General features: G+C 36.9%; 61 protein-coding genes (1 of these 61 only partly in view). 24 read left to right on the top strand and 37 right to left on the bottom strand.

Going from position 1 to position 56453, the window contains the following annotated elements:
- From lysA to nfsA, 4 genes are all read left to right on the top strand, one after another.
- A protein-coding gene (gene lysA, locus A37Q_RS0113580; protein WP_018300836.1) for a diaminopimelate decarboxylase crosses the window boundary here: on the top strand, positions 1-338 show its 3' portion. Its footprint begins 847 nt before the window's first position; the window shows 338 of its 1185 coding nt (coding positions 848-1185); the start codon falls outside the window, past its left edge; it ends in the stop codon at positions 336-338.
- Between the two features lie 35 nt (positions 339-373).
- A complete protein-coding gene (locus A37Q_RS0113575; protein WP_018300835.1) occupies positions 374-1813 on the top strand; it encodes an APC family permease in 1440 nt (479 codons plus the stop codon).
- Between the two features lie 94 nt (positions 1814-1907).
- Positions 1908-2762, top strand: a complete 855-nt coding sequence (locus tag A37Q_RS0113570) for a hypothetical protein (RefSeq protein WP_018300834.1) — start codon at positions 1908-1910, stop codon at positions 2760-2762.
- Between the two features lie 83 nt (positions 2763-2845).
- Entirely contained in the window at positions 2846-3574 is a 729-nt protein-coding gene (gene nfsA, locus A37Q_RS0113565; RefSeq protein WP_018300833.1) for an oxygen-insensitive NADPH nitroreductase, read from the top strand.
- Here the strand turns inward: nfsA and A37Q_RS15650 are convergent.
- Entirely contained in the window at positions 3558-4373 is an 816-nt protein-coding gene (locus A37Q_RS15650; protein WP_018300832.1) for a YiiX/YebB-like N1pC/P60 family cysteine hydrolase, read from the bottom strand. The two genes, nfsA and A37Q_RS15650, sit on opposite strands and share 17 nt — an antisense overlap.
- A 138-nt stretch (positions 4374-4511) precedes the next feature.
- Here A37Q_RS15650 and trhA point away from each other — a divergent pair, with 138 nt between their 5' ends.
- Positions 4512-5195: a PAQR family membrane homeostasis protein TrhA gene (gene trhA / locus A37Q_RS0113555; protein WP_018300831.1), complete on the top strand. Its 684-nt coding sequence runs from the start codon at positions 4512-4514 to the stop codon at positions 5193-5195.
- Positions 5196-5231: 36 nt separating this feature from the next.
- Here the strand turns inward: trhA and rluD are convergent, their stop codons facing one another.
- Complete coding sequence (rluD, locus tag A37Q_RS0113550) at positions 5232-6314, bottom strand: 23S rRNA pseudouridine(1911/1915/1917) synthase RluD (protein WP_018300830.1); 1083 nt, start codon at positions 6312-6314, stop codon at positions 5232-5234.
- A gap of 85 nt (positions 6315-6399) precedes the next feature.
- On the opposite strand from rluD, the gene A37Q_RS0113545 reads away from it, so the two are divergent.
- The gene (locus A37Q_RS0113545) at positions 6400-7200 is read left to right on the top strand and encodes an outer membrane protein assembly factor BamD (RefSeq protein ID WP_018300829.1); all 801 of its coding nucleotides are present in this window, start codon (positions 6400-6402) and stop codon (positions 7198-7200) included.
- Between the two features lie 116 nt (positions 7201-7316).
- Positions 7317-8336 (top strand): recombination-associated protein RdgC, encoded by a 1020-nt coding sequence (locus A37Q_RS15645; RefSeq protein ID WP_018300828.1) that lies wholly within the window; start codon positions 7317-7319, stop codon positions 8334-8336.
- 11 nt (positions 8337-8347) lie between these two features.
- On the opposite strand, the gene A37Q_RS15640 is transcribed toward A37Q_RS15645, so the two are convergent.
- Positions 8348-9811: a multicopper oxidase family protein gene (locus A37Q_RS15640; protein ID WP_018300827.1), complete on the bottom strand. Its 1464-nt coding sequence runs from the start codon at positions 9809-9811 to the stop codon at positions 8348-8350.
- 261 nt (positions 9812-10072) lie between these two features.
- On the opposite strand from A37Q_RS15640, the gene A37Q_RS0113530 reads away from it, so the two are divergent.
- The gene (locus A37Q_RS0113530; protein ID WP_018300826.1) at positions 10073-10423 is read left to right on the top strand and encodes a putative quinol monooxygenase; all 351 of its coding nucleotides are present in this window, start codon (positions 10073-10075) and stop codon (positions 10421-10423) included.
- Positions 10424-10531: 108 nt separating this feature from the next.
- Positions 10532-11614: an alkene reductase gene (locus A37Q_RS0113525; RefSeq protein ID WP_018300825.1), complete on the top strand. Its 1083-nt coding sequence runs from the start codon at positions 10532-10534 to the stop codon at positions 11612-11614.
- A 22-nt stretch (positions 11615-11636) separates the two neighbouring features.
- Here A37Q_RS0113525 and A37Q_RS0113520 read toward each other — a convergent pair whose 3' ends face one another.
- The 7 genes from A37Q_RS0113520 to A37Q_RS0113490 all read right to left on the bottom strand — a co-directional run bounded on the left by A37Q_RS0113520 (position 11637) and on the right by A37Q_RS0113490 (position 17479).
- Positions 11637-12452, bottom strand: coding sequence for an ABC transporter permease (locus A37Q_RS0113520; RefSeq protein ID WP_018300824.1), 816 nt, complete (start codon positions 12450-12452; stop codon positions 11637-11639).
- Between the two features lie 8 nt (positions 12453-12460).
- Complete coding sequence (locus tag A37Q_RS0113515) at positions 12461-13291, bottom strand: ABC transporter permease (protein ID WP_411763041.1); 831 nt, start codon at positions 13289-13291, stop codon at positions 12461-12463.
- Positions 13292-13353: 62 nt separating this feature from the next.
- Positions 13354-14475, bottom strand: a complete 1122-nt coding sequence (locus A37Q_RS0113510) for an ABC transporter ATP-binding protein (RefSeq protein ID WP_018300822.1) — start codon at positions 14473-14475, stop codon at positions 13354-13356.
- Positions 14476-14580: 105 nt separating this feature from the next.
- The gene (locus A37Q_RS15635) at positions 14581-15267 is read right to left on the bottom strand and encodes an ABC transporter permease subunit (RefSeq protein ID WP_018300821.1); all 687 of its coding nucleotides are present in this window, start codon (positions 15265-15267) and stop codon (positions 14581-14583) included.
- The gene (locus tag A37Q_RS15630) at positions 15248-15928 is read right to left on the bottom strand and encodes an ABC transporter permease subunit (protein ID WP_018300820.1); all 681 of its coding nucleotides are present in this window, start codon (positions 15926-15928) and stop codon (positions 15248-15250) included. Before A37Q_RS15630 ends, A37Q_RS15635 begins: the two co-directional genes overlap by 20 nt.
- Complete coding sequence (locus tag A37Q_RS0113495; RefSeq protein WP_018300819.1) at positions 15915-16694, bottom strand: transporter substrate-binding domain-containing protein; 780 nt, start codon at positions 16692-16694, stop codon at positions 15915-15917. The genes A37Q_RS15630 and A37Q_RS0113495 overlap by 14 nt, the downstream gene beginning before the upstream one ends.
- A 32-nt stretch (positions 16695-16726) precedes the next feature.
- Positions 16727-17479 (bottom strand): amino acid ABC transporter ATP-binding protein, encoded by a 753-nt coding sequence (locus tag A37Q_RS0113490; protein ID WP_018300818.1) that lies wholly within the window; start codon positions 17477-17479, stop codon positions 16727-16729.
- Positions 17480-17674: 195 nt separating this feature from the next.
- On the opposite strand from A37Q_RS0113490, the gene A37Q_RS0113485 reads away from it, so the two are divergent.
- The 6 genes from A37Q_RS0113485 to A37Q_RS0113460 all read left to right on the top strand — a co-directional run bounded on the left by A37Q_RS0113485 (position 17675) and on the right by A37Q_RS0113460 (position 22752).
- The gene (locus A37Q_RS0113485) at positions 17675-18538 is read left to right on the top strand and encodes a LysR family transcriptional regulator (protein WP_018300817.1); all 864 of its coding nucleotides are present in this window, start codon (positions 17675-17677) and stop codon (positions 18536-18538) included.
- A 165-nt stretch (positions 18539-18703) separates the two neighbouring features.
- Complete coding sequence (gene rplU, locus A37Q_RS0113480) at positions 18704-19015, top strand: 50S ribosomal protein L21 (RefSeq protein ID WP_018300816.1); 312 nt, start codon at positions 18704-18706, stop codon at positions 19013-19015.
- A 15-nt stretch (positions 19016-19030) separates the two neighbouring features.
- Positions 19031-19300, top strand: coding sequence for a 50S ribosomal protein L27 (rpmA, locus tag A37Q_RS0113475; RefSeq protein WP_018300815.1), 270 nt, complete (start codon positions 19031-19033; stop codon positions 19298-19300).
- A 432-nt stretch (positions 19301-19732) separates the two neighbouring features.
- A complete protein-coding gene (locus tag A37Q_RS0113470; RefSeq protein WP_200403877.1) occupies positions 19733-20620 on the top strand; it encodes an aminoglycoside phosphotransferase family protein in 888 nt (295 codons plus the stop codon).
- Positions 20621-20629: 9 nt separating this feature from the next.
- Positions 20630-21499: an aminoglycoside phosphotransferase family protein gene (locus tag A37Q_RS0113465; RefSeq protein ID WP_018300813.1), complete on the top strand. Its 870-nt coding sequence runs from the start codon at positions 20630-20632 to the stop codon at positions 21497-21499.
- 131 nt (positions 21500-21630) lie between these two features.
- The gene (locus tag A37Q_RS0113460; RefSeq protein WP_018300812.1) at positions 21631-22752 is read left to right on the top strand and encodes an AAA family ATPase; all 1122 of its coding nucleotides are present in this window, start codon (positions 21631-21633) and stop codon (positions 22750-22752) included.
- Between the two features lie 13 nt (positions 22753-22765).
- Here A37Q_RS0113460 and A37Q_RS0113455 read toward each other — a convergent pair whose 3' ends face one another.
- From A37Q_RS0113455 to A37Q_RS0113420, 8 genes are all read right to left on the bottom strand, one after another.
- Complete coding sequence (locus A37Q_RS0113455) at positions 22766-23197, bottom strand: DUF1841 family protein (RefSeq protein ID WP_018300811.1); 432 nt, start codon at positions 23195-23197, stop codon at positions 22766-22768.
- Positions 23194-23832 (bottom strand): endonuclease III, encoded by a 639-nt coding sequence (gene nth, locus A37Q_RS0113450; RefSeq protein WP_018300810.1) that lies wholly within the window; start codon positions 23830-23832, stop codon positions 23194-23196. Before nth ends, A37Q_RS0113455 begins: the two co-directional genes overlap by 4 nt.
- The gene (locus A37Q_RS0113445) at positions 23829-24452 is read right to left on the bottom strand and encodes an RnfABCDGE type electron transport complex subunit B (protein WP_018300809.1); all 624 of its coding nucleotides are present in this window, start codon (positions 24450-24452) and stop codon (positions 23829-23831) included. Before A37Q_RS0113445 ends, nth begins: the two co-directional genes overlap by 4 nt.
- A complete protein-coding gene (gene grxB, locus A37Q_RS0113440; RefSeq protein WP_026196718.1) occupies positions 24449-25123 on the bottom strand; it encodes a glutaredoxin 2 in 675 nt (224 codons plus the stop codon). Before grxB ends, A37Q_RS0113445 begins: the two co-directional genes overlap by 4 nt.
- Positions 25124-25178: 55 nt before the next feature.
- A complete protein-coding gene (locus A37Q_RS0113435) occupies positions 25179-25580 on the bottom strand; it encodes a hypothetical protein (RefSeq protein WP_018300807.1) in 402 nt (133 codons plus the stop codon).
- Between the two features lie 177 nt (positions 25581-25757).
- Positions 25758-26456 carry a Bax inhibitor-1/YccA family protein gene (locus A37Q_RS0113430; protein ID WP_018300806.1) on the bottom strand — a complete coding sequence of 233 codons (699 nt, stop codon included), beginning with the start codon at positions 26454-26456 and terminating at the stop codon, positions 25758-25760.
- A 90-nt stretch (positions 26457-26546) separates the two neighbouring features.
- Positions 26547-27995 (bottom strand): MFS transporter, encoded by a 1449-nt coding sequence (locus A37Q_RS0113425; RefSeq protein ID WP_083907080.1) that lies wholly within the window; start codon positions 27993-27995, stop codon positions 26547-26549.
- Positions 27996-28081: 86 nt separating this feature from the next.
- A complete protein-coding gene (locus tag A37Q_RS0113420) occupies positions 28082-28381 on the bottom strand; it encodes a hypothetical protein (RefSeq protein WP_018300804.1) in 300 nt (99 codons plus the stop codon).
- 343 nt (positions 28382-28724) lie between these two features.
- Here A37Q_RS0113420 and A37Q_RS16045 point away from each other — a divergent pair, with 343 nt between their 5' ends.
- Complete coding sequence (locus tag A37Q_RS16045) at positions 28725-29165, top strand: GNAT family N-acetyltransferase (RefSeq protein ID WP_018300803.1); 441 nt, start codon at positions 28725-28727, stop codon at positions 29163-29165.
- Between the two features lie 19 nt (positions 29166-29184).
- Here A37Q_RS16045 and A37Q_RS15620 read toward each other — a convergent pair whose 3' ends face one another.
- From A37Q_RS15620 to A37Q_RS15610, 5 genes are all read right to left on the bottom strand, one after another.
- Positions 29185-30618, bottom strand: coding sequence for an oligopeptide:H+ symporter (locus A37Q_RS15620; RefSeq protein WP_018300802.1), 1434 nt, complete (start codon positions 30616-30618; stop codon positions 29185-29187).
- Positions 30619-30961: 343 nt separating this feature from the next.
- On the bottom strand, positions 30962-31333 hold the full coding sequence (locus A37Q_RS0113405) for a VOC family protein (RefSeq protein ID WP_018300801.1): 372 nt from the start codon (positions 31331-31333) through the stop codon (positions 30962-30964).
- A gap of 76 nt (positions 31334-31409) precedes the next feature.
- The gene (purN, locus tag A37Q_RS15615) at positions 31410-31988 is read right to left on the bottom strand and encodes a phosphoribosylglycinamide formyltransferase (protein WP_018300800.1); all 579 of its coding nucleotides are present in this window, start codon (positions 31986-31988) and stop codon (positions 31410-31412) included.
- 6 nt (positions 31989-31994) lie between these two features.
- On the bottom strand, positions 31995-33038 hold the full coding sequence (gene purM / locus A37Q_RS0113395) for a phosphoribosylformylglycinamidine cyclo-ligase (RefSeq protein WP_018300799.1): 1044 nt from the start codon (positions 33036-33038) through the stop codon (positions 31995-31997).
- Between the two features lie 239 nt (positions 33039-33277).
- Positions 33278-34030: a 16S rRNA (uracil(1498)-N(3))-methyltransferase gene (locus tag A37Q_RS15610; protein ID WP_018300798.1), complete on the bottom strand. Its 753-nt coding sequence runs from the start codon at positions 34028-34030 to the stop codon at positions 33278-33280.
- 152 nt (positions 34031-34182) lie between these two features.
- On the opposite strand from A37Q_RS15610, the gene A37Q_RS0113385 reads away from it, so the two are divergent.
- From A37Q_RS0113385 to A37Q_RS0113370, 4 genes are all read left to right on the top strand, one after another.
- Positions 34183-35232, top strand: a complete 1050-nt coding sequence (locus tag A37Q_RS0113385; protein WP_018300797.1) for an oxidoreductase — start codon at positions 34183-34185, stop codon at positions 35230-35232.
- Between the two features lie 123 nt (positions 35233-35355).
- A complete protein-coding gene (gene rlmKL / locus A37Q_RS0113380; RefSeq protein ID WP_018300796.1) occupies positions 35356-37581 on the top strand; it encodes a bifunctional 23S rRNA (guanine(2069)-N(7))-methyltransferase RlmK/23S rRNA (guanine(2445)-N(2))-methyltransferase RlmL in 2226 nt (741 codons plus the stop codon).
- A gap of 46 nt (positions 37582-37627) precedes the next feature.
- Positions 37628-38335 carry a YoaK family protein gene (locus tag A37Q_RS0113375; RefSeq protein WP_083907078.1) on the top strand — a complete coding sequence of 236 codons (708 nt, stop codon included), beginning with the start codon at positions 37628-37630 and terminating at the stop codon, positions 38333-38335.
- Between the two features lie 517 nt (positions 38336-38852).
- On the top strand, positions 38853-39404 hold the full coding sequence (locus A37Q_RS0113370; protein ID WP_018300794.1) for a TIGR00645 family protein: 552 nt from the start codon (positions 38853-38855) through the stop codon (positions 39402-39404).
- Here A37Q_RS0113370 and A37Q_RS0113365 read toward each other — a convergent pair.
- The 10 genes from A37Q_RS0113365 to gshB all read right to left on the bottom strand — a co-directional run bounded on the left by A37Q_RS0113365 (position 39401) and on the right by gshB (position 48935).
- Positions 39401-40006, bottom strand: a complete 606-nt coding sequence (locus A37Q_RS0113365) for a GNAT family N-acetyltransferase (RefSeq protein WP_018300793.1) — start codon at positions 40004-40006, stop codon at positions 39401-39403. The genes A37Q_RS0113370 and A37Q_RS0113365 overlap by 4 nt on opposite strands.
- Positions 40007-40194: 188 nt before the next feature.
- Positions 40195-40431, bottom strand: coding sequence for a hypothetical protein (locus A37Q_RS0113360; RefSeq protein WP_154648711.1), 237 nt, complete (start codon positions 40429-40431; stop codon positions 40195-40197).
- Positions 40432-40877: 446 nt separating this feature from the next.
- Positions 40878-41222: an iron-sulfur cluster insertion protein ErpA gene (gene erpA / locus A37Q_RS0113350; protein ID WP_018300790.1), complete on the bottom strand. Its 345-nt coding sequence runs from the start codon at positions 41220-41222 to the stop codon at positions 40878-40880.
- A 13-nt stretch (positions 41223-41235) separates the two neighbouring features.
- On the bottom strand, positions 41236-43311 hold the full coding sequence (pnp, locus tag A37Q_RS0113345; protein WP_018300789.1) for a polyribonucleotide nucleotidyltransferase: 2076 nt from the start codon (positions 43309-43311) through the stop codon (positions 41236-41238).
- A gap of 48 nt (positions 43312-43359) precedes the next feature.
- Positions 43360-43626, bottom strand: coding sequence for a 30S ribosomal protein S15 (gene rpsO / locus A37Q_RS0113340; RefSeq protein ID WP_018300788.1), 267 nt, complete (start codon positions 43624-43626; stop codon positions 43360-43362).
- Positions 43627-43741: 115 nt separating this feature from the next.
- Positions 43742-44479: an aspartate/glutamate racemase family protein gene (locus A37Q_RS0113335; RefSeq protein ID WP_026196716.1), complete on the bottom strand. Its 738-nt coding sequence runs from the start codon at positions 44477-44479 to the stop codon at positions 43742-43744.
- Position 44480: 1 nt separating this feature from the next.
- On the bottom strand, positions 44481-45131 hold the full coding sequence (gene pyrE, locus A37Q_RS0113330) for an orotate phosphoribosyltransferase (RefSeq protein WP_018300786.1): 651 nt from the start codon (positions 45129-45131) through the stop codon (positions 44481-44483).
- 9 nt (positions 45132-45140) lie between these two features.
- Positions 45141-45923 carry an ATP-binding cassette domain-containing protein gene (locus tag A37Q_RS15605; RefSeq protein WP_018300785.1) on the bottom strand — a complete coding sequence of 261 codons (783 nt, stop codon included), beginning with the start codon at positions 45921-45923 and terminating at the stop codon, positions 45141-45143.
- A 5-nt stretch (positions 45924-45928) separates the two neighbouring features.
- Positions 45929-47914, bottom strand: coding sequence for a flavohemoglobin expression-modulating QEGLA motif protein (locus A37Q_RS0113320; RefSeq protein ID WP_083907077.1), 1986 nt, complete (start codon positions 47912-47914; stop codon positions 45929-45931).
- Positions 47898-48935: a glutathione synthase gene (gene gshB, locus A37Q_RS0113315; RefSeq protein ID WP_026196715.1), complete on the bottom strand. Its 1038-nt coding sequence runs from the start codon at positions 48933-48935 to the stop codon at positions 47898-47900. The genes A37Q_RS0113320 and gshB overlap by 17 nt, the downstream gene beginning before the upstream one ends.
- 339 nt (positions 48936-49274) lie before the next feature.
- Here gshB and A37Q_RS0113310 point away from each other — a divergent pair, with 339 nt between their 5' ends.
- Positions 49275-49613 (top strand): ArsR/SmtB family transcription factor, encoded by a 339-nt coding sequence (locus A37Q_RS0113310; protein ID WP_018300782.1) that lies wholly within the window; start codon positions 49275-49277, stop codon positions 49611-49613.
- Here A37Q_RS0113310 and A37Q_RS0113305 read toward each other — a convergent pair.
- Positions 49610-50899 (bottom strand): MalY/PatB family protein, encoded by a 1290-nt coding sequence (locus tag A37Q_RS0113305; protein ID WP_018300781.1) that lies wholly within the window; start codon positions 50897-50899, stop codon positions 49610-49612. The two genes, A37Q_RS0113310 and A37Q_RS0113305, sit on opposite strands and share 4 nt — an antisense overlap.
- Positions 50900-51099: 200 nt before the next feature.
- Here A37Q_RS0113305 and A37Q_RS0113300 point away from each other — a divergent pair, with 200 nt between their 5' ends.
- From A37Q_RS0113300 to A37Q_RS0113290, 3 genes are all read left to right on the top strand, one after another.
- Complete coding sequence (locus A37Q_RS0113300; RefSeq protein WP_018300780.1) at positions 51100-52320, top strand: MFS transporter; 1221 nt, start codon at positions 51100-51102, stop codon at positions 52318-52320.
- Between the two features lie 209 nt (positions 52321-52529).
- Positions 52530-53372 (top strand): ROK family protein, encoded by an 843-nt coding sequence (locus tag A37Q_RS0113295; protein WP_018300779.1) that lies wholly within the window; start codon positions 52530-52532, stop codon positions 53370-53372.
- A 10-nt stretch (positions 53373-53382) separates the two neighbouring features.
- A complete protein-coding gene (locus tag A37Q_RS0113290; RefSeq protein ID WP_018300778.1) occupies positions 53383-54414 on the top strand; it encodes an L-rhamnose/proton symporter RhaT in 1032 nt (343 codons plus the stop codon).
- A gap of 43 nt (positions 54415-54457) precedes the next feature.
- Here the strand turns inward: A37Q_RS0113290 and ruvA are convergent, their stop codons facing one another.
- The 3 genes from ruvA to A37Q_RS0113275 are packed head-to-tail and all read right to left on the bottom strand — an operon-like array spanning position 54458 to position 56336.
- On the bottom strand, positions 54458-55078 hold the full coding sequence (gene ruvA / locus A37Q_RS0113285) for a Holliday junction branch migration protein RuvA (protein ID WP_018300777.1): 621 nt from the start codon (positions 55076-55078) through the stop codon (positions 54458-54460).
- On the bottom strand, positions 55075-55590 hold the full coding sequence (gene ruvC, locus A37Q_RS0113280) for a crossover junction endodeoxyribonuclease RuvC (RefSeq protein ID WP_018300776.1): 516 nt from the start codon (positions 55588-55590) through the stop codon (positions 55075-55077). The genes ruvA and ruvC overlap by 4 nt, the downstream gene beginning before the upstream one ends.
- A complete protein-coding gene (locus tag A37Q_RS0113275; protein WP_018300775.1) occupies positions 55590-56336 on the bottom strand; it encodes a YebC/PmpR family DNA-binding transcriptional regulator in 747 nt (248 codons plus the stop codon). Before A37Q_RS0113275 ends, ruvC begins: the two co-directional genes overlap by 1 nt.
- Between the last annotated feature and the right edge of the window lie 117 nt (positions 56337-56453).

Genomic DNA, 56453 nt, shown 5'->3' with positions numbered 1-56453 from the left:
GGCAGATAGGGGTATTGATTTCAAAGGTGTTATTTACAAAAAAAACTGCTGGCAGTCATTTTGCAATTTTAGATGCAGGAATGACAGAGTTAATGCGACCGGCATTATATCAGGCAGAGCATAAAATCATTGCATTAAACCCCTTAGCAGCTAGCAAATTTGAAAAGTATACTTTGGCAGGACCTATTTGTGAATCTAGTGATATTTTTGCAAAAAACTTGCTATTACCTGAGATTCAAAGGGGCAATTTTATTGCAATTTACTCAGTGGGTGCCTATGGTAAGGTGCTTTCAAGTGAGTATAATTTGCGACCAAAAGTTAAAGAGTTTTTATTGTAGAGATAACTGTAGAAATAAAAGAGAGAGGTTTCTTTATGTTAAATAGAAAGGTGTCACTTTTCTCATTGGTGATGCTGAACATTACAGCTGTTGTGAGTCTTAGTTCTGTTGCTTATATGGCAACACTTGGCTTTCAAAGTGTTATATTTTATATATTTGCAGCGATTTTATTTTTAGTTCCCTCAAGTATGATATGCGCAGAGCTAAGTGGCATGATGACCAAAAATAATGGTGGGGTGTTTAGCTGGGTCAAAGAAGGTTTGGGTGAAAAGGCTGGTGTGATTGCCATGTGGCTTGAATGGTTTAATAATGTCATTAGTTTTCCAGGCACGATATCAACTATTATTGCCACAATAACATTGGTTGCTTTTCCCTCGCTTATGGAGAATAAATATATACTTTGGCTTATTATGCTTGCTGTATTTTGGCTGATAACGCTGTTTAATTTACTGCCAATGAAGCGAGTTGTTATTTTAAACATTATTGGTGCGCTTTTTGGTATGATATTACCTGGAATCTTAATTATCTGTGGCGCTGTGTACTATCTTGTCATTGGGAAGGTGGAGACAAGTTTTCATGGTGTGAATGATTTAATCCCCATTGCCTCTTTTGGCACTTTTGCTTTATTGGTAAAAACATTATCAGCTTACTCAGGCATTCAGTCAGTTGCCTTTCATATGAAAAATATTGAGGATCCACAAAAAAATGTTCCTCGTTCTATGTTGTTTGCTGTAGTTATTATTTTGCTATTGACCATATTAGCAACGCTTTCGCTTGTCATTATTTTGCCTGCCAATGAAGTAAATCCATTAAATGGCCTTGTCCAAGCTATTAGCATGGTCATGAGCTATCTTGGCTTTGGCGCTGTGTCACAGTTTATTGTTGCCTTTTTAATTGGCATCGGGATGTTATCAGCTTTAAGCACTTGGGTATTGGGACCTGCAAGAGGGATGCAAGAGGCAGCAGAGGCAAAGCTTTTCCCTTCATTTTGTCAAAGAAAAAATGCCTCGGGAATGCCAGTTAATATGCTGTTAATTCAGGTATGTATTGGTAGCATCTTATCACTGGCTTTTTTACTCATGCCATCGATTGTCTCTGCCTTTGCATTATTAATTGCTTTGACCTCACAATTTACAGTATTAATGTGGATTATGATATTTATCTCGGCAATTCGCCTTAGATATACAAAGCGTGATGCTGATCGAAGCTTTCGTGTTGGCGGTAAGAGAAAAGGCAACGCTATATTAATCTTAATGGCTTCACTTGCTATTATGGCCTGCCTTCTAGGATTTGTCGCAGGGCTTTTCCCGCCTGCTTTTTCACATATCAAATCAATGGGCTGGTATATTATCATTATGGTTGTAGCGGATGCAATCATCATCGCTATTCCACTTATTTGGATATATTTTTCTCATCGTAAGCAGCTGAAGCATAAGAGAAAATATCTAAATATGGCATTGAATTCTATCGCTTAAAATGAAATTTTGCGTTAATAACACCAAATCATGTTGTGTTTTTTAATATTGCTATCTATCCTACTAAGAAGATTGAAGATAATGTTCTTAGTAGATGAAAAAGCCAAAGCAACCAGAAGAATTCACACTCAAAAAGCACGAAAATAATATCCATGCCTCGCTGACAAAAATTGATAACTATAGCGCTGAGCTTATTGACAAAATCATGAAATCTGCCTCACAGGTAAAATGGCATCTTTATTATACAGAAGGGCTCAATTGCGATGAAAAAGAGATGGCACTTGAAAAATTGTTGGATATGAGTCTATCGTATATGAATACTGATGTGCTGGAAAGTGGACATACAGCTGTCGCAGTTGGCTATATTGATATTCCAAAAGCAATCAAAGAAGATATTAGTCATTATATTGAAATAGTAAATAGAGAAAAACAATCAATCAAGGAGCAAATCACAAGTGTAAAGGCGCTTTATAAAGGAAGTGCTCATTATATACAGCTATTTAAATCCACACGGTTTCATAAGCGTATTAATTGGAAAATGCTTAATCGCCACTTGTATATGATAGAGGGCAATATCACTCATATGACCTTTTATCATGAGAAGAATGTGGTTAGCAACAAATTAACACAAGAGGCCTTGTTAAAGAAATTAAATGCATTGAAAAAAATAGATCTTGAAATAACAAAAGAGATTTCTTGTATTCAGCATTATGATGCCTCGGAGATTTTCTATATGAGATACGATAGAGAGATAAGGCATGCGGTAAATATTTACACCTTGAATGACAGGCGCCCAATGCGGGTTATTTGTAGCACGCCTGTATTTGTTTGCAGCGAATTACCGTTACACTACAGTTATAATGTAATGAGTGTGCGCAAAAAACGCCTTGATGCCGGAGATTATATTGGACCTATTATCGACTCTTTGCCAATATATACCAAAAGTTAGAGAGATTTAGCTTAGAGTGCTTGACAACCTTATAGTGATACTGGAGACTGCCAATCAGTTGGAAGGTATTTAGAGGGTATGTTATGCAAAATACGGTTGTTGATTTAATGAAATCTCACCGATCAATACGTAAGTTTACGGCAAAACCATTAAGCCGTGAGATACAAGAGAAAATCTTAACAGCAGCAATCTCTGCGTCAAGTTCCAGCTTTGTACAATGTGTTAGTATTATTCGTGTTGTGAATAAGGATAAAAGAGAAAAACTGGTCACACTGACAGGTAATCAGCCTTATGTAGGAAATGCCGCTGAATTTTGGGTGTTTTGTATTGATTATGCAAGACATCAAAAGATAGTTCCTAAGGGGTGCTATGGATATACTGAGCAGGTGATACTAGGGGCAGTTGATGCTGGCATTATGGGGCAAAATGCACTATTGGCTGCAGAGTCATTATCTTTAGGTGGTGTCTTTATTGGCGGCATCAGAAATAACCCACTTGAAGTTTGTAAGCTTTTAGAGCTCCCTTGTCAGGTATTCCCTTTGATGGGACTTTGTTTAGGGTATCCTGAAGAATCCCCAGAGTGCAAACCAAGGTTGCCGGTTGATATTTTTGTACATGAAGATCGCTACCAATCACTCGATAGAGATGCACTTGATCAATACGATCAACAAGTGAGAGAGTACTATAAAAACAGAACGAATAATAAAAAAGACAATAGCTGGTCAGATGATATTGAGGCCAAACTGGCAAAAGAAGCGAGACCTTTTATGCAAAATGCGTTGAAAGAGCAAGGTTTTATGACGGTGATTTAGTGATGCCATATTCATCATTACTGATGCTTGAGTCATCCCAAGTGATATGATCTTGATGTCTTCCGTTTAATTGAATAATAGGATATTTGATAATATTAAAAAAAGGAGAGTAGTCAAAATCAGCAGGAACAAAAAGTCTTGGGTTTCGAATGATGGCTTCAAAATAATGAGAAGAGCCTTTTCTCTCAATTACTGGGATAATAGGAAAACGTGCATTAATAAAAGCATTTGCAATGAGTAGTGAGCAGCTTGCTTTGGTATGACTTTGTGCATTATGTTGGAACAGACTTGATCTCCACTTCCTTGGCAAAACCCACCATGGGAAGAAAAAGCGTGCCAGATCAAAAATCTGCCGTGCATCGTATGGATGACCAATTTGTGTTGAGAGGTATTCGAGTACAGTGATTTTCTGATTTTCACTGATTCCAGTAGGTCGGCAGATTCGAATATGCTCTTCTTTGTATTTTTCTAAGCTTGTAACAATCACACCTTCACCTAAATTGCTCTCAATAATAATACGATCCGTTTGTTGGAATTGAATTAAATTCATACTTTTGTTAAAACAAGAGGGTATCTCGTTAACTGTCCCAATATAAATAGCCGAATGCGTCCAGACACTTTTAGTTATGTAGTTAATTGCTTTGGCAGAGCGACTCCTTCCCTCAACTAAAATCACATCACAAGGCACAATATTTTGGCAAAGCGCCTTAAAATCACTCAAGGGCACTTTTCGTGATTTCTCCACATTGGTAGTTAAAAAGTGTGTGATTTTGTTTGCTAGTTTCTCTATAAGGCTCATGTTAACGGTAGCATAGCAATGTAGGTAAGTGTTTGTAAGTTAAGTGTAGATCAAAAAGAACTTTCTTTGGATATGACTTGCTTTTTTAAAAGGAATAACGAAATATGTAGGAGAATACAATGAACATTGGATATCAAGATGATAAATAGCGCGCTTGCAGATAATGCGCTGAATAAAGAGAATATGTACAGCCAAAATGAAGAAAGGTTCAATGCGCTAACGCATTTTGTGGGTGCTATATTAAGTGTTGTTGCGTTGATACTTTTGATTGTTAAAGCGGCAACTTTTGGCAGTGTGATTAATGTAGTGGGAGTGAGTATTTTTGGGGCCTCTTTGGTGTCAATGTATGGTGCCTCCAGCTGTTATCATGCAGCAAAAACCTCCAAGTGGAAGCGTAGATTGCGCCAAGCAGATCATCTGAATATATTTTTTCTAATTGCTGGGACCTATACACCCATTGCACTTATTTCGCTTTATGGCCCCTATGGTTGGATTATCTTTTCTATCCTCTGGGGAGTGGCTTTAGTGGGTCTTATTTATAAGCTTTTTTATTTTGGCGATGGTTGGCTCTCTACTGCGCTTTATGTCATTATGGGATGGGTGGCACTTGGGTTTATCGTACAAATTGTCAGTGCATTGCCAGCTGCTTGTTTAATGTGGATTGTGCTTGGCGGAATTCTATATACAAGTGGCGTGGTGTTTTATATGTTAGATGAAAGCATACAATATTGTCATGTCATTTGGCACTTGTTTGTTTTAGCAGGAAGCATAGCGCATTTTTTTGCTATCTATCTTTATATTGCGCCAGCAGTGGTTAATTAAGCTTAAACCTAAGAACTATTTGTTGTCAGATGTCGTTTAAGGGCGATATTCAAATTCCATTTCATCGTCATCACCATAGTCATCGTCATCATCATACGCTTCAAACTCATCAAAATCCTCAAAGTCGTCAAATGAATCTTGATATTCATATAAAGCTTTGGCATCTTCTCTTAACAGCTTAATTAAGCTTTGCATATCTTCAGGTGGCTTAGCACTAAAAGTCACTTCTTCTTTTGTAATAGGGTGTATAAACGCAAGCTTATAAGCATGAAGTGCTTGGCGTTTAAAGTTTTTAAGTACCTCTTGCAGTGCTTCAGAGCTGCCTTTTACCAACTTCAAACGTGGGTTATAAACAGGATCGCCTAAAAGTGGTGCACGAACATGTTGCATATGAACGCGAATCTGATGTGTTCTACCTGTCTCTAGTTTGCAACGAATTCGAGTATGTCCTCTATATCGCTCGAGAATAATAAAGTGAGTGATTGCATCTTTACCTGTAGGGGTTACTGCCATTTTAAGGCGATTATGAGGAGAGCGCCCAATTTTGGTTTTAATTGTACTGCCTACAGTAATATAGCCTGTAGCAATAGCTTCATATTCTCTTTTCACCTTTCTTTTTGATAATTGATCAACTAAGGAAGCATGAGCACTCAGGGTTTTTGCCGCAACCATCAGCCCTGATGTATCTTTATCTAAACGATGGACAATGCCAGCTCTAGGCACTTTGCTAAAGGCTTCATCATGTGCTAAAAGTGCATTTGATAGCGTGCCAGAGGTGTTTCCAGCGCCTGGGTGCACAACCAAGCCTGTAGGCTTATTAATGACAATAATATCCTGATCTTCATAAATGATATCAAGCGGCATCTTTTCTGCTTGCCAGATAGTTTGTGTTTGAAGGGCAATATTCAATGAAATATGCTCACCCCCAATTAACTTATCCTTAGCCTTTTTTATTTCTCCATCGATTAAAATATCACCTTGCTTTAACCATTTTTGCAACTGGGAGCGAGAATAACTATCAAAAAGCATAGATAATACCTGATCTAATCGCTTTCCAGCAAGCTCATCTGGTACAATAACATTTTGATGAATATCGCTAAATGCGGTATGATGTGACACAAATAAATTCCACGTAATGTATTACTTTAATTGGGAGTATTTTAACGAATAAATCCCATTTAAGTTAACAAATAAAGGTAAATAAATGAAAAAGAGTTTAATGGCAGTTGTTGGTGCGAGTGTTTTAGCCCTTGTGACAGGGTGTGCCTCTACAGATAAAGAGCCTTTGCCTTACCAGGGCGAAAGTGCAAAGTATATCTATGCCAAAGGCCATGAGCAGATTCAAAATGAAGATTTCTATGATGCCATTAAAACCTTTCGATCATTGAATGCGCAATATCCATTTCAAAAATATACCGAGCTTGGAAATTTAGATTTAATTTATGCGTATTATCAAAATAATGACTCAGCAATGGCGCTGGGTCTTGCCCAGCAATTTCTAAGAGCCTATCCAACTTCTAAACATCTGGGGTATGTGTATTATATGATGGGTGTGATGAACTTTGATAATGGGCGAGGCTTTTTACAAAGGCGCCTTCCATATGACATGGCTCAACATGATCCACAAGCCTATATTGAAGCATATAATCAGTTTAAAAAAGCGGTATTGATTAATCCAAAAGGCAGCTATGTGGAAGATGCGACAAGGCGGATGATTTATATTAATAACACGGTTGGAGAGTACCAGTACAATATTGCTAAGTTTTATTTTGATCATGAAGCCTATGTCGCTGCGATTAACCGTGCAAAAATCGTTATCAAAGACTATCCGCAAAGTAATGCTATTCAAGATGCATTGGTCTTAACCATTCAGGCCTATGATATTTTGAAACTTCCTGATCAGTCAGAGGAATATCTTGAAATTTTAAGAAAAAACTATCCAAAGAACAGCTATTTAAAATCCTTAGAAAATGCGGCGAAAAAGCAGACGGTTATTTTTAAATAGTACACCCTTGGTGTTAACCACCATATTTTTAAAAAAATACGATAAAAGCAGTAAAAATAGAATTGGCACGAGTCTTTTTTTGTGCCACTTTTATTTAAGATGAAGAGGAAAATTTTATGTGGTTTAAAAACTTATCAATATTTGAATTTTTAGCACCTTTTGAGACAGAGTGCGATGCACTAGAAAAAGCACTTAGTGATCATAAGTTTGTCCCTTGTGGATCTAGCGTTCCTATTTCTATGGGCTGGGTTTCTCCATTTTCTACACATGATGGTCCATTAATCCATCAAGCGCAAGGTGCAATTATGATTGCATTTCAAGTGCAAGAAAAAATTGTTCCTGCAAGTGTAGTGAAAGAGCTATTAGATGAAAAAGTAGAGGAAATAGAGCTTAGAGAGTCCAGAAAAGTTAAGAAAAAAGAAAAAGATACATTAAAAGAGGAAATTTTTCAGACGCTTTTACCGCGCGCCTTTACACGAAATACAGTGACCTATGCTTATATTGACCAGTTAAAAGGGCTTTTTATCGTCAATGCAGCTTCAAGCAAAAAAGCAGATTTAGTGACTGTCAATTTACGTAAAGCATTAGGAAGTCTCAAAATCCGCATTCCAGAGTTGTTACCAATATCAATGATTTTAACCAATTGGGTAAAGACAAATGAATACCCACAGAGTCTTACCATTGAAGATCAGTGTGTATTACAGGACAATGAAGATTCATCTGGTGTTATTCGCTGTCAAAAGCAGAATCTGTTAACAGAGGATATCCAGTCTTTGATTGATACTGGAAGAGAGGTAGTGCAACTTGGCTTGTCATGGCAAGAGCAATTGTCATTTATTCTCAACGATGAATTTATGATTAAATCTATTAAATATTTAGAGTATGTTCAAGATAAAGCCAATGATATTGTTACTGAAACAAAAGAAGCACGTTTTGACGCTGATTTTACCATTATGGTTGAGACACTGCGTGAGTTTGTCTCTGAGGTTTTAGCGATCTTTGCAAAGCATCAAAAAGAGCAAAATGAACAAAATGAGCAGTCACTTGATGAAGCGCCATTAGAGGGGTTAAATGAAGAAAAAGAGGCCTCTGAGCCTCTTGAAAATACTGAAGTAGAAACACCGGGTTCTCTTTAGAAAGATTGAGATCATTCTGTACTGGTTGATAGATTCTGTTTTTTCCAAGTATCATATTGTTGTTTAGTCATGTGGATTTTATTGAGATAAAATTGCGGTGGGTCAACTTTGGCATAGTTGATTGATGTGAACATGCCTGCTGCCAGATGATACATTAAATGACAGTGAAATGCCCAAATGCCTGGGTTATTTGCATCGAACTCAAGAGTCACGCTACTGTGCGGTAGAACATCAATTGTGTCTCCTTCAAATCCATTAATGTAAGTGCCATTAATAGCAATTAACTGAAAAACATGACCATGTAAGTGCATTGGGTGTGCCATTGAAGTGGTGTTGTTAATGATCATTTGCACTCTTTGACCTTCTTTAATAAAAAATGGTTTAATATTAGGCCATGAGGCACCGTTAATACCCCATATATAACCAGACATTTTTCCAGTGAGATTATAGATAAGTGTTCTGTCAACCGGTCGTTTTTTAAGTGCTTTGAGTGGGTGCATATTGTAATATTGTAAATAGCTAAATCCTTTTGTTTTTTTATTGGCATACTCCGAATAAACAGGTAATTTAGCATTACCTACACGAAAGATAATTCCGGTTCTGAGTCTTCTGCCTTCTGCTTGAATAAATACTGGGAAAACACCTTCTTTTACTTGGGGAACCGTAAATATAAAGTCTAATCTACTGGCAACACTGAGTTGAAATTTTTGTCCATAATAAGGCTTAAGATTAGAGCCATCTTTGGCAATTGCTGCTGCGATAATGGACTTTGGAAACTTAACATAGACATTATTCGCTGAGGCGGCATTAATCATGCGAAGTCGTATTTTTTGATTCGCTTGCACATCAATAACTTGAGGGTTATTCAGCGTGTGTCTATTGGCGAGCAAGGCATCTGATTTCACATCAAATAAATCAGGCTTACTGTCACCTTTCATTGGCTTTTGTGAGTTTTTAATTAAATCAGCAAGAATCGCCTCAGGTGCTTTAAAACTATAGTCTTCAATCATAACCGTGATGTCTTTTGCATCTTTGGCAATAGCTCTTGGTTTTTTAGGCAAAATAATAAAGGGGGCAGACATCAGTGAGCCTTCTTGAAGCTGATAATGTGAATGCATCCAATAAGTACCTGCTTGTACAAGAGGGAATTTGATATGTTCAGTTTTCCCTGGCATCAAAGGAAGCTGACTCAAATAAGGCACACCATCTTCTTTACTTGGATCAATTAAGCCATGCCAGTGAAGGGTAAGTGGTGATTGTGTGTCATTATGAATAATGGCATTAAAATTATCGCCAACAGTGCCAATAAAGCCTTCTTGTTTGTTTTTCTGTTGAATGGTATAAACTTGGGCGGTCTTATTATTAATGTTTATTTTCTCTTTTTTTACATAAAGATTGATGGGGGCTGCAATCAGTAGTGCGCTACTGGTTATCATCATAATGCTAATGATATAAATGAAGCGAATCAGTTTCATGGTCTTTCCTCAGGTTATTTATTATCACATTGTCTATATGAGTAAAATACAGCTTTACCTATAGGTTAAAGTCAAGACAAAATTTTTATAAATAGCAATATTTGAGATGTCACTTATTAGGACAAAGCAGAGTATTGAAATATTATGAAATAGCTCTATTAGTTGGCTGTTATGCTGGCTATCACTAAAAGATGAGAGCTATACTGACTCTACCTTGTAAAATAAAAATATTAACCTGAATCACAAAAGAGGGGTTTTCCAATGAAACTAAATGATAATTTTTGTACGATTGTTCCTTACTTTAAAATCAATGACGGTGCGCTTGAGCAAGCAAAGTCAATTACAAAGCAATTGGTGTCATTGACGCAAAAGGAGTCTGGGTGTTTGTTTTATAATTTTACGTTTAACGATCACATGATGCATTGTCGAGAGGGTTATATTAATGCACTGGCTTTACTTGAACATATAGAAAGCACCAAGACTTTGATTGATGAGCTGTTATCTGTATCGGAGATTGTGCAACTTGAGGTACATGGTCCAAGGGTGGAGCTTCAAAAGTTACATGAACATTTGGCAGCAATGTCACCGGTATACTATTATTTGGATGAGTAATGCATTTACTCTATATGCGGATTTACATATTGTTTATAACATGTTTTTAAAGATTACATGCTGCAAAACTTGCATGAAAAGGATAAATAGCAAAATAGGAGAATTCTAGTGGAAAAAAAGACGAATGATATATTACTTACCCCCGTGAAATTAGGTGCTTTAAACCTAAAAAATAGAATGATTATGGCACCACTGACAAGATGCCGAGCGGATGAGAGAACACGTGCGCCAAATGATCTTATGGTCAAGTATTACAAACAACGTTCAAGTGCAGGGCTTATCATTACTGAGGCGACTTCAGTTTGTCCTATGGGGGTAGGCTACCCTCAGACTCCTGGTATTTGGAGTGAAGAGCAAGTGAAAGGCTGGCAAAAAGTAACAGATGCTGTTCACCAAGAAGGAGGCAAGATTATATTACAACTATGGCATGTTGGAAGAATATCAGCTTCATTATATTTAAATGGTAAACTGCCTCTAGCGCCAAGTGCCGTAAAGCCAGCAGGTCACCCATCACTTGTGCGACCAATACGTGATTTCGAAACACCAAAAGCAATGAGCATTGATGAGATTCAAGAAACGATAAAAGCATTTGAGCAAGGGGCAAAAAATGCAAAAAAAGCCGGTTTTGATGGTGTTGAGATACATGGCGCTAATGGTTATTTATTAGATCAGTTTTTGCAAGATAGTACCAATTTACGTGAGGATGAGTATGGTGGAACGCTTGAGAAAAGAGCACGTTTTATGCTTGAAGTAACAGATGCTGTGTGTGGTGTATGGGGCGCTGATCGTGTTGGGATGCATTTAGCCCCTAGGTGTGATGCCCATGACATGGGTGACTCTAATCCAGTTGAGACTTTTTCATATATAGCAAAAGAGCTGGGAAGACGAAAACTTGCCTTTTTATTTGCTCGCGCTAATCTAGGCAGTGATGATTTAACGCAAAAATTAAAAAAGGCATTTGGTGGTGCTTATGTGATTAATCAGCAGTTATCTAAATCTGAAGCTGAAAGTGCTATTGAAAGTGGTATTGCCGATGCAGCAAGCTGGGGGCAGTTATTTATCGCAAACCCTGATCTTGTTTCAAGGTTTGAGCAAAATGAAAAACGTAATGTCCCTGATTCAACAACCTTTTACCTTGGTGGGCAAGAGGGTTATATAGACTATCCTTTTTTGTCCTCTAAAGCATCATAAATTTACATTAAAGATATTCGCCCTATCTATTTTTCTTTTTCTTATTATTTTCTACTTTAAATGTAATAAACGCCCCAATAACAACAACGGTTGAAATAATGGCAATCATAATGGTGGCTAAGGCATTAATTTCAGGCGTTGGGCCATTTTTAACTGTTGAGTAAATATACATAGGTAATGTCGGATCAGAGCTGCCAGCAACAAATTCAGTAATGACCAAATCATCAATAGATAAGGTAAATGCTAATAAAAATGAGGCGATCAAAGATGGAATAATCTGTGGTAATGTAATTTGAAAAAATACTTTCAGTGGCTTTGCGCCAAGATCCATCGCTGCCTCTTCAATGGATAAATCAACGCTTCTGATTCGTGCTTGCATTACAATGGTAACATAGGCGGTACAAAAGGTAATATGCGCCAAGATAATTGTCATCATCCCGCGACCATGTGGCCAGCCGATAATGCCTTGTAAAGAAGTGAACATTAAAAGCAAAGAGACACCTAGGACAATATCAGGCAAAACAAGTGGTGTAATTGTCATGCCATAAAGAAAGTGTTTGCCACGAAAGCGCTTAAATCGTGTGATACTATAGGCAATGATTGTGCCAAGAATAGTTGCAGCAAGGGAGGCGACGACTGCTACTTGAAGGCTCACTAATGCGGCATTAATAATATCACTGTCTTGAAACAGCTCTTTATACCAATCTAATGTAAAACCGCCCCATAGATTAATAATCTCAGAATTACTAAAAGAAAAGAGAATTAAAACAACCAGAGGGATATATAAGAATATCAGTCCAAGTATTAACATGATTTTACTAAAAGGAAATAATCGCATCTTTTCTCCTAGTAATGTACTTGACGTTGTTGAATTTTTTGCATCCAAATCATTGGAAGCACCAAAATGATCAATAGAATTACTGAAATAGCCGCTGACATGCCCCAGTTGTTCGCTGTGAAGAATTGATCCCAGATAACACTACCAATCATGATATTGTTTAAGCCACCCATAATTTGTGGTACAACCACCTCACCGACTGCGGGAATAAATACAAGAAGACTGCCTGCAATAAGCCCTGGCATAGATAACGGTAAAGTGATCTTAAAAAAGGTGCTCATTGGTTTTGCACCAAGATCGGCCGCAGCATCATTTAAAATAGGATCAAGTTTGATTAAACTTGCATACAAAGGCAGAATTAAAAAGGGCAAATAGCAGTAAACCATGCCTAAATACATAGAAAAGTTGTTATATAAAAGGCCCATGCTGGGAAGGCCAAGCCACATTAAAAATTCGTTTAATTGGTGGTTGCCAAGCACGGTTACCCAAGCATAAGTACGTAGTAGAAATGAGGTCCAATAGGGAATGATAATGAGTACTAAAAATAACTGCTGTGCGCCTTTTTTCATTCTTGATAAGGCAAGCGCGATTGGATAGCCGATTAAGATACATAATAGCGTTGTAATTAATGCAACACTAATTGAATCATAAAGAGCAATATAAATAAGCTTGGCATGCAGCGTGTGAATATAGTTCTCTAGATGCAATATAATATGTAGTGTTTGATCGGTATAACTTAAAATTGCACTAAAGGGAGGCGTCCCATTTGCAGGAACTGTAAAACTGATTGCAACAACAAATAAAAAGGGAATAAGAAGAAAAATGATAAACCATAGCATCGGAATGGCGACGATAACTCTTCGCTGCCATTTTTGTGTATCAAGTGCAGAAGATAAAGACTTCATGAGTAAAGCACCATGATACTTTCTTGCTCCCAGCTAAGATAGACTGTGTCATCCCAAGTTGGGTGGTCTGCGTTACGTTCAATATTAAAATCAGTGGCTTTAATGAGTTTGCCGGCAGCGGTCACAACATGATAGGTTGAAAGCCCGCCCATATAGGCGATATCTTGCACTTTTCCAACCAGCATATTAACCGGTTTTTTGGGGTTATATGCCTCAGGTGGCTCTTTAGAGATTGAGATTTTTTCAGGTCGTAAGCCAACCCATATTTGTTGAGCTTCAATACCTTCTAGCTTTCGATCAACTTTAAATGAACAGCGTGTTTCATCAGAATCAATAATGCTGTAATCATCACCAATTCTGGTAATTGAAGCCTCAAAAATAGCACTTTTACCAATGAAGTTGGCGACAAAACGACTTTTCGGGAACTCATACACTTCCTCTGGTGGGCTGACTTGCTCTAACCAGCCATCAGACATAATGCCGATTCGAGAGGCCATCGTCATGGCTTCTTCTTGATCATGCGTTACCATAATAAAGGTGCTGCCTGTTTGCTCTTGAATATCAACAAGCTCAAACTTCATCTGATCACGTAAATTCTTATCAAGTGCAGAGAGTGGTTCATCAAGTAAAATAAGCTTTGGACGTTTGGCAAGACATCTAGCAAGAGCGGCTCTTTGGCGCTGTCCACCTGATAGTTGGTGTGGCTTTCTTTTGGCTAAATGCTCCATTTTGATGATCTTGAGGGCAGAATGAGTGCGCTTTTGAATTTCATCTTTTGGTAACTTATCTTGCTTTAAACCAAATGCAATATTTTGCTCAATACTCATATGTGGAAAAAGCGCATAGGATTGAAACATCATATTCACAGGGCGATCATAAGGTGGAATATGTGTCATATCAACGCCATCAATTAGAATTTTACCATCAGTTGGTTGTTCAAATCCTGCAAGCATGCGAAGTAAAGTACTTTTTCCGCTTCCTGAGCTTCCAAGTAAGGCAAAAAACTCTTTTGGATAAATATCTAAGGAAATACCATCAACAGCAGTATGGCCGTCATCAAAACGTTTAATCAGATTACGAATGCTAACAAGCGGTTTTTTATGAGTTGTACGCTCCATTGGGCATAAATCCCCCATTGGTTAGGATATGTCAAATTTAGTAGGGGTATCATAGTGATATTTCACTCAAATGGAAAGAAACTTTTATCAGCTAAAAGTGTATTTTTAAATGCGCTTGAAACGCTTGTTAAACATCCAGCTAAAAATGGCCTTTGTCGGCACCGCTAAGATCAGTGTAATGAGTAGATAAAATACCGCGGCAATCAGAAGTGTATTCAAACTTTGATAGCTATCACTGATAATTTCTTGTGCGCTTCCTGTAATATCCAAAACAGTGATTGTGCTTACTAAGGCAGAGCATTTTAACACCATGATCATCTCATTGATATAAGCAGGAAAAATGCGGTAAAACAAACTGGGTAGCATAATATAAATAAAGCTTTGCCATGAACTAAGGCCAGAGGCTTTTGCGCTTAAGAGCTCATCACGATTAAGATTTTGCAAACCACCATAAATAAGCACAGTTGCATACGCTGTCGAGTTAATAATAAGGGCAATGAGTCCACTAATAAAAGCATTGGCAAAAATATCACCCAAAAAGGAGTTATTGATCCATGATATTTGACCACTTCCGTAGTAGATTAAAAAAAGCTGTATTAGAAATGGCGTGCCGCGAACAAGATATAGGTAGATATCAATAATGCCACTTATCACGCTATATTCCTTTAACTTTAACCATGCAAGTGCTAAAGAGAGAAAAAGCGCAATAATAATAGCGAGAATAGTAAGTGACACTGTGGTGATAATCCCAGAGATCCACAGCTGTCCATAGTTATAAACTAATTCGCTCATACTGCTCCCCATGGTGTAGTTTCTTATTCAAAAAGCGTGCTCCAATATAGGATAAAGTTGTTAAGAGCAAATATAAAAATGCAGCAAATAAATAAAATGTTAATGGAGCAAAGTTTTGTGCCGCGGCAGTTTGTGATGCGCGCATAATATCAACAACACCAATGACAGAAACAATGGAGCTGTCTTTTAATACAACAAGCCATAAATTCATTAATCCAGGGAAAGCATGTTTGGCAATATTTGGAAGCGCAATCATTATAAAGGCTTGATATTTGGACATGCCAAGCGATAAGGCGGCATCTATTTCACCTTGGTCAATGCTATTCATTGCCGATTGGATAATTTGTGAAGCATAAGCGCCAAAAATAATACCAAGTGCGATCACGCCAGAGAGAAAGGCACTGACTTCAACATAAGTATGAAGGAGTGCACTTAAAACAATACTAAGACCAAAGTAGAAAATAAAAATAACAATAATCTCTGGCAATGCTCGAATAATTAAATGCCAAATTTGTGCGATAATGCGAAAGAGAAGCATTCCTCTTTCCATTAAAGCACCAAGAAGACCCAATACAAGACCTAATATCAATGCGCCTAAAGCTAAAAAAACAGTTATCTTCAGCGCATAGATGATTTGTAAAAAGTACTCAAGATTGTTCATCTAAATGCCATTTCTTTTGCAACTTTTTAATGGTGCCATTTTGATGTAGTGTATGGATGCTTTGATCAAGCTCCTTAAGTAGTGTTTGATTGCCTTTTTTCACCGCAATACCGCTGCCAATGCCAAAGTATTTTGCATTGTAGATATCGCCAACAGTTATATAATCTTTATTATTTTGTTTTCTCAGCATATCTGTTGCAACAATCTTATCAAGCATTACAGCATCGATTCGATGGTGTATAAGATCTTGAAATGCCAAAGCAGGAGAAGGATAAGCTTTAAGCTTTACTTTGCTCCCGTAGGTCGCTTTGATATAATTCGGGAAAGTGTTGCCTTGTTGGTAGCCAATAACTTTGCCATCCATTTCAGATTGTTTTAATGAAAATTCGCTATCTTTGGCAACAATAAAAGTTGCTGCATTTTGATAAAGCGGCTTAGTAAAATCAACCACTTGCTGGCGCTTAGGTGTGATAGATAGTCCACCAAAAATTGCATCATATTTGCCTAAAGTTAGTGAAGGAATTAACGCTTCAAAGGAAGTATCCTCAATGCTACATTTTGCTTTGATATCTTTACAAATAGCATGGACAACATCAATATCATAGCCGATCATTTTTCCTTGTGCATTTTTACTCACAAAAGGAGGATAGGTTGCATTGGTTGCAAATTTGATATTAATCTGATCTGCATAACTTGCACCAAATGCCATAGTGGTCAATGCTGCAATAGAAAGTAGTTTGCAGAGCTTATTATTTTTAGTAGTCATCACGCTTCTCCCGTTGGTTTTTTTTAAAGTTTTTAAACTTGTTCATGGTTCATTAAATTCAAAAATTTTGACATGCGAGCAGTTTTTGGCTGATCAATGATTTCACTGCCACCTTGTTCATACACTTTACCTCCTTCGATAAAGATCACTTCATCAGCAATGGCTTTTGCAAATTCAATCTCATGTGTTGAAATAATCATGGTCATTCCATTTTCTTTTAAAGATTTTATCATTGCGAGAACTTCATTAACCATTTCTGGGTCAAGTGCAGAGGTTGGTTCATCAAATAACATAATTTGAGGTGACATCATAAGAGATCTAGCAATGGATACACGCTGCTTTTGTCCGCCAGATAGCATTGCAGGGTAGCTTTCTTTTTTGCTCTCTAATCCAAGTTGTTTTAATAAGGAAACTGCTTTTTTCTCTGCTTCATTTTTAGAGAGCTTCAGTACTTTTCTTGCAGCAAGCGTTAAATTGTGAAGCACATTTAAGTGACTCCATAAATTAAATTGTTGAAACACCATTCCCACTTCATTTCTAAGCGATTGCAGTGTTTTTGCTGAGAGTTTTGTTCTAGTTTGATTAAAGTCATATAACTTGTCATTTAAGTGCATAGATCCAGAAGAGGGAGTCTCCAGAAGATTAATACATTTAAGGAGTGTACTCTTACCAGAGCCGCTTGGTCCCAAAAGAACAAGAACCTTCCCTTTAGATAAGGTTAAATCAATGCCGTTAAGTACGGCATCATCACCATAAGATTTGTGTATATTTGTTAATGTCAGCATGGAAAGTAATTCTGTTACCCGTCTTACTACATCAAAAAGCATTCTTGAGCGAATGTCAAAGCGAATCGTAGTTTTACAGCTACAAAACAAAACGATTTGTAAGTAGTGTATTTATATTCTCATTTAATGAAGGCTATGGTAATCTAAGTTTATACATCAATAAAATAAATTATTTTTATTAAGTGATGAATTAAAATGATCATGTTGAATCCACAGTTAGAAGCATTTATTGCAGTAGCGAAAGCAAAAAGCGTTCATAGTGCAGCTGAAATATTATTTTTAACACAGACAGCTGTAACGCAGCGGATTAAATTATTAGAGCAAAAGCTTAAAACGCCGCTTTTTATCCGTTCAAGAAAAGGCATGCAGTTAACTTCCGAGGGCGAAATACTGCTTCGATACTGTCATAACTTAAAAAAACTAGAAGCAAGCTACATGCAAACGCTTGGCGCTGTGGATGAGAGTTACATTATTAACCTGACAATTTTATCTTCATCAACAGTAATGAAAACAAGGATTTTATCCTCCGTCTCAGATACCATTAAATTATATCCCCAATTAAGAGTACACTTTCAAATTAATGATCTGGAGTTAAGACATCTTGATCTTAAGGCCGGCAAAGTTGATATGGCGATTGTGCAAAAAAAACATGTCTCAAAGGAAGTCTGCACCAAAACTTTAAGACCAGAGCGATATAAAATGCTAATTCCTGCAGCGTGGGTTAGTCGTGACATTACAGAGATTATCTCAAGTGAAAACATTGTTGATTTTGATCCGAGTGATGATATTACCTATAGCTACCTTAAGAAATTCAACTTATTTGAGTTGGCAAGAAAAGATAGGCACTTTATTAACTCGCCGGAGGATTTATCACTATTGGTTGAAAATGCGCTCGGTTATACTGTTGTAACAGAAGAGTTTTATAAGCAATATTGTAAAAATAAAGAAGTCGTTATCATGAATGAAAAAGAGTATTATGATCATGAAATTGCACTTTGCTGGTATGATAGGGGGGTGCTTCCCGAGTATTTTGCAAAAATAGTCGAAGTAATTAATTAAAAATAAGCCCCTATCCTTGAAATTCCAAGCCAAACCCAGTATCATTTGTCCGCTTGGAGCGCTCTTAATAAAAAAGTGTTTCAGTATATTAGATAACAAAAAGTCAAACGATATAAAGTGACTTTGTGTCAGTTTGAGCAAAAAACCTAAGCGGAGCTTAAAATTATGTTTGCAATTATAAAAAGTGGCGGCAAGCAGTACAAGGTAACTGAAGGTGCTGTCGTTAAATTAGAAAAAATTGAAAAAGGCGTTGGTGAAAATATCGAGTTTGATCAAGTGCTAATGCTACAAAATGGTGAAGAAGTTAAAGTAGGCAGTCCAGTTGTTGAAGGCGCAAAAGTGACAGCTGAAGTGTTAGAGCAAGGTCGCCATAAAAAAGTTACCATTATTAAATTCCGTCGTCGCAAACATAGCATGAAGCGTCAAGGTCACCGTCAGTATTACACTGCGGTTAAAGTTACAGCAATTCAAGGTTAATCTAAGGAGTAAACAATGGCTCATAAGAAAGCAGGTGGTAGTACACGAAATGGTCGCGATTCGAATCCTAAGTATTTAGGTGTGAAGCGTTATGGTGGTGAATTTGTTAAAGCTGGAACAATTGTTGTTCGCCAGCGTGGTACTAAATTTCATTCAGGTGTGAATACAGGTTGTGGCCGTGATCACACTATTTTTGCAACAGAAGATGGATATGTAAAATTCCACATTGGTGGCAAGCATAATCGTCAATATGTTTCCATTGAAAAGGCAGAGTCTGTTCAATAATATTTAAGATGTTCAGATAATACGTTAAAAGCGCCTTAGGGCGCTTTTTTTGTGCCTTAATTTCCGCCTTAATGATACTATATTAAATTGAAATATATAGTAATTCTAATAAATACCCGCATGACTCAAGCCTATATGTAACAAAGGATTGATATGGACATATTTGGTCGGTTATATACTGGAACTATTATATAGAATCACAGGAAGCTCTAATAAAAGAGTCGTTTTCTTGGCATAGCTATAATAATATCTTATAGAGAACTATAATTCAGCTTGGAATTAAAAACCATATGACCGGTCAATTATTATGTAACAACCATCACCCAAAATTAAGTTTTCAGCGGGTGAGTTTTGTCCCACTTTTAATTCTAAACCACATATTATGATGCGTTTATTCGTCGATGAATTGAGACGGTCACTATGAGTATGGAGATGCTAGAGAAAAACGTGATTAATGTTTGGGGAGATACAGGCAGAGAGTGGTTAAATAGACTGCCAAACATCATCGATGAATTATCAATGCATTGGAAGTTAAGTAATGTAATGCCAGTGGAAAATATAAGTTACAACTATGTGGCATTTGCCAAACAAGATCACAATACTCCTGTGGTATTAAAATGTAGCTGTGATCAGGCACTAATTAAAAATGAGTACCGTGCTTTGAAACATTGGGATGGTGTGGGCTCCATACGGGTTATTGATAGCGCTAGCTGTCACAATGCGCTCTTACTTGAGCAAGCGATTCCAGGGATGTCATTAAAAGAGAATTATTCTCAGAATATTGAAAACACCATCGAAATTTACGCAGGTATTGTAAAAACACTGGCATCGAAGCCAATACCAATACCAAAAACTCAATACACACATGTTAAAAAATGGTGCCAAGCAATAGATAACATTACCGATCCACGCATAAGCCTTAAATATATTGATAAAGCCAAAGAACTTAAAGCTTATCTTCTAAGCTCGAATAGAGCTGAATATCTCTGTCATGGTGATTTGCATTTAGATAATATCATCAGGCATCAAGATTCATGGTTAAGTATCGATCCAAAAGGTATTATAGGAGAGATGGCATTTGAAGCTTCGGCCTTTGATGTGTTAAATCAATCTGACTGGAATGAGATAAACACAATTCCTGATAAGATTAATCAACGATTATCACGCTTAGCAAATAACCTTGACATTCCTGAGGATCGGCTGCGATCATGGGTGTTTTTGCGTGCTATTATCTCGGCCCAATGGTTTATCGAAGATAATGGCAATCCTGATGAAATGCTAAGGCTAGCATCAGTGCTTTATCCCAGTTTAATGCGCTAAGGCGGTATTATGATTACACTTAAGCTTGCAAAAAAGCTAATTGCTACGCAATTTCCTGAATATTCTCATTTAAATATTACTGAAGTAGAGGTGCAAGGACATGATAATCGAACCTATAGAATAGGCGATGACATGCTCATTCGCATGCCAACTACAGAGGCATATGCGCTAAAAGTACCGATAGAACAAGCATTATTACCTCAACTTGCAAAACAGTTAAGCGTCGCCATTTCTGAGCCTATTAAGATGGGCTTGCCAAGTGATGATTACCCTTATCCATTTTCTATTTATAAGTGGCTTAATGGTGAAAGTGCTAATCATCTAACGCTTAGCTACAAAGCACTGGCACATATCGCTTCTGCGCTAGCAAACTTTTTAACAGAACTTCAAGCAATAATAAATATCAAAGGTCCAAGCCCCGGTCAACACAACTGGTGGCGAGGTGATCATATTAGTGTTTATGATAAAGGGGCAAAAGAGCAAATTGCTAGTTTGAGAGATATTATAGATGCTGATCATGCTTTAGATTTATGGGAAAAAGCCTGTGCTACCAAGTGGGAAAATACACCTGTTTGGATTCATGGTGATTTTGCTTCTGGCAATATTCTTATTAAGAATAATAAACTATCTGGCATCATTGATTTTGGTGGTACAGCTTTAGGAGATCCAGCCTGTGATCTTGTTATTGCATGGACTTTTTTAAAAGGCAATTCACGAAAAATCTTTCAAGATGCTATAGCATTAGATAATGACACTTGGTTAAGAGCAAAAGCTTGGGCACTTTGGAAAACAACATTTGAGCTATCTCAGTGCCAAGACAAACAAAGTGACGCAGCCGTTATCCAAAAAAATATCATACATGATATTTTAACCGATTAAGTCTGTGTGAGCCACAATGCAAATAAAGGATAGCCAACTATCTGAAATCAACAGTCAATAACTCATACCCTTATATTGCATATTGATATATAATATAGTGATATATCATATGGAGGTAAGTGAGAATTGTGATGAGCCAAAAATTCACTCTAGCGATTGCAAAAGGCGAGAGTTTTTGTAATAGAACACAGGAGAAAAAAGCATTAAGTAAAAGCATTAACCATGCAGAGCATACAGTGATCATTGCGCCAAGAAGATATGGGAAAACAAGCTTAATCAGTGAGGTTATTCGTTTGAATGATTATAAGCATGTTTGGTTTGATTTTCTAAAGGCGATCGATACAGCAGATGTTATTCATGTGATTTGTAAAAAGCTCTCAAATTTGATTGGTCAAATGACCAGTGATTTAAATGCAATTAAAGGCTTAATCTATAAGTTTTTTGCCCATTATAAACCAGAGTTTATTAGTACGATATATGGACAGAGTGTTAAGCTGTCATTGCAAGAAAAAACAGCATCACCTGAGGATATTGCTGATTTACTGTTATCCATTGATCAGTTAGCAATATCACTTGAAATTCAGGTAGTCATTGTGTGTGATGAGTTCCAGCAGATGTATGATATTGATAAATCAGGCGTTCTACAAGCGGCAATAAGACATGCTGCAGAAAGATCAGAGCGGGTAGCTTACATTTTCTCTGGTTCATCTAGACACATGTTAGAAGTGCTGTTTATGGATAAATCAAAGCCGCTTTATCGCTTATGTAAAATAATGAAATTAGATAAAATTGAGCTGGAACATTATTATGATTTCATTGAAAAAGCAGCAAAGGAAAGATGGGGGAGCGTGCTGCCAAAACAGATTATGGATGAAATTTTGGTGAATATGACTGAACTTCACCCTTACTATGTCAATTATTTGTGTATGGAAATCTGGGATCGCTATGAGACTATTCCGAGCATGGAGCAGGTTAAAATAGCTTGGGCATCACTATGCGAGCAGATTTTTCCTTATATTAAAGAAGATGTCAAAGGACTTAGCCCTAATCAAAAGCGTGTTTTAAAGTATTTATCTCAATATCCGTTTGGCAAGACATTAGATCAAACATTATTAGTGGAAATTGGCATTCGGAATTACAGTAGTGCAAAGCAAGCATTGGAATATCTAAAAACGAAGGATCTAATTTATTACAGTCTGAAGGATAATCAGTATCATATCTATGACCCTCTACTTAGAAAGTATTTAAGATAAGCTCTTATTAAGTTTAATTATTACAGAGGGCTTGAAGCTCACGCAAATAGTTTTGCTCATCAGGTGGGGTATGGTTTTTTTGTGCGCTATAAATAGACTCTGCAAGCCTATCCATCATCTCGTGTTGAAGTGTATGCTCATCTTTGAATTTTTGCAGTAATTGTTGATAGATACTCTGAATTCCCTGTGGTCGATCAGTGATGATTTGCTCAATAAGACCAAGGTGAAGCCCCATATGTAAAAAAGGGTTACTTTGTCCAAACTCTGGTGGAAAGTCCTTATGTAAATTATCACGTGTTTGCAGGTAATGGTGGTATTCAGGGTGAAACTCAATAACACGAAAAATTTGCTTTTCCATCTCGCTCATGACAAGCTTATTCTGATGCTTTTCCCATACATCGAAATAGAGTTTTCTAAGCTCAAGGCGTTCGTGAGAGAAAATCATAGATACGCCTCCTTTTCTCTATACTCACAAAGTGAAAAGATAGGGCATTCGCCGCAGCTTGGTTTTTGTGCTTTACAGATATAACGACCATGTAATATTAGCCAGTGATGTGCATCTTGTAAATAGGCTTTTGGGATCACGCGTAATAGTCTACTCTCAACTTCTAAAGGTGTTTTTCCGGGGGCAAGGTTTATACGATTGCTGATGCGAAAAATATGCGTATCCACCGCCATGGTAGGCTCTCCAAAGGCCGTATTTAAAATAACATTTGCAGTCTTTCTGCCAACTCCGGGCAAAGACTCAAGTGCTTTTCTGTCATTGGGTACAGTTGATTGATATTGATCGATTAAAATACGGCAGGTTTTAATTACATTCTTTGCTTTGGTTTTATAAAGCCCGATTGATTTTATATACTCCATAAGACGAGCCTCGCCAAGTGCATAGATTGCCTCGGGTGTATTGGCAATTGGATAGAGTTTGTCTGTTGCCTTATTCACGCTGACATCAGTTGCTTGAGCAGATAAAATAACTGCAATCAAGAGCTCAAAGGTGGAGTGATAATTAAGCTCAGTAGTTGGGTTCGGGTTGTTGTTTTTGAATATTTCAAATATCTCAAGGCGTTTTTGCTTATTCATCGTGACCCTTTTTTCTTCTTGTAGGCTGCAAGAGCCTCTTTGATATAGGCTTTTTTATCAATATTCAGCGCCTTGCCTTTTATATTATTGCTGTGTGTTTTCTTGGATAGTTTCTCTTTTGCCTTTAAGCGCGCTTCTTTTGCAATATGCTTTTGACGATAATGAGCTTTTTGTTCTTCTAGCAAAGAAATAGGCATATTTTGAGGCTGCTTTTGGCTATCAATTATTTCCATTTCAATACAATCCATTGGGCAAGGAGTAATGCAAAGATCACAGCCTGTGCATTCATCAGCAATTACGGTATGCATTAATTTTTTGCTGCCAATAATTGCATCAACAGGGCAGGCTAGAAGGCACTTCTCACAGCCAATACATAGTGATTCATCAATAACTGCAACACTTTTAGGGGCTTCTTGTCCACAATTTAAATCAAGTGGAAGCGTCTCCCTATCTAATAAATTAGCAAGTTTTTGTATTCCTTCTTCTCCGCCTGGAGGACAGCGGTTGTGTTTTTCACCATTACTAATGGCTTTTGCGTAATCATAACAGTCTTTATATCCACATTTAGTGCACTGTGTTTGCGGTAATATAGCATCAATTTGATCAATCGAAATAATCATAAAAGATCCTGTTTATAATCATATTTTGTATAAAGTGACACGCCAGATTTTTGACTGATATGCTCTAGATAACGCATTATATTTTGTGGAAGTGTCAGGATGTCTTGGGCTAAAGTTAAGCTGCGCAAGATTGGAAAGATAATGATATCATCAAAAGATAGCTTCTCTGAGCTTGCATAGTCATATTGCATTAAGGAGTCAATTTGATTTATCAATGGCATTATCTTCTCTATAGTTGCTTGGGGAAATAAATAATGCGCTTTGAAATCCCCAATATAACTCTCTTTTTTATTGATAAAGTAAGCCTTGGCGCTATCAGTTGGAAAATCTTGCTGATGTTGTGGGTGATATGGAAATCTAATATAGGTAATGTTTTTTGCATACGTAGCAAGCCTATTACATAAATCAACAAGTGTTGTATCGCTTGCATGGGGCGCTAATATAGGCTTGTGATCAAATTCATTAAGATAATGACAAATATCTAAACTCTCTGTGATATAACGACCATCATCTTTCTCTAAAAAAGGAACCTGTTTTTTCCCAATGCGCTTAATATGTGCCTGTTCATCATCATTGGCAAGAAACTGAAGTGTAACCTCTAGTGATTTTATGCCTGCAAGCATTCTTGGCCTCACGCAATAGGGACAATGTTCATAGATAAATAATTTCATAGGTTTGTCTAATCTTATAAAGTGTGTGTATTGTAACTGAATGGGGATAATCGCGCTAGTGGATTGCCTGACTAAGAAGTGGGGAGGTTGGCAGGAGAGATTGATGCTTTAGAAATTCACTTACGATCACCAAATCTTGCAAAATTGCTTTAAATTGAGGGTTTTTTTGTGCTTTTTGAGCGCAAGCTTCAAAGAGCTTATCTGGCTGTATACTGACATCAGTTAATAGCTCTTTGTAAAGTTTTGTTTTTGCTAATAGCTCTTCTGAAGTCAAGCAGCTGCCAAAATTAATGGGTATGTCATGAAAATGGATCACAAACTCATAACTAAGCACATTGGTATTTTGATCAGAAATAACACCAATGCCACCTTTTAATTTCAGCAGACGAAAAAGCCTTTTTGCAATTTTACAGGCGTTGTCATAATTAGCTTGATCCGTATCGTGTTTAAATATCATAGCGTCAATTCATCATGTTAAAATCATATTTATTTTTATACCTTTTAAGCTTAGGGCAAAGGAGGAAAATTCAAGCAAGAGATGGGTTTAAATCGATAAAAATCATACAAAAGGCAGTGGGATGGATTAAAAAAGGCCTGATGAACAGGCCTATATAAAATATGATTGAGTATTACTTTAGTTTCTGTTGCCAGCAAACATGCCTAGAAACTGCAAAATAGTCATAAAGATATTAAGTATTGAAATATAGATTGTGACAGTTGCCATAATGTAATTTGTTTCGCCGCCACGAACAATTTGGTTCGTTTGCCATAAAATAAATCCAGCTGAAATAAAGGCGACAATAACAGACAGCGCTAAGTATAAAGCCGGCATCTGCAAGAATAAATTAACCACAATAGCCACCAGTGCAACCAATGCACCTACACCTAAAATTGGACCAAGGCGAGTAAAATCACGATTTGGATTTAAGGCAATAGCTGATAGTCCCAAAAAGATAGCTCCTGTTGCGCCAAGTGCCATCATAATAAGCTCAGATCCATTTGAAAAAGTAGTAATGTAGAAGTTTAAAATAGGTCCGAGGGTAAAGCCTAAAAATCCAGTAAGAACAAAGGTAAGCACAAGACCTATTGGACTATTTCTTGTTGCTTGAATGCCGAACAGTAAAGCAAAATAAAGAATTAAGGTTAAAATAGGGCTAATGACTGGCGCGCCAATCATCATTGACCAGCCAGCAGTTAGTGCACTTAACAACAAGGTTAAGGATAATAGCAAATAGGTATTTCTCAGCACCTTGTTGCTTTGAATAACCGATGTTTTGCTGCGTTGATCGATCACGCGCGCATTTTGTCGGTTGTAGTTGAACTGATTACTCATAGTCACTCCTGTACAATTAATACACAATTATTATAACATTTCACTGTATAGTATATGTGGTCTATCGCTGGAAAAACAATAGCAAATGGCTTATATTTGTTTACTTTTTAGATATTTTTTCCAAATTTTACTCAGTGCAAAAGCGAGAATGGCAGTGATTAAAACGCCAATGAAAAAGTACGAATAAAGATAGCCTAACTCCTGTCGGTGAAAGGCTTGAGAGGATATGGTTTTATTATTGACATAGATAGATAAAATACCAATTGCAGCAGTAAATAGGAAGAAAAATCCCATAATGATAGACTCATACTTTCTCGGTGAGAGTTTGCCGACAATCGCATAGTAAAGTGGTAATAAAATCACTTTAGCAATAGAGTTGAGTGCAACGGTGATCAAAAGCAAGTAGCTGGCACTTTTGCCAAGAAAGAAGCTTAATGCAATAAATAAGCAGGCAACGGCTGAAATAAGAAGTGCCAGTGAAAAGAACCGTGTGATTTGAATGATGTGTTTTTGATGCTTATTCTTGTTCCAAAATCCTGCCATGATAATCCCGATAATAACAATCAGGACGATGTTTGCCTCGAAGATAAAGTTTGATGAGATAAACTCAGGAATGCCCATGTTGGCATTTTCACCATATATTCGTAGATAATACAAAAAGATAATCAGAATGTTTTTATCAATAAACCAATAGCAGCCTGCAAGGATGCTAAGCGTAATGAGTGCAATAATGCGTTTTCTTTGAGCATAGTCTTTTTCAAAAAAGCTATAAAGGCACATGAGGATAAAAGCAATAGCGGCGACAATCAGAATAATTCCCTCTAACACATAGATATAATCTAACAGGTAACTAATTAAAGTTGAAAGAACGATTAAGATAAAAATAACGCTATAGACTGAAGGGGTGAACTTGGCATCAATATTATCTGAAATACTCACACTCTTATTCAATGTTGCACTGGCATATAAGAAAGTCAGTGCGCCAATAATACTTGCAACGGCCATAATAAGATACAAACTCTGATAACCTAAATGGCGAGCAAATAAATCAGTGATAACAATGGCTAATGCTGCACCCACAATGGTGGCAATGTAGACAAGGGTAAAGCCAGCATGGCGCCTTGGATCATCCTGAGTATAGAGAAAGCTTAAAGTTGTATATAGGTTTGGCACGGTGACACCAACCCCAATAATGTAGGCTGAAAAACCGATCAATGCGAGGTTGTTAATTGTCAGTAATATCAATCCAGCGCAAGAGTAAAAAATGCCGATTAATACCGATCTTTTGTGGCCGATATTATAACCTAAAATACCGCCAATCACGCTAGCAAATGAGAATAGAAATAAATTACTATACAGGCTTAAATCAAAGCTTTTGGAGAGATAGTTGAGATAGGGTGCGCTATTTAAAATGTAATCTTCAAATGTAATGATAATTGTGGTCGTACTCATTGTGTAGAGTATCGATGTGAATAATATCACCCACATGCCTGTTGGCTGTCGGGTATTTAATAAGAGTTTTTTGGGTTTTAGGTTCATTATCTATCGTTATGTAGGGCTTTATGCCTTGTTATAGATAATATTATGGCAAGAATTTATTAGATCGCAATTGAATTTAATTTCTTTTAGCTATTCATAAACGCTTCGCGTTGTGATTGAACCTGCTGTTGTTGCTGCCAAGCAGGTGGTTGGTTTGCAGTGGCTGCGGGTGTATTTGAATCTTTAATGGTAGTCACAAGGCCATAGGGTGTGTTAACAGTTTGTGTTGGGTAGCCTGCCTTTTGTAATGCAATTGCCGATGTGGTTGCAACAGCTGAATTAACGGTTGCATAAGTCAATGCTTGATCAAAATTTGCATTTGCATGTCCTGAAGTACTCAATACAATGCCGAGCACTAAAGCAATCAGATAGCGAAATTGTTTCATTTTTGCAACGAGCTTATTGTTTGTTTTGTGATTTCTAGTTTATATAAAACTCAGCCAAATAAAAAGCGTATCGAATACTTTAGGTGCTGTTATACCACCCGCAAATCATTTTACCCTATTTCTGCCATTGAATTTCTTGTTCTTTTGAGTCATTAGATATTGCTAATAGTCCTAGCTATTACCTGCAATCCAATGACTCAAAGCTATCAAAAACTTCTTCAACATTAAACACCGAAAAATGATTCGCGAGTGGTATATTTGTTGCTATCGCAAGAAAAATGGTAAAAGTACTTTAGATGGGCTACATTACTGTCAGGTTAGAAAATGAAATATCGAGGAAGGCATGTTAGAGGAAAGAGAAGTTGATTTTGTAATAGAATATAAAGATTATCTATCTGAAGCACATCTTAAGCATATTAAAGAAGGATTGAATGATCACGCCTATGAGCAAAAGGGTATAGGTCAGAATAATGCACCATATTCCTTTTCAATTGTTAATGAACAGAATCAGTTTGTAGCGGGTATTTCCGGGTTGAATTATTGCGGCTGCTTTTATATTGATTTACTATTTGTTGTGAAAAATGCGCGCAAAAAAGGCTATGGTAGCGCGTTATTACAAAAAGCGGAAGCGCTTGCAAGACAAAGAAATTGCCACTTTATTGCAGTTAATACAATGGAATTTGAAGCAAAAGAATTTTATGAGAAACACGGCTATCAGGTTGAGTTTGTTCGAAAAGGTTTCGATAAAAACACAAAGGCATATTTTTTAAGAAAAGACTTATAAAATGAGTTTGCGAAGGCAATTAATGTTGGATATAGCGATTGACTATTGGGCGTGTTAACCACATAAAAAGGGCGATAATCAATGTGACAATGCCAATTTTGGCAAATACCCCAGTATATAGATATAAGCTTTGCATGGTATCAAGTGTAATGCCTGTCGGCGGTGAGGTTAAATTACCCACATAAGCGCCAACAGGTCCAGCCAACATGGTTGTTAAAAACCAGATTCCCATGACAAACCCTGACATGTTTCTGGGGCATAGCTCTGCAACCATGGCAATACCAAGTGCTGACACTAATAGCTCACCTGTTGATTGTAGTGTATAGGTTAAAACCATCCACCAAGGTGAGGCAAGACCGTTTGTTGCAGTGTACCGTGGTAAAAATAAAACCAAAAAAGCCAATCCACATAAAGTCATGCCACAGCAGAATTTGGTTGCATGCGTACCAGGTAGTTTTTTGTAGATAATTGCTAAAATTGGCGAGGCAACGATAATTACAAGTGGATTAAGCACTTGATAAGAGGCAGCAGGAATGTGCCAACCAAAGACATTTCCATCAATATTATGAAGTGCAAAGAATGTCAATGAAGTTGGCATTTGATTATAAAGAACAAAGAAGACAATACCTTCTAAAATTAACAAAAAGGCAATAAGCATTCTTGCTCTATCTTTGCCTTTCAAGGTTAGCGCTGTTTTCAAAAAGTATAAAAAGCCACCGGCAACCACCACATATACAATGGTGTAACAAAGTGTTGTATAAGGCAGAATATTCCCAAAAATAATAATACCGATGATAGAGGCGATAATAACGCTAATTAATCTGCCAAATGCCATTGGTTTTGCGCCAGCTTCGGTGGAGATGCTACTTAGCACCTTATAAAAGACAAAGTAATTTAAAAGACCTAGAAGTAGACCAAAGGCACTGATCCAAAAAGCCGCTTGCCAGCCATAAGCTTGTGCTGCAATCGGCGCAATCAGCATAGAGACAAATGAGCCAATGTTAATGGCCATGTAATATAATGTCATTGCACCATCTAATGCTGGATCACCTTTTTCATACAGTTTGGAGATAAGAGAAGATGGGTTTGCTTTGAAAAGCGCATTGCCAACAATAATACCACCAAGTGCGTAAAATATGGTTGATTTGGTTGAGAGTGCAAGTGCTGCATAAGAGAGAAATAATATAAATGCACCTAAAGCGACAGTACGCTTGGCACCTAAATATTTATCGCCAACAAACCCGCCAACCCAGATAAATCCAAATACAAATGCAGCAAATGATCCAAACGTATATATGCTCAGTTTTTGAGAAAAGCCAAGATGGCTCACAAAATAAAGTGTGAGTACTGCTTGGGTCGCATAATAGCCAAATCGCTCCCAAAGTTCTATCCCCCAAATGACCCAAAACTGCTTTGGCAGCCCTTTGGACTGAGCGCCTGCGATATTACTCATATAAATCCCCCGATTTATGTTAGTGTATGTTGTTGTTTATTTACTACTTGTTATATTGCCATGACAGATTGCGCCACAGTTGTGAGAATAAATTAAACATGTTAGATGTTTAGTTTATCAGCAAGTTTTGCTTGTTCACAGCTAGTTATTCCTAGAAATAACATGATAAAAAATCACGTGGTGCAATGTATCTCCTCCCTGTCTAGGGGAATATTTATAAACACTTTTCAAATGAGTTGCAAATAAAAATAGATAATTTCTGTAAAAAAATAACGGATTGGGTGGAATGTATTCTATTGGGAGTGATGCAATACGTTTGCTTGTTTATTTTAAGTGCTAAGATTCAAACTTTAGTGTATACAGATATTTCAACTAAATTTTTATCTGGATCACTAATATAAATGCTGTCAATCTTCCCTTGAGCCCCTGTCTTTTTTACAGGACCTTCAATGATTGGAATTTGATGATTAGCTAAATGATTAATAATAGCATCTAGTGACCAATCACTAATTAAACACAGATCTCCAGAGCCAATTTGTGCATTATTTCTTGTTTCTTGTCCTAATTCTTGCAAGTTGATTTTTTGATTTCCAAAATGTAAGGACTTTCGACCATGAGCAAACGTTTGCACTGTCATACCTAACTTTTGATAAAAGTGAATAGATCGATCGATGTTTTGAACCGTAAGGACAATATGGTCAATATGTGAAATCATGTTTAATCTCCATAAAAACAAACCCGAAAGATTTTAACATGTGGAGATGCAAAAAACGACAAGCCCAATTCAAACATTAGTGTTTACTACTTAGGAGTGATACGATTGTTTTGGGATAAAGTTGATGCTCTATGACTTTAACTTTTTCTTCAAGTGTCTTCTCATTATCACTCTCTAGAATCTTAATGGATTTTTGAATAATAATCTCTCCACCATCTAAATCCTCATTAACATAGTGTATAGTTGTTCCATGTATTTTATCATTATTCTCAAGTGCGCGCTTATGGGTATTTAACCCCTTGTACTTTGGCAGTAATGATGGGTGGATATTAAGGATTTTTTTAGGGTAAGATTGAATAAACTTGGCGGATAAAATACGCATAAACCCTGCTAAGATAATTAGATCAGGTTGATAGAGATTAATGTGAGCCATAAGCACTTGATCATAACTCTCTCGAGGGTGATTAAGCTTGGGAAGGTATAGCGTTGGAATGTTATGTGCAATCCCACGTTCAAGTGACTTAGAGGGTTTATCTGAGATAATGCAGGCAATTTCAACATCAGAATAACCATTAAAATAATCAATAATTGCTTGCAGGTTTGATCCTTCACCTGAGCAAAGAATAACTATTTTCTTCGTGTTAGTATTATTCATAAATCTTTATGTTTCTTGGTAGGAAACAAAAGGTGTTTTTTGCGCCCCGGCTTTAATCTCTCCAATCTCCCAAGCGTTTTCACCTAGAGTATGAAGTGCATCTATAACATTTGTGACATCTTCTTTTGCAACACTCAGAATCATTCCGGCACCACAGTTGAATGTGCGCAGCATCTCATGTTGCTCAATATTTCCTTTTTCTGCTAACCATTTGAAAATAGGCGGGAAGTCCCAACTGGATAAATCAATCACTGCATTGCTATACTCAGGTAATACACGCGGGATGTTTTCTGTAAATCCACCACCTGTTATATGAGAAATGGCATGAATATCAAAGGTTTTCAAGAGTTCCAAAATGCTTTTCACATAGATACGAGTTGGTGCTAAAAGATGTGCTTTTAATGTGCTGTCTAAAAAAGGCATATCAAGTGAGAGATTATTCATTTCAATGACTTTACGTACAAGAGAGTAGCCATTTGAATGAATGCCGGAAGAAGAAAGGGCGATCAATCGGTCGCCTTCTTTAACTTTTTGACCTGTTATTATGTTGGATTTCTCAACGATACCAACACAAAAACCAGCAAGATCATACTCATCCTGATTATACATGCCAGGCATTTCAGCCGTCTCGCCTCCAACAAGAGAGCAGCCAGCTTGAAGACAGCCCTCTGAAATACCTTTTATTACATCAGTCGCTTGAGAAACACTTAGCTTTCCTGTGGCATAATAATCGAGGAAAAAAAGAGGCTCAGCACCACCAACGATAAGATCATTGACGCACATGGCTACAAGATCAATTCCAATTTTATCGTGCATATTAGCATCGTAGGCAAGCTTAAGCTTTGTCCCAACACCATCTGTTCCAGAGACGAGTACAGGGTTTTTATACTTATCAAGTGGCAGCTCAAATAAGGCGCCAAAGCCACCAAGACCTGTTAACACTTCAGGGCGCATGGTTTTTTTAGCAAAAGGTTTAATTTGTTCGATAAGGGCATTTCCGGCATCGATATCTACGCCGGCATCACTATAGCTTAGGTGTTTTGTTGACATAAAGCACAGGTTGGCTGGTAAATGTGTGCAAATTATACCTTGGAGAAGAGAGTAATCACAAACTATTTTTCAAGAATATCCTGAATAATATTGGTTTAAATGCTTGCTGGCTTTCCTTCTTTGCAAAGACTATCAGTAATAGAGAGGCGTGTCTTTATTCGTCACTAGATAGAGTTTGCGTCCTCACTAATTGTTGTATTGTCTCTGATTCATTATGATCAATAACATAAACATATGCACTAAAAATCACCCCATAGTGTTTGAATGATCGCACATATTGCCACTGGCGTGGTTTCAGTTCTAAGCACACGAGGACCAAGTTTAATACGCTCTATTAAATCCAAGGATTGATTGTTCTCAGTCTCAGAAAAGCCTCCCTCTGGTCCAATGAAAAGATGAATAGCTTTTACATCTGGATATTGCTTATGAAGCTTTTGAATGGATATCCCTTGATGTGGGCACAAAAGCACAAAAAGCTGATCAGCTGCTTTTATTGTTGTTTTTTCTTTTAGCACATCATTAAAGCACATCGGGGTTGATAACTTCGGAAAAAAGACACGTTGAGATTGCTCAGCAGCACTAATTGCCACTTTTTGCCAGTGTGACACTTTAGTCTCAAGCTTCTCTGTCGGCAGTTTAAAATCGACATGCTCTGTTATCATGGGGGTGATGGTATTGACGCCAAGCTCAGTTGCTTTTTGTACCACGGCCTCAAACTTTCCTCCTTTTGACAAGGCTTGATAAAGGTGGATCTTAATAGGTGATTCATTGAATACTTTATATGCGTCAATAACCTCTAAAGTACAGCCTTTTGAGTTGGCATCTGTAATTTCAGCTAAATACTCTATCCCGTCATGGTTATTAAAGAGTTTGACTTGATGCGATTTTTTATGCCTTAAAACTCGGATCAAGTAATGGCTTAATGTTGATGAGAGTGTGGTTGATGTTAAACCAGCATGTATAGTATCACTATAGACTCTAGAGATTCTCATTTGTTTTAGATTGTTTTTATTATCTTATATTTATTTTATGATAGATTCTAACTGAATGATAAGAGAAAGATTAAAAATAGAAAAAATAGGGCTAGGCAAGTGCATCTAGCTGCTGTAGATTTATACCCTATAGAAACCTAGGAAGTATAATTTTGTCTGATTATCAAAAAAATCAAAATATTCATGTTGCACTGGTTGGTTATGGGCTTGCGGGATCTGCTTTTCATGCCCCTGTGATTGAAGAAGTAGAGAGTTTAACACTTAGCGCTATTGTTAGCTCAAGAAAAAACGAAATTAGCTCACGCTATCCAAATGTTAAAGTTCTAGCGGATGTGGATGCAGTACTTAAGGATGATCAAATTGACCTGGTTGTAATTGCAACACCAACAGATACGCACTATGCACTTGCTAAAGCTGCGCTTATGGCCGATAAGCATGTGGTCGTTGATAAGCCTTTTGTCATTACAAAAGAAGAAGCTTTGGAGCTTAAAGAGATTGCCCAATTGAAAGATAAGAAACTCAGCGTATATCAAAATAGACGTTTTGATGGTGATTTCATGACGGTTAAAACACTGTTAGATAATAATGCGCTAGGTGAAATTTATACTTTTGAAAGTCATTTTGATCGTTTTCGCCCACATGTAGATTTGCAAAAGTGGCGTGAGCAGGATAAGCCAGGAAGCGGTGTTTTATACGACTTGGGTGCGCATTTGATCGATCAGGCTATGGTTTTATTTGGTAAGCCTCATTGGATTATTGCAGATGTTGCCAAGACAAGAGAGGGGGCGAAGGTGGATGATTATTTCCATATTGTTTTAGGTTATAATGATTTGCGGGTCATTTTACACTCAGCAAGTGTTGTTAAAGCATCAATGCCGCGTTTCACTGTTCATGGAGATAAGGGAAGTTTTGTAAAATATGGTCTTGACCCTCAAGAGGAGCGATTAAAGCAAGGAGAAAAACCAAGTGATGCTCTGGGAATAGAAAAGAGCACTCAATATGGTATCAAAACAGATATCGATGGCAAAGAGCAGAAAGTTGCAACAATTGCTGGAGATTACAGGATCTATTACAATCAAATAGCTAATGCAATTTTAACTAACTCCCCGCTTCCTGTCACGCCAGAGGAGGCTGTGGGTCTTATTGAGATGATTGAAATGTGTATAAAAAGCTCGGAGATAGGTAAGAAATTATATGCGTAAATAACACCAAATCATATTTAAAGCACACTCATTGATCTTACTCTAAAAGTTAGCATGAAATAATCTCAAAAATATATCTATCCAATGATATAATGCTGTTAATTTATACCTGATAGAGATCATATGTCTCAAAATACAATTGACTGTTTTGCCAGTTGCGCAAAAAGTACTGAAGATTTGCTGCAAAGTGAACTCCATACACTTGGCATTCACCATACAAAACTACACGTTGCAGGTGTGTCATTTGTCACAACGCGCGAAAAGCTCTATGAAGCTTGCTTTAGCTCCCGTATTGCCAATCAAATTTATTTAAAATTAGATGAAAGAAAAATTGAAAATGCCGATGAGCTATACCAAGTATTATATGAAATACCATGGCATAGTCTCTTTGCAGTAGATAAAACCTTTAAAGTTGAGGTTACTGGAAAGCATCGAGCATTTAATAATATGCAATATGCTGCGCAAAAGGCAAAAGATGCTGTTGCTGATAAATTTCGTAATGAGTGTGAGGCTAGACCCAATATTAACTTAGAGTCCCCTGAGATTATTATTTCACTTCACTTTCACCGCGGCAGTGTAAGTGTGTATCTCTCAGCTACCGGAGAGAGCTTGCATAGGCGAGGTTATAGAGTTGAGCAGGGAAGGGCGCCATTAAAAGAAACGCTTGCCGCTGCCATTGTGTATCGATCAGGTTGGCAAACACTACTCATTGAAAATAGCCATCCTGTCTTAATTGACCCGATGTGTGGCTCTGGAACACTTTTAATAGAAGCGGCAATGATCGCCTATGGTGTTTTACCTAATATTCATCGAGAAAACTTTTCTTTTATGCACTGGCTTGACTATGACCAAGCATTGTTTGAATCGGTTAAAAGAAACGCTCTTGATATGATGGAGAAAAACTCACATCAATTTAGCGAGCAAGGAAAAAAGGATATTCACATTATAGGATATGACTCTGATCCTTATGTTATCGATAAAGCAAAAGAGAATATTGCTGCTATTGGCTTGGAAAATAAAATCAGTATTGCTGTTCAGGATATCTCTAAACTAGATCGATATGACTTATCTGATCTGCCAGATGATGCACAAGGCATTATCTTAACCAATCCGCCTTATGGCGAGCGGTTATACCATCAACAAGAAAACAAGCTCAAAGCACTTTTTAATACCTTTTCAGATCAGCTTTTATCTCACTTTCAAGACTGGAAACTATGTGTATTTAGTGGATTTAAAGAGACAACTAAATCTCTTTCTCTTAGAAGTTATAAGCAAAACAAGCTATTTAACGGTGCGATTGAAACGGTTCTTTATCATATCAACATTGATCCACAATCAAAAATGCGCTTTGAAAGTGCTGCCGAAAAAGAGAAAAGGCACATTGAACAGGCAATTAATGAAGATGATAAGCATCTTTCTTTTAAAAACCGTTTAAATAAGAATGTTACCCAACTGAGAAAGTGGGCAAAACAAAATGAAATTGAATGCTATCGTCTTTATGATGCTGATATTCCGGAGTTTTCTGTTGCCGTTGATCTTTATAATAATCACGTGCATGTACAAGAATATCAAGCTGAGAAATATGTTGATCATAACGCAGCAGAGAAAAGATTAAAGCAAATTCTGTATCATATTCATCACACGCTAGATATCCCATATAAAAACATTCATTTGAAAACACGTAAAAAACAAGCAGGTAAAGCACAATATCATAAGCTAGATGCACAAAAAACTTATCATGTGGTCCGTGAAAATGAAGCCTTATTTTATGTTAATTTTAATGATTATTTAGATACAGGCTTGTTTTTAGATCACCGTAAAATAAGACAAATTGTCGCTAAAGCGTCAAAAGGAAAAGCCTTATTAAACCTCTTTTCATATACCTGCACTGCAAGTGTTCATGCAGCCTTAGCTGGTGCTAAGCGCATTACTAATGTAGATATGTCTCGAACCTACCTTGACTGGGGAAAGCGAAATTTTGAATTAAATAAGTTAAGCTTGGGTAAAAAGTATGAATTTATTGAATCAGATTGTATAGGATGGCTTAAGGAGAACCATCAACAATATGATGTTATCTTCCTAGATCCACCGACTTTTTCAAATTCCAAAAAGATGCAAGAGACACTTGATGTTCAGCGTGATCATGCGCTTTTGATCGATCTTGCGATGCGATCATTAAAGGAAAATGGCATCTTATATTTTTCTAATAACTATAGAAAATTCACCTTAGATGAAAACCTGATGAAAAAATATCATTGCCAGAATATTGATAAAGTATGCCTATCAAGAGACTTTCTTCGCCGTCCAAACATCCATCATTGCTGGGAGATCAAACACAAATCATCATAAATTATGCTATCTTTTTAGATATTCAAAATCATTTTTATAATCGTATATGAGTCAACATTTGGGCGTCATAGACTGCGGCGTAAATAAAACGCTTGTGTTTTTGCTCTCAGCAATAGGGGGCTTTAGTGATGTATTTGGTTTTATTGCCCTTGCTCATTTATTTACAGCCCATATTACTGGGAACATTGTGATTATTATTGCTTATTTAGTCACAGATACCTCAGGGGTTGCATCAAAGGTCGTTGCAATCCCTGTATTTATGGTCTTTGCTGCCATTATTTCATGCATTATTGAGCTCCATGGTGTCAAGAGAAAGCATTTAGTCTTCTGGCTAGCGCTAGAAGGAATGCTTTTCTTTTTCTTAATGTTATTGGGCTCACTTTCCCCTAAGTTAAATGTAACGTCACTTAATTTTATCCTCTTAAGTATGTTGCCTGTTTGTGCAATGGCCATTCATAATACGATTTCCAAGCTCTATTTACAAAAATCACCTCCAGTGACCATGATGACAGGCAATTTTACACAATTTATTATCGATCTATCTGCAGTTTTACTGTATCTATTCAATCGTAAATCAATTATTTCGAAAAAAAATGCGGTCAAAAATATTCTCGTATTTGGCAGTGCTTTATTAGGCTTTTCTCTAGGTGGCATTCTTGCTGTCACCGGATATGTGTTTATGCACTTTTGGGGAGTTATCTTTGTGATGATTCTTATTTTCCTAACGATGGCTCTATTGTCAAAAATAAAATAAACGTTCTTCTTACACTTTTTTCAAGAAATTATTATTAAGTCATATAGAAAAGCCATGATAATGCCATTTTTTGGGTTTTTGACTGCGGGGAAAAGCTGAGGGCTCTAGATGATGATGAAGAAATACATTTTTTATTAAAGGAAATAAATAAGCTGAGAGGTCTGCATGGACCTGAAAATTTATCGCGCCGATCTTTTTATCATGCAGATTTAACTAATGATAATATAATTGTTGAAAATCAGGCATCAGGATTCAAGCTCAGAGTAATTGATTTTGTAGATCTAGTAAATCTTAAATAGGTTTAACCGGTGATACTTTCAAGGCAACGTATGAAGCAGGGAGTTCTAATTCTATAATTTAACATAATATATATTATGCGAACTTATGTTATTATGTCTTATCCTCTGATAGATATAGATTTTTTATCCTTTATTGCAATAAATTATTTAATGCTGATTACTGTTGCTCTACAATATTGCTATGTATTTAAAACACACTACTACATAATAGAATTTAAATGGATAATAATCTTAACACTGATAATAGTATTAGAAAAATCTCTAAAGTTGAAACGGGTATTGAAAAAGTTGTTTTTTCCAGTCGATGGCTGCAAGCGCCCATTTATCTTGTCTTGTCATTGGTACTTTTAGCTTTTGTTTTTGACATCTCTAAGTCTGTCATAATGATGCTGATTAATATTAAAGACTTTGGCGGTCACGAGCTTATCGTATTTGCACTGACTTTATGTGATGCTGCTTTAGTTGCAAATTTGGTTGTCGTTGTTGTAATAAGCGGCTATGAGAACTTTGTCTCCAAAATAGACGTTGCCCATGATAAAGGAGAACCAATTTGGATTAAAAAGCTTTCCCCTACCGGTGTTAAGATGAAAATTGCAGGGTCAATTGTAGCGATATCCTCCATTTCACTGCTAAAGCAATTTTTAGATATTGCACATATCTCTGATAGAGAGCTTTTATGGAATGTGATTATTCACCTTGTTTTTGTATTTTCAGCCATTATGATTGCCTTTACAGGCTGGCTTGAACATAAAGTTCATAAACCACATTAGATTTCAGCTGATTTCCTCTGCTTTGCCATTAGCTTATAATTCAAATGTGCTTTGATAGTTTTCCACTCAGAATCAATAATACTATAAACACAAGTATCACGTAGTGTGCCGTTGTGCATCTTGCGATGATTACGCAGAATACCATCCAATTTGGCACCTATGGATTCTATGGCGCGTCGCGATGCAAAATTCAAATGATGTGTTCTAAATTCAACAGCAATACACTTAAACACTTCAAAAGCATGTTCCAAAAGAAGCAACTTACAGGCAACATTAATTGCTGTACCGTGTACAGCTTTCGCGTACCATGTGCTACCAATCTCTAGACGGTTTTGCTCATGATCAATATTCATATAACTAGTCATGCCCAAAATTCTGCCACTTTTTTGACAAATAACTGTATACGGCAACATGCTACCTTGTTGATAGAGTCTCAGTCTACGCTTAATATCAGCTCTCATGTCTTCAGGCGTAGGCACGATTGTAAACCACAGCTCCCATAGATAACCATCTTGTGTTGCCTGCTCTAAACCTTCTAAATGCGCATAAGACAATAGCTCCAAACGCACCAAGTTATTGCTTAATGTCATGATTTCTTTCATTTTTACTCACTCTGTATGTTGTCAATATTACTTTGAATACCTAAATATATGCTTTTTATGACATCTAAACAATAGTTTAGTATTCATAGAATTATAGGATATATACATACGCTTAAGCATAACTCATCATACGTATTGAAACTATAATGATTTGGTGTTATTTACACTATGTGATTTATTATGCTGTACTATGAATACCCTAACAGCTTTTTTACAAATCCAACTAAATTTGCTGAACGGCTATAGCCGTTGCTATTCAATAACTGTGCTATACCCCCGTTTTCAACAGTCAACACAATACCAAAAAATCTAAAAACCTCATGAATTAATGCTTTTGTGTCATCTGCAATACCTGATGCTCTAGATCCGAGATTTTGATCAAACCCTGCCAAGTTGTAAATTCCTTGCAATATCAGTTTTGTCATTAAATAAGTCGTTATTATAGAAAAGCTTTGGTCTACTTCTTGTCACATATCCATCTATCTCTTTCAAAACCCGATCTTTTACTATTTGAGTCAACTGCATATATTCTTCCTTATATAATTTCAGTTTTAGCGAGTAAGTATAAAAGCCTCGAGTGGCTTTGTTTTTGCTCTAATAAGAAAAGTGCTTTTAGACTGATAAAACAATATAATTAATAACACACCAGCCTGAGTTATCCGTGCACTATCCTTATGCGATTGAGGAAATGATATCGAGATTTTAAAAAATCAAAAACCGTAGTAACTACGGATTCAATGCATAGATTAAGGGGAAATTACTTATATTTAAAGTCGTTGATATTACCCGGATGAAAGATGGGTCATTTTAGATATTAATATGAATAATGATCAATATTTTGTTGTTATTTTAAAAGACTTAAACATTTAGTTTAAACAGAAAAAGACGATCCACAACCACAGGTTGTTTTAGCATTTGGGTTTCTAATGATAAAGTGTGCGCCTTCAACATCTTCTTTGTAATCGATATCTGCACCAATTAAATATTGAAAACTCATTGCATCCACTAAAAGATGTACGCCATGATTTGTAAAAACCATATCATCTTCTTTTTGCGCTTCATCGAAGCTAAATCCATACTGAAACCCTGAACAGCCACCTCCTGTAATATACACACGAAGCTTCAACTCATCATTGCCCTCTTCTTCAATCAATTCCTTGACTTTGAGGGCAGCTGCATCTGTAAAATTAAGCGGTGCGGCTTGCTGTACTGTCATATATTCTTACCTTTTACTGTAATGGGACTAGTTTAATTTTACCCATTCTGTCGACATTTTGCACCATAACTTTAAGCGACTTGCCTTCTGCAAGTGTATTTGGATTGATACCAAGTGACTCAAGCTCAGAAAATGGCAACAAACCATCTTTTCCAGGAAGGATGTTCACAAAAGCACCAAAATCTAAGACTTTAACCACTTTGCCTGTATAGGTTTGTCCCACCTCTGCAGAAGCAGTTAATGCCTCCACTTCAGCAATGGCAGCCTCTAATGACGCTTTGCTCTTGGCAAAAATCTTTACATCACCATTATCAGAGGTATCGATTGAAGCGCCTGTTTTTTCGGTAATCCCTTTTACTGTCGCGCCACCTTTACCAATGACATCACGTATTTTCGATGGATCAATACTAATAACTTCAACCTGAGGAGCATGTGCTGAGGTCTCTGTTTTATACTCAGAAATCACTTCATTCATAATACCTAAAATATGCAAACGACCTTCTTTTGCTTGATCTAAAGCAGCTTGCATAATTTCACGTGTAATGCCTTTAATTTTAATATCCATTTGTAATGCAGTCACACCATATTGCGTTCCTGCTACTTTAAAGTCCATATCGCCAAGATGATCTTCATCACCTAGGATATCTGATAACACAGCAAACTTATCGCCCTCTTTAATAAGCCCCATTGCAATACCTGCAACCGGAGCGGCAAGTGGCACACCTGCATCCATCATTGATAATGATGATCCGCAAACAGTTGCCATAGAACTTGAGCCATTTGACTCTGTAATTTCAGATACCACACGTACAACGTATGGATAAACAGCTTCATTTGGAAACACTGCCTGTGTTGCACGTTTGGCCAAATTAGCATGACCGATCTCACGACGCTTTGGCGTGCCCATCATCCCTGTTTCACCTACTGAATAAGGTGGAAAGTTATAATGTAACATATAGCGATTTTTCAAATCACCATTTAAATTTTCAATTAGCTGAGCATCTCTATCATTACCTAATGTAGTGACCACAAGTGCTTGGGTTTCTCCACGGGTAAAAAGTGCTGAGCCGTGCGCTTTAGGAATAACGCCAGTTCTCACACTAATTGGGCGAACAGTACGCGTATCACGTCCATCAATTCTTGGACTACCAGCTAGAATATTTTTTCTAACTAAATCTTTCTCTATGCTATGAAATACATCTTTGATTTCATCAACGGAAACTTCTTCAGCTTCATTTTCATCGGCAACAATTGCCTCAATAACTTCTTGTCTGAGTGTATTTATGCAAGCATTACGTTTTTGTTTTTCAGTCTCTTCATATGCTGATTTAATCTTACTGAAAAATTTCGACTTAATTTGCTCTTTTAATGCCTTATTTTCTTTCTTAGGCTCATAATCCCAACGTGGTTTTGCTGCATACTCTGCTAAATGATTAATTGCATCAATAATCACCTGCATCTCTTTATGGCCATACAAAACGGCGCCAAGCATTACCTCTTCTGGTAAACTTTCAGCTTCTGATTCAACCATCAACACAGCATCAGATGTTCCTGCAACAACAAGATCTAACTCCGATTTTTTCTGTGCATCCAAAGATGGATTCAATACATATTGGCCATCAATAAAACCAACACGAACCCCTGCAATAGGGCCTTCAAAAGGTACACCAGATAAAACCAACGAGGCCGAAGCACCGATCAGCGCTGGAATATCTGGTGGAACCTCTGGATCAAATGATAATACTGTGGCAACGACTTGCACTTCATTATAAAAGCCTTCCGGAAAAAGCGGGCGTAACGGACGGTCGATTAAACGTGCCGTTAACGTTTCAGCTTCACCAGGTCTACCTTCTCGACGTGGGAATCCACCAGGGATTTTTCCAGCTGCATAAGACTTTTCTTGATAGTTAACTGTCAATGGGAAAAAATCAGCACCATCTTTAACTTCTTTTTTTGCAACTGCTGTCACCAAAACAACCGTATCTCCTGCACTAACAAGTACAGACCCTGTCGCCTGACGAGCAATACCCCCAGTTTCAATCGAGTATTCAGTGTTACCTAGTTGGAAGACTTCTTTATAAATTTTCACAATGTGTATACCTTAATATTATCCTTATTTCCAATTATCTTTAATCAATTATCTACGTAATTCTAAACGCTTGATAAGTGAACGGTAACGATCAATGTCTTTACCTTTAAGATAATCTAACAACTTACGGCGTTGACTAACAAGGCGCAATAATCCACGTCTTGAGTGGAAATCTTGCTTGTGATTTTTAAAGTGGCCTTGTAAATCTGTAATACGTGCAGTTAAAAGCGCAACTTGCACTTCTGGTGAGCCCGTATCACCTTCTGCTTGCTGATACTCAGCAACGATTGCTTGTTTTTGTTCGGTGCTTAACATATGTTTTCTCCGTTGTTTATTAGTCTATTTACATTGCTAAAGCTCCCATTCAATAGCGGTTTTGATTCACTCAAAAACACTAAAGTGCTTAGCAACGCCGTATGATACCGTCTTTTTAGAAAAACAACAAGTCTAGCGCACTTTCTTTTATCGTGCTTCCAGTAAAGACGCTGCCTTTTACTAACGCATCGGAAGCATCGATTATATCTATTTTATTTTGGTAGCTCGGTGAATGAATTATGCGTGAGAAGCACTCACTTAATTCAGTGCAAGCAATAAGTGCTGTTTTGACATTTTCTTTTTTTAGTTTCTCAAGCAGATTTACAGCCTTAACATCAAGATAATTGGTCTCTTTGGCGCATTTAACAGAGTGAATTAACGCATTTACATCCTTTTGATAGATCATAGAGTTAATATAAGCCAAACCCTTTTGTTCTAGCGCTCTTTGATACAGACCTGAACTTATAGTTGAATCCGTGGCTAAAACAGCAATCTTTTGGGCTTTACCAGTAAGATCAGTAAGATTAGTGATGCTTAATTCGAGCATATTTAGAAGCTCAATATTAAGCTTGCTTTTTACTGCCTCAAAATACCTATGTGCACTACCACAAGGCATTGCAATAAAATCAACTCCTGCACTTTGAAGTTTAAGCGCTCCAGTTATGATGCTTCTCTCTAAAACCAAATGATCTACTTCTCGATCAAGGTAAAATGGTGTTGGCAATGAATATATTAATACATGAGGAAAATCTATATCATAGTGCGCATTAAAGTGCTCTTGCCAGCTTTTCATCAATCGATCAATAAAAGGCGCTGTTGAAAATGGCCCCATACCAGCAAGAATACCAATCATGTTATTGTTTGACTCCATACTCTGCTTGATAATGCTCTATACGCTGAATTTCATCCTTAGAAAAAGCGCCATGCGTTTTCATAAATTGAATCATCGCGCTCAAAGAGGCAACTGAAAACACTGGAAATTGATACGTATCTTCAATTGCTTGAATCGCTGAAACTCTCTGATTTGATGCTACTTCCTCTCGATCAAGTGCAACCACAACGCCAGAGAGCCCAGCTTCTGCTGCTTGAATCATACCAATTGCCTGTTTAATAGCTGTACCAGCTGTTATGAGATCATCAATAATTAAAACGCGCTTATTTTTAATATCACTGCCAACTAAAATACCGCCCTCGCCATGATCTTTTTGCTCTTTACGGTTATAACAAAAGCCGACATTTCTGCCGTGCACCTCATATAATATCGCCGAAACGAGAGCCACCAGAGGAATGCCTTTATACGCAGGACCAAATAAAACATCAAATTGAATGTTTTTTTCAATGATACACTGTGCATAGCACGTCGCTAACTGATAGAGTTTTTGTCCATCATTAAACAGCCCCGCATTAAAAAAATAAGGACTTATTCGTCCAGATTTCAGTGTGAACTCACCAAAGCGCAGTGCTTTGGCCTCCAAAGCAATATCAAAAAATCTTGTTTGTAACATGATTATACATTAACTCATTGTCGATCTATTTGGGTGCGTTAAGTATATCGCTTTTTCACTTAAGTACTCAACTTTACTTTGAAAAGCGTTTGAAAATTCACCTGATAACAGCACTTTTTCAGCATTGCCTGCAATTGCAAGCTCTCCTTGATCTAAAAGTAATAAATTATCTGCATACTTTGCTGCCAAATTAATATCGTGGATAATTGCAATAATCCCAATATTAAATCTTTGTTTAATTGACATTAACACCTCAAAAGATTGATATTGACGATATATATCAAGACCTGCTGCATGCTCATCCAATAAAAGCCAACGCTCATTTTCCTCATCCAAATCCCCTATTAACTGGAAAATCACGCGCGCAAGCTGAAGGCGCTGCTTTTGACCGCCTGAGAGTTTATGATACTCTTTTTTGAGTATTGGCTCCAAATGGAGCAACTCCACAATCAGGTCAAATGCCGCTTTTGTTTGCTGATTTGATAAACCAAGAGCATAGCGTCCCATCGCCAAAATATCCTCGGCTAAATAGGGGAAATTCAAATGTATGCTTTGTGATAGCATGGCAATATATTTTGCTCGCTCTTTTGTTTGCATTTGTAGAAGGTTCATTTGATTTAAATACATCTCTCCTGATACTTTTTTGTGTGGAAATTGCCCAGAGAGCAGCTTCAATAAGGTTGATTTTCCTGCGCCATTGACGCCTAATGTGCCATAGCAACGTTGGGCGTGAAACTGATACTCCAGAGACTTAACTCTTGAAAGATAACTGACATCTCTAAGTGCGATCATGTATATTACCGAATGGACTCTATTAAATAATCGATGATGATACGATCTTTGTCTTTTTTTTGTATCTTATCGTGATAACTAATAGGCATAAGATGTGGAGAGACTAAATACCCCTCTTGAGCTAAGAGTTGCAAAAGATCAAGGTATTGCAAGCTTGTTTTACCTGAAAATAGTAGATTGAAATTTGGATGTGTTATATTTTTAATGATATCTCTAAGCCCACTTAAATACAGAAAGTCTTTACTAAAGCCCCCACCACGATAAACACGTGACACCAGTTTGAAACAAAATTCTTTATCATCTTTATAGTTTGTTAGTATGTACTGATACGTTTTGATAAAATTTTGGTGTTTAATCATATGATCAACGGCGACAACTCGCAATGCCAGCTCCTGCAACCTCTCCAATGTTAAGTTACCGGAAAGATACTCACTATAAATGGCTAAGCCTTCTTGTGTATGCGTATTATTTGGCAAGCCCAAACGGTAAATAGATAATGGCTGCCTCTCTGCATTACTAGTAGTAACCGCATGCACTCCAACCTCATGATGTATCAAAGCTAAAAGCTCAGTTCGTGTTAACTGTGCTCTTTTATTAATCAGGACCATTTTTTTTGTATTATCAACCATTGCCTTAGCAATAATCTGGTCTGATAGCCTGATTTGAAATGGGATATCATAATGCTGAATACTCTCTTCAAATAAATGAATAATTTCCTCAGCAGAAACAACCTTTTTGTCTTGATGACAACTCGCTGGAGCATACAATAAAAACTTTGCATTATTAATATCTCTATTATTCGGCTCGCCATATATCCTTAAGGAATTATAAAAAAAACTTTCTGTACCGACACTTGTAATTAAGTCCACATCTAAGGCGATAGAATCAATAACTTCACGGTATAGTTGTCGTAATGTCGGAGAGCTTACGTTAGAAACTGGGAGCTTATATAGTTTTTCTCTAAAATCAAAGGGATCAATTTTTAATTGGCGATATTTGAAATCCGGATAGTAACTCATGGGATTTTTAAAAAATTTACGCTTTTCCGATTCATAATTAATGGGATTAACATAGTACAAGACATCGATTTTCCTTGAAAGCTGAAAAAGCTTTTTATCTAAAGCAATTACCTCCTTATCAACTCTATGTTTTCCAACTGACATAGCAGATGATTTTTTCTGACTCTTATCAACAAAAGATTTTATGGCTCTTTGCAATTCTTTAGCGACTTCTTCTATAACTAACGGGTAAGGAATGCCTTCATTTTCATCCATAAAAACTTTTTTAATTTCTACTGGGAACAGGCAAGTATGCTTAAAGAATTTATTAATAAAGAAAGCTTGGTAGCCCTTCCCTTCAAATACATTATTGACTTCAACTGTTGTATCAAGGTTAGGGAGTACAATTTTGCCTAAATCCGCTACAAAGCGTTCAACTTCTGATTGATATCGATGCTGACAGTAAAATGAGCCTAAGTTAAAAGTTGGTGTTTGCACCGTTGTGATTCTTTGATAATTATAACTATGAATATCAAAAATGTAACACTTCGAGTATAACGACTCTAATTTAGACACAAGGGCTTTCAATATTTTATAATATTTACTATGACGGCTATAGAGCTCATCTCTCATTTTATCTGTAATTGGTTTTTTCCAGACTGTTTTTCCCCATGCCGTATCGTAAACACACTGGTCAATTGACCTGTTAAGATCATAGCTAAATCGAGAATCCTTTGCTACAAGTGTAATGGGCAATCCAAATATAAACTCATCCGTATAGGGGTCTTCTTCAAATAAACGCTCTTTTTCATCTACTGTATAGCAGTCTTCCATTTCTTTACTAATCTGTTTCCCTGCATGAATAGCTGTTGCTAAATAAGGAACATATGCATTAATAGTAATAACAAATGAACCCGTGCTATTTTGAGCACTAAAGCATTCATTATTTTTTATTTTCTGAATAATTTCATCTTCATCAAGAGTTAACATCATCTATCACCTTGGTAAATAACTTTCTTCTTTCTATAGCTATTTTTCTACTGGTTACAATTGTCTCTAGAAAATCAATTACTTTTTTCTGCAACTTAACTCCATTTAACTTGTTTATCCGCGATATACCACCAGGGCTTTGTACATTTACCTCAATTAACTTTCCATTGATCACATCAATACCAACGAAATAAAGACCATCCTGTACTAACTTTGGTCCAATAAGTTTACATAATTCTTTTTCTTCCTTTGATAGAATATGTTTTTCAACACGACCACCTGCATGCACATTGGAACGCAAATCATTTTCAGCCGGAACACGCTTCATTGCACCAATAGGCTCTCCATTCAGCATTAAAATTCTCACATCCCCTTTCTCAGCGCCCTCAACATATTCCTGCAGAATAACATAGTTGCCCGTTTTATTTTTATCTCCAATATAAAAATCCAACAATGAGCGGAAGTTCGATGATGCTTTTTTTTCAACAACAATCACGCCTTCACCACCATAGCCATTTAATGGCTTCAAAATCATTTTATCTTGAGGTGAATCTTTAAGCACTCGCTCAAGATACTCTCTATTTTTTGATGCATGAGTGACGGGAATAAACCTATTTTCCTCATCATCAAATGAAGATGTATAGAGTTTATTGTTTGCTATTCTCAATCCATTAAGGTCATTCATAATAAACGTTCCCGAGTCAACAGAATCAAGAAAATTTAAAGCAAGCATGTCCAAAGGCGGGTTACTTCTCATGAAAATCACATCAAAACCAGACAAAGGTAACTGGCAACGCTTAAAAACTGCATTTTTATAAAAAGAAACCATGCTATTACTAAGCTTCGCTCCCTTAGTAAAAACATCAGCATATACTTGAGCTACACTATCTCTGATTGTTAAGTTATTTGGTGTTGTAATTGCAACCGTATGCTCTCTTTTAACACACTCATGAATGAGCCTAATAGTGGAGTCTGTTTGCGGGTCCACTCTATCCCATGGATACATTATAAAACATATTCTCATAATATTTATCTACCTTTTCCTTAAAATACTTAAGTGAAATTTTAAGCGATTTTATCTTAATCAGTAACAATCTATCCAAGTATATTATTTCCAGAGTTTAAATGTGTAAACTAAATCTTTTGCTTTCATCTTTTTATTTTCTGATATTCATTCAAACAGAACAAAAAAACAATCAATTCACTGACTCTAATACTTATATATTTGATTATTGGAATATTCAAATACTCGGATATATAATTATTTAAATATAGCAATAAACTTTTGAGCCGAACAATATTGACAAGATATGCATTCATCTATAAAACTAAATATAAAAGCACTCCCCTTTTAAGGATTTATATGTCTTTAATTAAAAATTTGGGCTCAATGTATCAAACAGAGCTCTATCTAAAAGCCTTTAAAGCACTGTCAAACCCCGACAGGTTTAATATCGTGCAATGGCTATTAGAACCTAAAAAAAACTTTTTCTCCGAAAAAGTCGATATTGAAAAAGAAGGCGTTACAATCAATATGATTATGCAAAAAGTGGGACTGTCTCAATCTGTTACCTCACAGCATATACAACAACTTGAAGATGCTGGCATTGTGACTTGTGAAAGAAAGGCACAGTTTCGTATGTGCAAAGTTAATAAGAGCTATACTAAACAGTTATTTGAGTCACTTGCTGATTTGTTTTAAAAAACAGCTAAAAGCCTACTCATAATATCAGCAAGATTGTCTCTTGGTGTTGCAAAGTTCATGCGATAAAACCCAGCGCCCTTTTTGCCAAAGCCTACCCCGGGTGTGATGCCTATTTTTGCCTGACCATGAATTTTTGCTTTCAGCTTTGTTTCACTTAAATTTAACCCTCTAAAATCAAGCCATGCAAGATAAGTTGCCTCGGGTCTTACAAAACCAATAGGCTTATTTGAAGCTTTTATCATTGCATCAATTAAATCAATATTTCCTTTTAGATAAGAGCGAAGCGCAATTAAGTAGTCCTTTGAACGATACGCGGCCATTGTTGCACGAATGCCAAATAAGTTATTGTGCATCCCCCACTTATTAGCAGTGCTTTCATAACGCTGTTTAATTTCTTTATTATACGTTACGCCATAGCTGGTAAAAAGCCCTGCAATATTAAAGGTTTTTGCAGCTGAGTTCAGTACAATCAGATTATTATAGTCATCAGAAAATGGCAAAGTAGAATTAAACACAGAAGGTGAATAGATTAAATCTGAATGAATCTCATCACTTATCATCATGATATTATATGTTTTACAAATATCGACCAATTTCTTAAGTTCTTCTTTTTCCCACACCTTTCCAATTGGATTATGCGGAGAGCATAAAATGAAAAGCTTAGCGCCTGAGCGGGCTAAAGACTCAAAATGATCAAAATCAATCGAATAGTGGCCATTTTCTTCACGAAGTGGATTATCTAACACAACGCGATTATTCTCTTTAACCAGTTGAAAAAATGGATAATAGACCGGTGATTGAACAATTACCCCATCCCCTTCTTTGCTAAAGGTGTTAATCAGTAATGCCAAGGCATTCACCACACCATTACTGGTTATAATATTATTGTGATCAATCGTTAAACTATGCTCCTGCTGATACCAATTTACAATACTTTGATAGAATGCAGTGCTTAAATACGTATAACCATAAATCGATTGATCTGCTGTTTTACGCATTTCATTGACAACTTCATTAGGACAAGGAAAATCACCATCTGCCACCCAAGCAGGTGTAAGGTCTTTTCCATGTAACATCTGATCACATAAATCCAGTTTTGTTGAGTCAGTTCCTTTGCGAGAAACATGGCGATCAAAAAGGGAAATAAGGCTATCTTCAAGGTTATCGGACATAAAAATACTCACTGAATCGCTATAACCGCAAAATATACCACAACCGCGTAAAAAGGCTATAGCCGTGTGGTGTAAATCATTCTTCGTATCAAAATGAATGATAAATTGCATTATTTCTCAGCTGATAGTGGATATTCTGCAAAATAATTCTATCATTCAGCAAAGAAAGTACCACCTAAGGAATGCTTATTATAGACCCATACTAAATTTGATTACATCTCTCTTCTCGGCTGGTTGAGCACTTGCTTAAAGGTGGGGTAAATAATAAATATAGCATTTAATTTTAATTACATTTAAAGATGGGTAATCTTATGTCCTCTAACAGTAAAAAAACTTGGTTGTGCGGCAGTATCAGCATGCTAGAATGTTATGATTTTGGTCTTGCATTAAGTCTTGCCCCCATTCTTAGCAAGGTTTTCTATACTAATACACCTACGCTCTCTTTGATAGTTTACTATATCATTATAATGATTGGTTATTTTTCCAGACCCATAGGCGCGATAGTTATAGGCTTTTTTGGAGATAAATATGGCAGAAAAAAAACTTATATTGCCAATACCTTTATAATGCTTATTGCAACAATCATGCTTGTTTTCACACCAAGCTCTCAATCTATTGGCGCATTGGCGGTCTTTATATTCTTATTACTTAGAATGATACAGGGGTTTTCCTTTGGCGGTGAAGTTGGAGGCGGGTTAACGCTATGTTATGAATATGGCATCCCTAAGTATTCCCTTAAATTCTGTGCTATATTTGAAGCTCTAACTAGCGCAGGGACTATATTGGTCACCAGTATAATTGCTATACTTGTATACAGTATCTCGCCACAATCTATGATTGACTATGGGTGGAGAATTGCTTTTGCTTTTGGTGCGGTGTTGACCTTTATTAGCTATCTTCTTAGATTTAAATTAACCGAAACATTTCATCCAAAATCTCAAAAGCACCCACCTATTTATGATTTATTTCTTAACTATAAGAAACGTCTAACGCTTGCCATATTGCTATCCTTAGTTACTGTATCTATTACAATAACAGGCGTCTTTTTACCAATTATTTTGCTTAAGATCACATCATTAACCTTTAAAGATGTTTCCTATCTTCATATTTATTCTTCCGTTGCATTATTAATATCCTCCCTGCTTGTTGCTACTTTTTTTCCACAAAGATTTTTTGCCAAATCGTGGCTAATAGCCGTTTTCATACAAATAATATTTTCTATTCTATTATTTACTGTTGGTTTGCACTTTAATCTAGAAGTATGGATGATTATTGCTGGAATAATCAATGGTCTTATTTCAACTCTAACGATTGGTTATATACCCAGCATATTCCCTAAAAATATAAGATATACGGCAACGTCGCTTTCGTTTTCTATCGCCATAATTATTATTATGTTACTCAATCTATTTATATTATACACTACCCACTATGTTCACATGATGCCTATTATCGTATTATGTGTAATATTGATTTCTGGAGTAACCTTTACTTACTCAGGTGTTATATCTAGAGATTTAAAAAATTCATAGTAAAGTATTTGATGCTAACTTTGGCTCTGCCGGATATTTGATGGCGTCTTATAATATGCTCTAGGGTAATGCATAGAAACCATGAAAATGATTTGGTGTTATTAACATGGAGGTATGATTTAAATATCAAAAATTCGCACGATTTTGTATAGAATCTGTTATCAAATTACGTTACAGTTCAAGCTATGTTAACTTTTTAGTCTCTATTTATGTCTTGTTATATTGGACTTGATATCGGCGGTACAAAAATAATGGTAAAATCCATCGATACTAACACCCATCAAAGCATTCTCTATAAAGAACCAACACCCATTGATTATCTTGAGGGAATAAATCTTTTACATCATTTAATCAAAAAAGCCGCCAATGGCCGAAAAATTCTCGGTATTGGGGCGGCTATCGGCGGTCCTATTGACCATAAAAACCACCTTGTTTCACCTTTACATCAACCTAACTGGAGGGATATTCCACTTAAAAAAATTATGGAAGATAAGTGGCAGTGTCCTTTTTATGTTGACGTTGACACCAATGTTGCCGCCTTTGCAGAGTATACACTTGGCGATTATCAACAAGGACGATTTTTATATATTACGCTTAGCACTGGAATGGGCGGCGGGTTTATTTTGGATGGAAAAATCTATCAAGGTTTGTCACACCCTGAAATTGCACATCAATGTATTACACATCCATATAACATCGTGATTTGTGAATGTGGTGCAAGCAACTGTCTTGAGGCACTTGTTTCAGGAAATGGTATTCGAAATATCTACAAAAAACCAGCTGAAGAACTTAATACGAGAGAATGGGATGAGGTCGCTTACCATCTAGCATTAGGGCTTAGAAATATCGCCTGCATTTTATCCCCTGAAGTTATTGTATTTGGTGGCGGTGTTTCTATTGGCGGAGGAAATAAACTTCTTGATCTAAGCGCCAACTATCTGCATAAAGAGTTAAAACTTGTTAGTTCTCCTAAGCTTATCCTATCAACATTGGGTTATGACACTGCGCTTGAAGGCGCTGTACTTTTTGCACAAGCCAAACACTTACATTAAGGAATCTCACATGGAGTTAGTTTTTATTGCCCTGTTGTTTGCTATTATCGCGGGCATTCTAAATGGCAGTTTTGCCCTGCCAATTAAATACCTAAAAATCAATGACAGCAAGCTTTGGCTTTATTTTTCTTTTTGGGCATTTGTCGTTATCCCGCTTATTAGCATTGTTATTATTAATCCCCATTTCACTCGCTATATAGCCACACTTCCAGATAGCGCTATTTTTATTCCCTTTGCCGCAGGCTTCCTGTGGGGGATTGGGATGGTTTTTCTTAGCATCGCTTTAAAGTATATTGGTATTGGCATTTCATTTGTGATTAATATTGGTATTGGCACAGCGGGAGGCACACTGATTCCTTTTATCTTATTCCCCGGTGCTCAAACCAATATTGTATTTAATATTCTGATTTACCTTGGCGTTACTCTACTGATCCTTGCAGTTATTTCTGCAGGAATTGCAGCACATCAACGTGAAAAATTCATCTATAAAGAAAGTAGTAACAGCTCAAAAAGCATGAGTATTTTTGCTATTATTATCACGATTCTTTGCGGAATAAGCTCTGCCATACAAGGCGCCTCATATGCCTTTGCTATCTCAGCAGCCAAAAATAGCATCCCCTTAGAATACTCCCACAGCTTTATCAGCTCAGCTATTCCTTGGCTATTTATATTTGCCGGTGGATTTATCCCTTATGCACTCTATTTTTTTATTGCGGAGTATTGCTATAAAAAACAAAACCCTGATAGCACAAAGCAAAATCAGCTTAGTCTCAAGGGACATTTATTGATTATTGCCATGGCTATCATGCTCTTTGAATCTGTTATTTTCTACAGTAAAGCATCTCAAACACTGGGAGCACTTGGTCCTATTGTTGCTTGGCCGCTTTTTATGGCATTTATTATCTTGATGTCTAACTTCTGGGGATTTAAACATGGTGAATGGAAAAATATCCCGAGAAACATCGGACTTAAAATGTGCATTGCCATATTTTTACTGCTAGTCGCCATTGTGATACTGGTCATTGCCAGCACTTATCATTAAATCGAGCAGGCTTTGAATATAACTTTTTTGCTAAAAAATAAACTTATCTTTTTTGTGCCATTTGTAGTGCAAGTTTAATGGTTTCCTCCAAAGACTGCCCTTCCTTTTGCACCTTTTTAACTGCACTTTGTGCATCTTTATGCTTATAACCAAGTGCTTCAAGCGCGCCAACTGCCTCAGAAGATGCATCTGTTTTTCTTGTCAGCGCCGCGCCATCTATGGAGGTAATATTCGATGAGAAGCCATCCATTTCGCCTGTGAGCTTATCAAGTTTATCTTTAAGCTCGATCACAATGCGCTCTGCTGTTTTTTTACCAATACCGGGAATGCTGCACAAAAGTGCATGATCTTTAGAGTCAATACAGTGCACCAAAGTCGCTCCATCCATTCCAGATAGAATAGCAAGTGCCATCTTAGCACCGATACCATTAACCTTAATGAGCTCTTGAAATAATCGTCTATCTGACTTTGTTGAAAAGCCATAAAGCTGCTGAAGATCTTCTCTCACCACAAAGTGCGTATATAGAATCACCTCTTTTCCCGTCTCACCCAAATGATAGATAGAACTCATCGGGGTTAAGATCTCATAACCCACTCCATAAGCTTCTATTAATACCAACGGAGGCTGCTTTTCAATTAACTCTCCTCGAATTCGTCCGATCATCTTAATCTTCCTCTTACAATTTTGGTTGCACTTGGAATAGCTCTTAGGCTGTTTCTCGTGTGAAAATGGCAAATTGCGATTGCTAACGCATCAGCGGCATCAGCTTGTGGTTTTTTATTCAATAGCAAAAATGATTGCACCATATGTTGAACTTGCGCCTTATTTGCAGAACCTGTGCCAACGACGGCCTGTTTAACCTGTTTTGCCGAGTATTCATATACCGGGAGATCTGAACTTGCCAAAGTACACATAGCCACACCACGTGCTTGCCCTAACTTTAAGGCAGCTCCCGGGTTTTGAAACATAAAAATCTGCTCAATTGCTGACTCATCTGGTTTATAAACTTGAATCACTTCCCTAATGCCATCTTGAACTTGCTTTAAACGATATGCATCATTTTCCTCAGTAATACGAATACACCCACTTGTTACATAATGGCACTTTTTTTCAACAACCTTAAGAACACCAAAACCCGTGATACGTGACCCTGGATCAATACCAAGAATAATCACTATAATTCAGCCATAATCTCATCACTAATATCTGCATTTGTGTAAACATTTTGCACATCATCTAAATCTTCCAAGCGATCAATCATATTTACAATCTTCTCAGCAAGCTCCTTGGAATCAACTGCGGCCTTAACATCTGCATCCAAGATCACCTCAGCAGAAGACGCGCTCAGCCCTTTTTCATCTAAACGCTCTTTTATTTCAAGAAATTGATTGGGATCGGTAATCACATCAATACTACCATCCTCATGACTGATAACATCTTCTGCGCCAGCATCTAAAGCCGCTTCCATAATCTGATCTTCATCATGACCTGACTCAAAGCTAAGAATACCTTTTTTATGAAACATGTATGCTACTGAGCCATCTGTACCCAAGTTACCACCTGCTTTACTAAAGGCATGGCGAACCTCTGCAACCGTTCTATTTCTATTATCTGTCATGCAATCGACAATAAATGCCGTACCAGAGGGACCGTAGCCTTCATAACGAACTTCTTCAAGATTACTCCCCTCTTCACCACCTGCGCCTTTTTTTACCGCGCGCTCAATGGTATCTTTGGTCATATTATTACTCAAAGCGGCTGCAATTGCTGCTCGAAGTCTTGGATTTGAATCTCTATCTCCACCGCCTAAGCGCGCAGCAACGGTAATCTCACGAATTAATTTAGTGAAAACCTTCCCACGTTTTGCATCTTGTGCGGCTTTTTTGTGCTTGATGTTTGCCCATTTACTATGGCCTGCCATATAAACCCCTTTACAACAGTTTCTTTAGTGTCTTTACTTTCATATTCTGTGAAACATTGTATCGATAAAGCGCTTATTTGACTAGTCGCACATGGTATGAATCACCAAACCTTTACT

Origin of the sequence: Fangia hongkongensis FSC776 = DSM 21703 (assembly GCF_000379445.1) — a bacterium.
Classification (GTDB): Bacteria; Pseudomonadota; Gammaproteobacteria; order Francisellales; family Francisellaceae; genus Fangia; species Fangia hongkongensis.
This window is presented reverse-complemented; position numbering and strand designations above follow the sequence as displayed.

What these genes read in the sequence shown, in the direction of transcription:
- A37Q_RS0113320 (WP_083907077.1), bottom strand. Translation starts at nt 47,914, where the DNA reads ATGATGTTAACTCTTGATGAAGATGAAATTATTCAGAAAATAAAAAAT.
- A37Q_RS15605 (WP_018300785.1), bottom strand. Translation starts at nt 45,923, where the DNA reads ATGATCGCACTTAGAGATGTCAGTTATCTTTCAAGAGTTAAGTCTCTG.
- A37Q_RS15620 (WP_018300802.1), bottom strand. Translation starts at nt 30,618, where the DNA reads ATGAGTAATATCGCAGGCGCTCAGTCCAAAGGGCTGCCAAAGCAGTTT.
- ruvA (WP_018300777.1), bottom strand. Translation starts at nt 55,078, where the DNA reads ATGATCGGACGAATTCGAGGAGAGTTAATTGAAAAGCAGCCTCCGTTG.
- A37Q_RS0113295 (WP_018300779.1), top strand. Translation starts at nt 52,530, where the DNA reads ATGTCTTGTTATATTGGACTTGATATCGGCGGTACAAAAATAATGGTA.
- A37Q_RS0113420 (WP_018300804.1), bottom strand. Translation starts at nt 28,381, where the DNA reads ATGAAACAATTTCGCTATCTGATTGCTTTAGTGCTCGGCATTGTATTG.
- rpsO (WP_018300788.1), bottom strand. Translation starts at nt 43,626, where the DNA reads ATGTTAAGCACCGAACAAAAACAAGCAATCGTTGCTGAGTATCAGCAA.
- A37Q_RS15610 (WP_018300798.1), bottom strand. Translation starts at nt 34,030, where the DNA reads ATGAGAATCTCTAGAGTCTATAGTGATACTATACATGCTGGTTTAACA.
- A37Q_RS0113570 (WP_018300834.1), top strand. Translation starts at nt 1,908, where the DNA reads ATGAAAAAGCCAAAGCAACCAGAAGAATTCACACTCAAAAAGCACGAA.
- A37Q_RS0113335 (WP_026196716.1), bottom strand. Translation starts at nt 44,479, where the DNA reads ATGATTGGTATTCTTGCTGGTATGGGGCCATTTTCAACAGCGCCTTTT.
- A37Q_RS0113430 (WP_018300806.1), bottom strand. Translation starts at nt 26,456, where the DNA reads ATGAGTAATCAGTTCAACTACAACCGACAAAATGCGCGCGTGATCGAT.
- rplU (WP_018300816.1), top strand. Translation starts at nt 18,704, where the DNA reads ATGTTTGCAATTATAAAAAGTGGCGGCAAGCAGTACAAGGTAACTGAA.
- A37Q_RS0113375 (WP_083907078.1), top strand. Translation starts at nt 37,628, where the DNA reads ATGAGTCAACATTTGGGCGTCATAGACTGCGGCGTAAATAAAACGCTT.
- A37Q_RS0113515 (WP_411763041.1), bottom strand. Translation starts at nt 13,291, where the DNA reads ATGCTATGGTTTATCATTTTTCTTCTTATTCCCTTTTTATTTGTTGTT.
- A37Q_RS0113520 (WP_018300824.1), bottom strand. Translation starts at nt 12,452, where the DNA reads ATGCGATTATTTCCTTTTAGTAAAATCATGTTAATACTTGGACTGATA.
- A37Q_RS0113365 (WP_018300793.1), bottom strand. Translation starts at nt 40,006, where the DNA reads ATGAAAGAAATCATGACATTAAGCAATAACTTGGTGCGTTTGGAGCTA.
- A37Q_RS0113510 (WP_018300822.1), bottom strand. Translation starts at nt 14,475, where the DNA reads ATGGAGCGTACAACTCATAAAAAACCGCTTGTTAGCATTCGTAATCTG.
- grxB (WP_026196718.1), bottom strand. Translation starts at nt 25,123, where the DNA reads ATGAAATTATTTATCTATGAACATTGTCCCTATTGCGTGAGGCCAAGA.
- A37Q_RS0113435 (WP_018300807.1), bottom strand. Translation starts at nt 25,580, where the DNA reads ATGATATTTAAACACGATACGGATCAAGCTAATTATGACAACGCCTGT.
- A37Q_RS15645 (WP_018300828.1), top strand. Translation starts at nt 7,317, where the DNA reads ATGTGGTTTAAAAACTTATCAATATTTGAATTTTTAGCACCTTTTGAG.
- nth (WP_018300810.1), bottom strand. Translation starts at nt 23,832, where the DNA reads ATGAATAAGCAAAAACGCCTTGAGATATTTGAAATATTCAAAAACAAC.
- A37Q_RS0113495 (WP_018300819.1), bottom strand. Translation starts at nt 16,694, where the DNA reads ATGACTACTAAAAATAATAAGCTCTGCAAACTACTTTCTATTGCAGCA.
- A37Q_RS16045 (WP_018300803.1), top strand. Translation starts at nt 28,725, where the DNA reads ATGTTAGAGGAAAGAGAAGTTGATTTTGTAATAGAATATAAAGATTAT.
- A37Q_RS0113360 (WP_154648711.1), bottom strand. Translation starts at nt 40,431, where the DNA reads ATGACAAAACTGATATTGCAAGGAATTTACAACTTGGCAGGGTTTGAT.
- nfsA (WP_018300833.1), top strand. Translation starts at nt 2,846, where the DNA reads ATGCAAAATACGGTTGTTGATTTAATGAAATCTCACCGATCAATACGT.
- A37Q_RS0113275 (WP_018300775.1), bottom strand. Translation starts at nt 56,336, where the DNA reads ATGGCAGGCCATAGTAAATGGGCAAACATCAAGCACAAAAAAGCCGCA.
- erpA (WP_018300790.1), bottom strand. Translation starts at nt 41,222, where the DNA reads ATGACAGTACAGCAAGCCGCACCGCTTAATTTTACAGATGCAGCTGCC.
- A37Q_RS0113290 (WP_018300778.1), top strand. Translation starts at nt 53,383, where the DNA reads ATGGAGTTAGTTTTTATTGCCCTGTTGTTTGCTATTATCGCGGGCATT.
- A37Q_RS15650 (WP_018300832.1), bottom strand. Translation starts at nt 4,373, where the DNA reads ATGAGCCTTATAGAGAAACTAGCAAACAAAATCACACACTTTTTAACT.
- A37Q_RS0113465 (WP_018300813.1), top strand. Translation starts at nt 20,630, where the DNA reads ATGATTACACTTAAGCTTGCAAAAAAGCTAATTGCTACGCAATTTCCT.
- A37Q_RS15635 (WP_018300821.1), bottom strand. Translation starts at nt 15,267, where the DNA reads ATGAGCGAATTAGTTTATAACTATGGACAGCTGTGGATCTCTGGGATT.
- rlmKL (WP_018300796.1), top strand. Translation starts at nt 35,356, where the DNA reads ATGTCTCAAAATACAATTGACTGTTTTGCCAGTTGCGCAAAAAGTACT.
- A37Q_RS0113310 (WP_018300782.1), top strand. Translation starts at nt 49,275, where the DNA reads ATGTCTTTAATTAAAAATTTGGGCTCAATGTATCAAACAGAGCTCTAT.
- A37Q_RS0113485 (WP_018300817.1), top strand. Translation starts at nt 17,675, where the DNA reads ATGATCATGTTGAATCCACAGTTAGAAGCATTTATTGCAGTAGCGAAA.
- A37Q_RS0113490 (WP_018300818.1), bottom strand. Translation starts at nt 17,479, where the DNA reads ATGCTGACATTAACAAATATACACAAATCTTATGGTGATGATGCCGTA.
- pyrE (WP_018300786.1), bottom strand. Translation starts at nt 45,131, where the DNA reads ATGTTACAAACAAGATTTTTTGATATTGCTTTGGAGGCCAAAGCACTG.
- purM (WP_018300799.1), bottom strand. Translation starts at nt 33,038, where the DNA reads ATGTCAACAAAACACCTAAGCTATAGTGATGCCGGCGTAGATATCGAT.
- A37Q_RS0113445 (WP_018300809.1), bottom strand. Translation starts at nt 24,452, where the DNA reads ATGATTATTTCGATTGATCAAATTGATGCTATATTACCGCAAACACAG.
- A37Q_RS0113405 (WP_018300801.1), bottom strand. Translation starts at nt 31,333, where the DNA reads ATGATTTCACATATTGACCATATTGTCCTTACGGTTCAAAACATCGAT.
- gshB (WP_026196715.1), bottom strand. Translation starts at nt 48,935, where the DNA reads ATGAGAATATGTTTTATAATGTATCCATGGGATAGAGTGGACCCGCAA.
- A37Q_RS0113460 (WP_018300812.1), top strand. Translation starts at nt 21,631, where the DNA reads ATGAGCCAAAAATTCACTCTAGCGATTGCAAAAGGCGAGAGTTTTTGT.
- A37Q_RS0113300 (WP_018300780.1), top strand. Translation starts at nt 51,100, where the DNA reads ATGTCCTCTAACAGTAAAAAAACTTGGTTGTGCGGCAGTATCAGCATG.
- A37Q_RS0113545 (WP_018300829.1), top strand. Translation starts at nt 6,400, where the DNA reads ATGAAAAAGAGTTTAATGGCAGTTGTTGGTGCGAGTGTTTTAGCCCTT.
- A37Q_RS15630 (WP_018300820.1), bottom strand. Translation starts at nt 15,928, where the DNA reads ATGAACAATCTTGAGTACTTTTTACAAATCATCTATGCGCTGAAGATA.
- A37Q_RS0113530 (WP_018300826.1), top strand. Translation starts at nt 10,073, where the DNA reads ATGAAACTAAATGATAATTTTTGTACGATTGTTCCTTACTTTAAAATC.
- A37Q_RS0113455 (WP_018300811.1), bottom strand. Translation starts at nt 23,197, where the DNA reads ATGATTTTCTCTCACGAACGCCTTGAGCTTAGAAAACTCTATTTCGAT.
- rpmA (WP_018300815.1), top strand. Translation starts at nt 19,031, where the DNA reads ATGGCTCATAAGAAAGCAGGTGGTAGTACACGAAATGGTCGCGATTCG.
- A37Q_RS0113425 (WP_083907080.1), bottom strand. Translation starts at nt 27,995, where the DNA reads ATGAACCTAAAACCCAAAAAACTCTTATTAAATACCCGACAGCCAACA.
- A37Q_RS0113305 (WP_018300781.1), bottom strand. Translation starts at nt 50,899, where the DNA reads ATGCAATTTATCATTCATTTTGATACGAAGAATGATTTACACCACACG.
- A37Q_RS0113470 (WP_200403877.1), top strand. Translation starts at nt 19,733, where the DNA reads ATGCTAGAGAAAAACGTGATTAATGTTTGGGGAGATACAGGCAGAGAG.
- purN (WP_018300800.1), bottom strand. Translation starts at nt 31,988, where the DNA reads ATGAATAATACTAACACGAAGAAAATAGTTATTCTTTGCTCAGGTGAA.
- trhA (WP_018300831.1), top strand. Translation starts at nt 4,512, where the DNA reads ATGATAAATAGCGCGCTTGCAGATAATGCGCTGAATAAAGAGAATATG.
- A37Q_RS0113575 (WP_018300835.1), top strand. Translation starts at nt 374, where the DNA reads ATGTTAAATAGAAAGGTGTCACTTTTCTCATTGGTGATGCTGAACATT.
- A37Q_RS0113370 (WP_018300794.1), top strand. Translation starts at nt 38,853, where the DNA reads ATGGATAATAATCTTAACACTGATAATAGTATTAGAAAAATCTCTAAA.
- A37Q_RS15640 (WP_018300827.1), bottom strand. Translation starts at nt 9,811, where the DNA reads ATGAAACTGATTCGCTTCATTTATATCATTAGCATTATGATGATAACC.